The organism is Streptomyces monomycini, from assembly GCF_022271435.1.
Taxonomy (GTDB): Bacteria; Actinomycetota; Actinomycetes; order Streptomycetales; family Streptomycetaceae; genus Streptomyces; species Streptomyces monomycini.
This window is the reverse complement of the sequence record NZ_JAFIQY010000026.1, coordinates 1-57671: the sequence shown is the minus strand read 5'-3', so window position 1 is coordinate 57671 and position 57671 is coordinate 1. Positions and strand designations below refer to the sequence as shown.

The following is a 57671-nucleotide window of genomic DNA, read 5'->3' as shown; positions in this document are numbered from 1 at the left end:
CAGCGCTCCACCGGCATCTCCTCGTGGAAGACCAGCAGGCCCAGCGCGAACTGGAAGGTCGGCGCGAGGTACTGGAGCATCCCGAGCACGGTCAGCGGCAGCCGCACCGCCGCCGCGCCGAAGGCGATCAGCGGCAGCGCGGTGGCCACGCCACAGCCCATGAGCAGCAGCGTCTGCCCCACTCCGCCGGTCAGGAACCCGGACTCGCCGCGCGCGCCGAGGAAGGCCAGGATGCCGAGCGCAGGCAGGAACTGCATCGCCGTCTCGGCGCTGAAGCCCTCGATGCCGCCCAGCTTCACGCCCTTCTTCACCAGGCCGTACGTGGCGAACGTGAGGGCCAGCGCCAGGGAGATCCAGGGCACCTTGCCGTACGCCACCGCCATCACGACCACCGCGGCGGCACCGACGCCCACGGCCGCCCACTGCAGCGGCCGCAGCCGCTCACGCAGCACCAGTACACCGAAGGCGATGCTGACCAGCGGGTTGATGAAGTAGCCCAGGCTGGCTTCGAGCACGTGCCCGGCGTTGACCGCCCAGATGTACAGGAACCAGTTGACGGAGATGACCGCGGCGCAGACCAGCACCATGCCGAGCCGCTTGGGCTGCCGCACCAGCTCCCGCACCCAGGACCAGCGGCGTATCGCGGCCAGGATCACGACGGCGACCGGCAGCGACCACACCATCCGGTGGGCCAGGATCTCGGTGGGGGCCAGGTCGCCGAGCAGGTGCCAGTACAGCGGGAGCAGGCCCCACACCACGTACGCGGCCGTGCCGTAGACGAGTCCAGTGCGCTGTTCATTCTGGGGTTGCAAGGGGCCCTCCGGAGGAATGCTGCTCCATCTGCGCCGACGGTGGCGCGGGTCGCGTTCTGAAGGTAACGCCGGACGGCCCGGCTGTCATGTCCGTACCGGGATACGGTCATGACGGGTGGCGGTGCGCGGCGGACGAAAACGACGGTGCCCGTACGGGACGTCCGAAGACGCTCCGTACGGGCACCGGAAAGCCCGTGACCGGCGGTTCAGCCGACCACCGTCCAGGTGTCGTTGCCGGCCAGCAGGGAGGCCAGATCGCCCTTGCCCTTCTGCTCGATGGCGGTGTCCAACTGCTCACCCATGAGCGTGTCGTACACCGGGCGGTCCACGTTGCGCAGCACACCGATGGGGGTGTGGTGCAGCGTGTCCGGGTCGGCGAGGCGGGACAGGGCGAACGCGGTGGTCGGCGAGGCCTGGTGCGCGTCGTGGACCAGCACGGCGTCCGCGCCCACCGTCGCCACGTCGACGACCTTCAGGTCACCGGTGGCCGGATCCCGCACCACGCCCTTGGAACCGAGGCCGTCCTCGGCGAGCGCGCCGAAGCGGATCGGCTGCCCGTGCTCCAGACGGATCACGGCTTCCTCGGCCTGCTGCTTGTCCTTGAGGACCTCGAAGGCGCCGTCGTTGAAGATGTTGCAGTTCTGGTAGATCTCCACCAGCGCCGTGCCCGGGTGGGCGGCGGCCGCGCGCAGCACGCCGGTCAGGTGCTTGCGGTCGGAGTCGACCGTGCGGGCCACGAAGGACGCCTCGGCGCCGATGGCCAGCGACACCGGGTTGAAGGGCGCGTCCAGCGAGCCCATCGGGGTCGACTTCGTGATCTTGCCGACCTCGGAGGTGGGGCTGTACTGGCCCTTGGTCAGGCCGTAGATCCGGTTGTTGAACAGCAGGATCTTGAGGTTGACGTTGCGGCGCAGCGCGTGGATCAGGTGGTTGCCGCCGATGGACAGCGCGTCGCCGTCACCGGTGACGACCCACACCGACAGGTCACGGCGCGAGGAGGCCAGGCCGGAGGCGATGGCCGGGGCGCGGCCGTGGATGGAGTGCATCCCGTACGTGTTCATGTAGTACGGGAACCGGGACGAGCAGCCGATGCCCGAGACGAAGACGATGTTCTCCTTCGCCAGACCGAGCTCGGGCATGAAGCCCTGCACGGCGGCGAGAACCGCGTAATCACCGCAGCCGGGGCACCAGCGCACTTCCTGGTCGGACTTGAAGTCCTTCATGGACTGCTTGGCCTCGGCCTTGGGCACCAGCGAAAGCGCCTCGATCGACGAGGTCCCCTCCGCGATCGTCTCAGTCATTGATGGCCTCCTTAAAGACCTCCGCAAGCTGCTCGGCCTTGAACGGCATTCCGCTGACCTGGGTGTAGGAGCGGGCGTCGACGAGGTACTTCGCCCGCAGCAGTGTCGCGAGCTGGCCGAGGTTCATCTCCGGTACGACCACCTTGTCGTAACGCGCCAGCACCGCGCCGAGATTCCGCGGGAAGGGGTTGAGATGGCGCAGATGGGCCTGTGCCACCCGCCCGCCGTCCCGCCGCACGCGCCGGACGGCCGCGGTGATCGGCCCGTACGTCGAGCCCCAGCCCAGCACGAGGGTGTCGGCGCCCTGCGCGGCGGCGGCACCCTGTCCGTCGTGGACGGCCGCCTCCACCGTCGGGTCGTCGACCTCCAGGTCCGGGACCTCGATGCCGTCGATCTTCGCCTGGCGGGTGCGCACCATGAAGTTGTGGTTGGCCGGGTCGTAGGAGATGTTGCCCGTGCCGTCCTGCTTCTCGATGCCGCCGATCCGGTGCTCCAGACCGGGCGTGCCGGGCACCGCCCACGGGCGGGCGAGGGTCTGCTCGTCGCGCTTGTACGGCCAGAACACCTCGGTGCCGTCCGCCAGCGTGTGGTTCGCGCCGGAGGCGAACTGCACCCGCAGGTCGGGCAGTTCGTCGACCTCCGGGATGCGCCACGGCTCGGAACCGTTGGCCAGGTAGCCGTCGGACAGCAGGAAGACCGGCGTACGGTACGTCAGCGCGATGCGCGCCGCGTCCAGCGCCGCGTCGAAACAGTCGGCCGGCGTCTTCGGCGCCACGATCGGCACCGGCGCCTCGCCGTTGCGCCCGTACATCGCCTGGAGCAGGTCGGCCTGCTCGGTCTTGGTGGGCAGGCCGGTGGACGGGCCGCCGCGCTGGATGTCCACGATGACCAGCGGGAGTTCGAGGGAGACCGCGAGTCCGATGGTCTCCGACTTCAGCGCCACACCGGGGCCCGAGGTGGTGGTCACCGCGAGCGCACCGCCGAAGGCGGCGCCCAGTGCCGCGCCGATGCCGGCGATCTCGTCCTCGGCCTGGAAGGTCCGCACGCCGAAGTTCTTGTGCTTGCTCAGCTCGTGCAGGATGTCCGAGGCCGGCGTGATCGGGTACGAGCCGAGGTAGAGCGGCAGGTCGGCCTGCTGCCCGGCGGCGATCAGGCCGTACGACAGGGCCAGGTTGCCGGAGATGTTGCGGTACGTCCCCGTCGGGAACGCCTGGGTGGCCGGCGCGACCTCGTAGGAGACCGCGAAGTCCTCGGTGGTCTCGCCGAAGTTCCAGCCCGCGCGGAAGGCGGCGACGTTCGCCTCGGCGATGTCCGGCTTCTTGGCGAACTTCTGCCGCAGGAACGCTTCGGTGCCCTCGGTCGGCCGGTGGTACATCCACGACAGCAGACCCAGCGCGAACATGTTCTTGGAGCGCTCGGCCTCCTTGCGGGAGAGCCCGAACTCCTTGAGCGCCTCGATCGTCAGCGTCGTCAGCGGCACCGGGTGGACGTTGTACGCCTCCAGCGACCCGTCCTCCAGCGGGCTGACGTCGTAGCCCACCTTCGCCATCGGCCGCTTGGTGAACTCGTCCGTGTTGACGATGATCTCCGCGCCGCGCGGCACGTCCGCCAGGTTCGCCTTCAGCGCGGCCGGGTTCATCGCCACCAGGACGTTGGGCGCGTCGCCGGGGGTGAGGATGTCGTGGTCCGCGAAATGCAGCTGGAAGCTGGAGACGCCCGGCAGGGTGCCGGCGGGGGCCCGGATCTCGGCGGGGAAGTTCGGCAGCGTCGACAGGTCGTTGCCGAAGGTCGCCGTCTCGGAGGTGAACCGGTCGCCCGTGAGCTGCATACCGTCACCGGAGTCGCCCGCGAACCGGATGATCACCCGGTCCAGGCGACGTACCTCTTTACCGCCGTTTTTACCGCCGTCTGTACCGCCGTGTGTACCGCCGTTCTTCCCGCCGTCGGCGCCGGTCCCGGGAGCCTGCGGCTCCCGGGTGAGCGCTCCGTCGGCCTGCTCGGCTTGGCTGCTGACCTGGCTGGTCACTGCTTCGGACCTCCCTCGGGGCGGTGGCTCGGGACTCGTCGTGCCGACCGGTCGTCCCACGAACATCGTACGTGGGTAAGGGTCGCCTTCCCTGGGCCGATCACATGATGGACGTGGACATGAGACAGCACTCTGTCAGGAATTGTCATGAAACAACCGCCCCCCGGCCCCCTTCTCCAAGACGCTCGCGCCTAGGCCTTTGGTTCTACTCCTCAGGTCCCGGCCACCCCCCGGGGCCGCCCGCAGCCTGCGTGACCGACAGCGTGTCGGATTCTCAGGAACCGAGATACCGCAGGACGGCCAGCACCCGGCGGTGATCCCCGTCACTCGGCGACAGGCCCAGCTTGAGGAAAATGTTGCTGACGTGCTTCTCCACCGCACCGTCGCTCACCACCAGCTGCCGTGCGATCGCGGAGTTCGTCCGCCCCTCGGCCATCAGCCCCAGGACCTCCCGCTCCCGCGGCGTGAGGTTCGCCAGCACGTCCTGCTTACGGCTGCGGCCGAGCAGCTGCGCGACCACTTCGGGGTCCAGCGCGGTGCCCCCCTCGGCGACCCGGACCACCGCGTCGACGAACTCCCGCACTTCGGCTACCCGGTCCTTGAGGAGATAGCCGACGCCGTGACTGGATCCCGCGAGCAATTCCGTCGCGTACTGCTCCTCCACGTACTGCGACAGCACCAGCACCCCCAGCCCCGGGTTATCGCGCCGCAGCCGGATCGCGGCCCGCACCCCCTCGTCCGTGTGCGTCGGCGGCATCCGTACGTCCGCCACCACCACGTCCGGCAGCTCGTCCTCGGCCGCCAGCTCCCCGATGACCTTGAGCAACGCCTCGGCGTCACCCACCCCCGCCACGACGTCGTGCCCACGGTCGGTGAGCAACCGGGTCAGGCCCTCCCGAAGCAGCACCGAGTCCTCGGCGATGACCACCCGCACCCTGTCCTCCACGACTCTTCCCGCCCCCACGTCTTGATATGTCCCCACCCTGCTGCGCCCCCAGCATCCCAGCATCCGATCCCGGCCGCCCCCAGCCGCCCCGAATCGACGGGTGGGACTCCGGACGGGACGGGGCGTCATTCGGGATCGGCCAGGGGCTGCGTCGGATGGGGCGGGCGGTGACGGATGCCATTCCGGACGGGGTGGGAGGGGAGGAGAGGGGGAGCGGTTGAAGGCCGGGGCGAGTTGCGGTCCGGGCTGCCGGGCTGCCGGGCTGCCGGGCTGCCGGGCTGTCGGGCTGTCGGGCTGTCGGGCTGCCCAGGCCGACCGAACCGCCCGGACCACTCAGGTGGACCGGGCGCGGGCAGGTGGAACGGTCAGCCCGGCCCGGCCTGGTCCGGGCGGCCGGGTCAGGCGCGCCAGGGGAGGTCCGCCGTGATGGTGGTCGGGCCGCCCGGAGGGGAGTCGACGACCAGGAGGCCGTCGACCGCGCTGAGCCGCTCGGCCAGGCCCGCCAGCCCGCTGCCGGTCCCCGTGCTCGCGCCCCCCTGCCCGTCGTCCGCGACGAGCACCATGAGCCGGTCCGCCACCTGCCACACGTCCACGGAGGCGCTGCTCGCCCGGGCGTGCTTGGAGACGTTCTGGAGCAGTTCGGAGACGGTGAAGTAGGCGATGCCTTCGATGGCGGCGGCGGGGCGGTGGCCGAGGTCCACGGAGACCTTGACCGGTACCGTGCAGCGACCCGCCAGCGAGGTGAGGGCCGGGCCCAGCCCGCGGTCCGTGAGGATCGCCGGGTGGATGCCGCGCGCGAGGTCCCGCAGCTCCTGGAGGGCGATCTTCACCTCGCCGTGGGCCTCGCCCACCATCTTCGCGGCGGCCTCCGGGTCCTGCGCCAGCTTCTCCTTCGCCAGGCCCAGGTCCATCGCCAGCGACACCAGCCGGGCCTGCGCGCCGTCGTGCAGGTCCCGCTCGATACGCCGCAGGTCGGCGGCGGCGGTGTCCACGACCACCCCGCGGTCCGTCTCCAGCTCCGAGACGCGCGTGGCGAGCAGGGAGGGACCGAGCAGTCCGTGCACCAGGACGCGGTCCACGTGCGTCAGGCCGCGTATGACCCACGGTCCGGCCAGGACCAGCAGCAGGCCGAGTCCGCTGGCTGTCGCCATGCCGGTCGGGGAGTCCAGGTAGAGGCCGTCTCCCCGGCCGTTGCCCCACAGCTGGATGCCCGGCTGGTCGAGGTAGGCGGGGAACGTCCACTGCCACAGCGGGTAGAGGAACAGGGACCAGGCCACCGTCCAGAACGTCACCGCGAAGACGAAGGCGAAGGCCGCCCAGGGGAAGTGGAGTATCGAGTACAGGAGATGGCGCCAGGAGACGCCGCTCTTGAGCACCGCGCAGACCCAGCTCATCACCCCCGGCTTGGCGGCACGCACCGGTGCCGGGTGCTCCACGTCCAGATCCAGCAGGGCGCGCGCCCGGACACGCTCCAGGTTTCCGAACCCCCGGCAGCCGATCAGTCCGGCCGCGAGCACCGGTATGCCCAGGAACGTGATCAGCAGGCCCGCACCGACCGAGATCATGGTGACGGCGTAGCTGAACATGACGCAGGCCACCGGGAGGCTCAGGAGGAGGTAGAGGAACTCCCGCCAGGTACGGCCCGCGAACGGGGCTCGCAACGCCATGGGCACGCGCGAGGCTGCTGGTGAGGGGGAGTGGGGTCCGTAGGCGGTGTCCATGGTCGCGTCGTCCGTTCTGCCAGGTCCGGGTCGGCCTGCTGCCGGCGCCGTGCTGCCTCCGGCAGCGTCCAGCTGCTGCCGCGTCGACGGATCCGCTGCGTCCGGCTCTGTCGACCACCTCCAGACTCCGCGCTCGGCGCCTTCCGCACCATGAGGGAAAGCGCAGTCTTCACCCTGGGGTTTTCCCCACCCCCCTCGGCGGGCGGAGGCGCGGTCCCTCCGTTCCCCTGTTCCTGCTAGCCCCGCTCCTGTTCCTGCTAGCCCCGCTCCCGCTAGCCCCGCCCCTGCTTGCCCCGTCCGCGCGCCTTCCCACCGCCGCGCGCCGTCGCCCCCTGACCCGCGCCTTTGCCGACGGCCCGGCGGCCGTCCTCTTCCCCCTCCCGGCCCCGCCACGGCAGCTCGGCCGTCACCCGCGTCGGTCCGCCGGCCGGTGAATCGAGGACGAACAGCCCGTCCACCGACCCCAGCCGCTCCGCGAGCCCGGCCATCCCGCTGCCGCCGTCCAACCGCGCACCGCCCCGCCCGTCGTCCTGGACCTGGATCAGCAGCCGGTCCTGGGCGCGCCACAGCTCCACCTGCGCCGCCCGCGCGCCACTGTGCTTGGAGACGTTCTGGAGCAGTTCGGAGACGGTGAAGTAGGCGATGCCCTCGATGGCCGGCGCAGGCCGCTGCGCTATGTCCACGTCCACCGTGACGGGCACCGTGCAGCGACCCGCCAGCGAGGTGAGGGCCGGGCCCAGTCCGCGGTCCGTGAGGATCGCCGGGTGGATGCCGCGCGCGAGGTCGCGCAGCTCCTGGAGGGCGAGCTTCACCTCGCCGTGCGCCTCGTCGACCATCTGGGCCGCCGCGTCCGGGTCCTCCAGCAGCTTCTCCTTGGCCAGGCCGAGGCCCATGGCCAGGGCCACGAGCCGGGCCTGCGCCCCGTCGTGCAGGTCACGTTCGATCCGGCGCAGGTCGGCGGCGGCGGTGTCGGAGACCGTCGCGCGGTCCGTCTTCAGCTCGGCGATCCGCCGCTCCAGTTCGTCGGAGGGCGACAGCAGGCCGCGCACCATCATCCGGTCCACGTTGGTCAGTCCGCGCGCGATCCAGGGCAGAGCGGGCCAGAGCAGCAGGAGCGTGACGATCGTCAGCGGAAAGGTCAGGATCGACCACGGCAGCCGGATGAACGCGTACAGCGCGTGCCGCCACCCGACCGGGTCCTTCAGGCGCAGCCACAGCCAGGTGAAGAAACCGTTCCCCGCCGTGTGCAGCGGGCTGGGCTCGTCCACCCGCACACCCAGCAGACACCGTGCGCGGGCGCGCTCCAGCTTCCCGTACTGACGGCAGACCATCAGCCCCACCGCGAGCAGCGGCAGTCCCACGACGGTGACGGACAGCCCGATGCCCGCCACCAGCCAGACGGTCAGTACGGCGAAGGCCAGGACGCCCAGCGGGAAGTCGGTCAGGAGGTGGGCGACCTCCCGCCAGGTCGCGGGGGCCAGCGCGGCCCGCGGCGGCGGCAGGGGATCGCCGTCGCCGTGCCGGTGGCCGTGACCGGCGGTGCCCGGCACCGGGGCGGTCCCTCCGGAAAGGTGATCGTGGCGTCGATCGTGAGCGGAACGTGCGGTCATACGCCCTAGCTTGCCGGTCGCCACCCGTGGCGACCATGGGGGACATCGGTGCTCGGGGGTGGGGTTTTCCTCACCCCGCCACCCCGGACCACGGCGGCCACATCGGGCGCGGCTTGTGCGAAGGCGGGCGCGACAGCTTGGATCTCCGACATGAGTGAGCACCAGCAGGGACCGTACGGGCAGCAGCCGCCCTACGGACAACAGGGGCCGTACGGACAGCAGCCCCCCTACGGACAGCAGGCACCGAACGGACAACAACCGCCCTACGGGCAGCAGCCGCCCCACGAGGCGTACGGGCAGGGGCAGGCCCCCGGATACGGCGCGCCGGGGTACGGAGCACCTGGATACGGGGCACCTGGATACGGGGCGCCTGGATACGGCGCGCCGGGACAGCCGGGCCACCCCCCGTACGGAACACCGCAGGCGGGCGGGCCGCCCATAGGCATGCTGGCAGGCCGGGGGGCGCGGCTCGGCGCGCGCGCACTGGACGGGCTCTTCCAGACCGCCGCGGTCATCGTCGTCCTCGTGGTGGTCGGCATCATCCAGGCCCTGCTGCCGCGCGGTGCCGGAGCGGGCATACCGACGGCCCTGGCCGGGATCGTCGGCGTCGTCGCGGCGCTGTTCTACGAACCGTTCATGAACTGGAAGTACGGCGCCACGTTCGGCAAGCGGATCTGCGGCCTGCGGATCGCCCGGCTGAACGACGGGGCCGACCTGTCCTTCGGGCAGGCGGTGGGACGTTGGGCGGTGGTGTTCCCGATGGGGTTCGTGCCGTTCCTGGGGCTGCTCAACGTGCTGTGGTGCTGCTGGGACGAACCGTTCCGGCAGTGCTTGCACGACAAGGTGGCCGGCACCGTGGTGGTCAAGCGCGTGTAGACGCGGGTCAGGAGCTGCGGGGGCAGCCGAGGGCGGGTGGCCGGGAGGCGGCTGGCCCGAGGCGGGCTCCCCGGGCAGGTGCCGGGGCGGGTGCCCGGCGGCAGGTGGTTCCGGGGCGGGGGAGGCGAGTCGTATCGTGTCGCGGTGCGGTGCGGTGGGGTGGATTCCGGTTCCAGTACGGGAATCCGGTTCTAGTACGGGGGCGTGGTCGGCATGGTGAACGCTGAAGCCGGGCAGCGGGTGACGTTGCGACGGCTGGTACTGGCGGGCGAACGGCGGCGGGTCGACCTGGTCCTGCCCGCCCACGAGCCGATCGGCACGCTGCTGCCCGAGATCCTGCGGACGGCCGGCGACCGGACGGCGCACGAGCCGCTGACGTGCCGTCTGGTGACAGCGGGCGGAGCCGTGCTCGCGCGGAGCGAGACGCTCGCCTCCGCGCAGGTGGCGGACGGGTCGGTCGTACGCCTGGTACGGGATCCCGGCGCGCCCGCTCCCTCGGCCGGGCAGGGCGGAGCGGGCGATACGGCCGGCGGCCTGAGCGGACATGCCGAACGCGGCGGCCGCGTGGGCCGTGAGGGCTACGAGAGCCGTGAGGGCCGCACGAGGCATGAGGGCTACGAGGGCCGCGAGGGATACGACGGCCGCGGCGGGTACGTCTGGCAATGGGACGAGCGGAGCAGGACGCGGGCGGCGACCGTGGCCGCTGTACTGCTCGCGGTCGTCATCGGCCTGTTCGCAGGCGGCCGGTACGGGCTCGACCGGGCCGGACTGTGGCTCGGCCTGGCGGCGGTGGCCGCGGCCGGAGCCGGTTCGGCGGCGGCCGGCCTCCTGCCGTCCAGGAAGGCGCTGGGCACCGCACTGCTCCTGGTGGGCGGGACGCTCGGCGTGTTCGCCTCCTGGGGCGCGACATCGGGCGGCGCCGCGCGCCTGGCCGCTGCCGGGCTGACGGTGGCGGTCGTCCTCGCGCTGCTCGGGCTCTGTACGGGCCTGGGGCGGGGCGGACTCGTCGGAGCGGCGGCCGTCGCGGTCGCGGTCGGAGTGTGGGAGATCGGGCTGGCGGTCGCCGACCCGGCCCGTACGGGTGTCGCGCTGGGCGTGGTCTCGGTCCTCATCCTGGGCCATCTGCCGCGGCTCGCGCTGGCGTCGGCGGGGCTGACGCGTCTGGGCGACCACCACTCCGGAGGCGCGCCGGTCAGCAGGTACCGGGCCGCGGCGGCGCTGGGCGCCACCCACCGCGGGCTCCTCCCGGCCGCCGTCACCGCGGCCGGCTCGGCCGGGGCGGCCGGGGTGCTGGCCGTCGGCGGCGCCGGGGACGCGTCCGGTTCGGCGGACGGCTGGGCGGTGGCGGCCGCGGTGCTGCTGAGCGTCGTGCTGTTCTCGCGGGCGCGGGCCTACCCGCTGGTCCTGGAGGTCGTGGCGCTGCTGGTGGCCGGTGCGGTGGTCTGCGTACGGCTCGTCCTGCTGTGGGGTTCCGACGGCGGGAACCCGGCCGCCGCGCTGACCGTGTCGTGCCTGCTGATGGCGCTCCCGCTCGCCGCCCTCGCGGTGCGGCCGCCGGAGCGCGTACGGCTGCGGGTGCGTCGCCTGATGAACCTGGCCGAGCTGGTGAGCGTGGTGGCACTGATTCCGGTCGCCGCCGGGGCGTTCGGGGTGTACGGCGGTCTGCCGGACATGTTCTGACCAGCCGGCCGGCCGCGAAGGACCGGCCGGGTCGACGAAAATGAGCGGCCGCGACGGCCGGCCGGAGCGATCAGTCCGACCAGAAGGGGCGGCGGAGGGTTCATGTCGGGACAGACGGGGCAGTCAGGGCATTCGGGGCAGCCAGGACAGTCGGGGCAGTCAGGGTGGCCGGGGGAGTCGGGACAGCCGGTTACGGGTCAGGTGGGTCAGGCAGGACAGGAGGGGCAGTCTGGGCAGACGGGGCCGATGGTGCCGCCGATGCCTGGGTACGCGCCGGGGGCGGGCGGCGGCGCGATGCCGGGAGGCGGTGCCGTGGGTGGCGGGGCGGTGCCGACGGCTCCGAAGGGGATGCCCGGTGTCGTACCTGCGGCGCCCGTGCCGCTGTCCAAGCCGTTGCCCGAGGCGCGGTCCGCGACCGGTTTCGCGCCAGGGGTCGCGTCCGTACCCGTACCCGCCGTGCCCGTCATACCGGCCCGTCCGGCCGGCCATTTCGGTCCGACCGGTCCGGTCGGCCCCATGAACCCGGCCACCCCCACCCCCGTCCACCCCTCCACCCCCACCCCCGTCTCCGTCCCCGTCCTGCCGCCCGAGTTCGACGGTGTGCAGGCCAAGCCCCGGCACGGCGAGACCGTCGCCCGTAGGGCCGGGCGGGCGCTGCGGCGGGTGTTCGCCTCCTCCGCGGCGGCCGAGACCGAGGCCGTCACACGTGCCGCGCACGCCATCCAGCAGCCCGTGACCACCGGCCGCCAGCTGGCCGTCTCCAGCATCCGCGGCGGCGCGGGCAAGTCCACGGTCGCCGCCCTGCTGGCCCTCACGTACGCGCACTACCGCGCGGACCCGGTGCTCGCGGTGGAGGCCGACCCGGCGCTGGGCACGCTGCCGCACCGGCTGGGCGTACGGGAGGTGCGCTGGTCCGGCACCGATCTGGCGCAGATCGTCGACCCGTCCATGCTGATCACCGACCTGACCGGTTACCTCCTGCCGTTCACGGGCGGCGGCTGGCTGCTGCCCGGCAGCCAGGGCTCGATCGGTACGCGGCTGGACGTCGACACCTACCGCATCGTCATGACCTCGCTGCGCCGCCATTTCGCGACCACGGTCGTGGACTGCGAGACGCTGCCGGCCGAGGTGGCGCGTACCGCGCTGGTCACCACTCAGGCGCGGGTCCTGGTGACGCCGGCGACCGTGGAGGGCGTACGGGCGACCAAGTCCGTACTGGAGTGGATGGGCGGGGTGCACCGCGGGCTGCTGCCGACCGCCGTCGTCGTGCTCAACCACACGTCACCCGACGGGGGCATCGACGTACGCAAGGCCGTCGAGCACCTGGGGGCGGGCGGCGCGGCGGTGCTTCCGCTGCCGTACGACCGGCATCTGGCCGGCGGCGGTGCCGTCCGTACGGAGCTGCTGGGCGAACGGACGCGGGAGGCGGCGGCGCGACTGGCCGCCGAGGTGATGGACCGCGCGGTCTCGCGCGGGCCGGGCCGGCAGCGCGAAGGCTGAGCCGTCGCGCGCGGTGCCACGGGGGACGTGTGCGGTCCCGCCGGGACCTGTGAGGGGCCCATGGGGAAGGGGCCAGGTGGGGCGAAGTCGGGCCATAGCTGCCCGCCAGGTGACGCGACTGCTCACCTGGGGCGGGCCAGGGCCTAGACTCCCGTGCGTACAGATCGTCGAAGTCGTTGAACAAGAGCAGTCAGGGAGCGAGGGCGGACGTGCCGGACGCGACCGTACGCACCAGCCTTGCCGCGGACTATTTCCAGGGGTACTCGGTCGTCGGGCTCATCGCCGTGATCGGAGTGCTCTTCGTGGCCGTGGCCTTCGGTGCCGGGCGGCTGCTGCGGCCCGTGGTGCCCACCCCGGAGAAACTGCTCACCTACGAATGCGGCGTGGACCCGGTGGGCGAGGACTGGGCACACACCCAGGTCCGCTACTACGTCTACGCCTTCCTCTACGTGATCTTCGCCGTCGACTCGATCTTCCTGTTCCCCTGGGCGACGGTCTTCGCCGCCCCCGGTTTCGGCGGCGTCACGCTGGTGGAGATGTTCATCTTCCTCGGCTTCCTCGCCGTCGGCCTGCTCTACGCATGGAAGAAGGGCGTCCTGGAATGGACGTGACGAACGCGAAGCCGGCCACCGCGACGGGCACCGAACTGCCCGTCGTGTCCGCCGGCGGCACCGTCGAACGACGCAAGCTGGGCCCGCTCGCCCGCTTGGCTCCCGAACCCATGAAGGTGGTCCTCAACTGGGGCCGCCGCTACAGCCTGTGGGTCTTCAACTTCGGGCTCGCCTGCTGCGCGATCGAGTTCATCGCCGCGTCGATGGCGCGGCACGACTTCATCCGGCTGGGCGTGATCCCGTTCGCACCGGGCCCCCGGCAGGCGGACCTCATGATCGTCTCCGGCACGGTGACGGACAAGATGGCGCCCGCGGTCAAACGGCTCTACGAGCAGATGCCGGAACCGAAGTACGTCATCTCCTTTGGAGCCTGTTCGAACTGCGGGGGGCCTTACTGGGACTCGTACGCGGTCACCAAGGGCGTCGACCAGATCATCCCGGTCGACGTGTACGTACCGGGCTGCCCGCCCCGGCCCGAGGCGTTGCTCCAGGGCATCCTCAAGCTTCAGGAGAAGATCGCCCGCGAGTCGCTGGGCGAGCGGTACGGGGCCGCGGGCAACGGTGCCGCGGGCAACGGCGACGTGCCTTCCGGGCCGTCGGCTGCCGCGTTGCGCAGCGGGCTGGTGACGCCGCCCACGCCGGGGGCGTCGGCGGAGGCGGGGGCCGGGGCTGATGCGCCCGGGTCCGACGCGTCCGGGTCCGACGCGTCCGGGGCTGCGGCGTCCGGGGCCGTGCCGGCCGGTGGCGAGGCGTCCGGGGACGCGACCGACGCCGGTGGCGGGAAGCCGAAGGGAGCGGGGGACCAGTGAGCGACGAACAGCCTCCGGTCCCGTCGTCCGAGGACGCGCCCGCAGACGCGGCCGACGCCGCCCGGCCGCCGTCCGAGCCCGCCGAGCCGTCCGAGCCCGCCGAGGCGCCGCCCGTCGGGTGGCTGCCCGGTTCCGCCACCGGGATCTTCGGTCCCGGCGCGACCGCCGACGAGGCGTACGACCTGCTGACCGTCGATGTACCCGCCGAGGCCTGGATCCCGGCGCTCACCGCCGCCCGCGACGACCTCGGATGCAGCTACTTCGACTGGCTGAGCGCGGTCGACGAGCCCGGCACCGGCTTCCGCGTCTGCGCCCACCTCGCCGACATCGCCCGGCCCGGCCGCGTACGGCGCCTGGTGCTGCGCACCACCGTCCCGCACGAGGCGGCCGTACTGCCCACCGCCACCGAGGTGTACGCGGGTGCCGGCTGGCACGAGCGGGAGACGCACGAGATGTTCGGCGTGGACTTCACCGGCCACCCGTACCTGGAGCCCCTCCTGCTCCCCGAGAACTTCGAGGGCCACCCGCTGCGTAAGGACTTCGTGCTCGCCGCACGGGTCGCCAAGGCGTGGCCGGGTGCGAAGGAGCCGGGAGAGTCCGAGCACGGCGGGCCCAAGCGCCGCCAGATGCTGCCGCCCGGCGTGCCCGACCCGAACGAGTGGGGACCGCTGAAGGGCCAGCTGCCGCCTGCCCCGGCCAGGCCCGCCCGTGGCGCGCGCGCGGCCGGTGCCCGTGCGGCCGGTGGGGCGGCGGGGGAGCGGCCTGTCCGCCGCACGCGTACGGCGGGCGCGGGCTCGGCGAGCCAGCAGAGCGCTGCGGACAGCGCGCAGACACCGGCCACGGAGGCGGCCGCCGCCGCCGGAACTCCGACTGCCGCCCCGACTGCCGCCCCGGCCCCGGCTCCGGCCGCCCGGCCGGAACGCCCTGCCCGCCGGACGCGCAGCGCCAGCCAGGGCTCGGCCAGCCAGCAGCCGACCGGTCAGCAGGCAGACCCGACGTCCGATCAGACGGCCGATCAGGCGTCCGATCAGACGTCCGGCCAGCAGGCCGGTCGATCGCCCGATCAGCAGTCCGGTCAGGCGCCCGCCGCCACGGGCTCCTCGGACGCCCCCTGGCACCACGCCCGCCCCGCGTTCGAGGACGAGCCGAAGGCCGGTGAGAAGCGCGCTGCCGAAGCCGCACCGGAAGCGGTTCCCGCGCCCGAAGCCGCACCCGCCCCCGAAGAAAAACCCGAGCCGCCCAGCACCGACGACGGCACCGGCACGGGCACCGGCGACGGCACGGGCACCGGCGACGGCGACGGCCCCCACGACACCCCCGGCCCCAGCGACGCAGCGGAAGAAGGCGGGACCAGACCATGAGCGACGCCCTCGACATCGCCCTGCGCCTGATCGCCGTCTTCGTCGCCTTCCTGGTCTTCCCGCTGGTCATCGGCCAGACCGAGCACAAGGTCATGGCCCATATGCAGGGCCGCCTCGGCCCCATGTACGCGGGTGGCTTCCACGGCTGGGCGCAGCTGGTCGCCGACGGTGTGAAGTTCGCGCAGAAGGAGGACGTCGTGCCGGCCGGTGCCGACCGGCGGATCTTCCAGCTCGCGCCCGCCGTCGCGCTCCTGCCGTATCTGCTCGTGCTGGTCGCCATCCCGCTCGGCCCGGGCAACGTGGTCGGGCAGTCGCTGGACGCGGGTATCTTCTTCGTCCTCGCCGTGATGGGCGTCGGCGTCCTGGGCTCGCTGATGGCGGGCTGGGCGTCGGCCAACAAGTTCTCGCTGCTCGGCGGATTGCGTACGGCCGCCCAGCTCCTCGCGTACGAACTGCCGATGCTGCTCGCCGCGGCGTCCGTCGCGATGGCCGCCGGAACGCTCTCGCTGCCCGGCATCCTGGACGCCTTCCACTGGTGGTGGGTGCCGTGGCAGATCGTCGGCGGCCTGGTCTTCTTCACGGCCGGGCTGGCCGAACTGCAGCGCCCGCCGTTCGACATGCCGGTGGCCGACTCCGAGATCATCTTCGGTGCGTACACCGAGTACACCGGGCTGCGCTTCGCGCTGTTCCTGCTCGCCGAGTACGCGGGCATCCTCGTCCTGTGCGCCCTGACCTCCGTACTCTTCCTCGGCGGCTGGCACGGACCGTTCGGCGCCGACGGGCTCGGCTGGCTGTGGATGCTGCTGAAGACCGCGGTCCTCGCCTTCGGCGTGATCTGGCTGCGCGTCAGCTACCCGCGGCTGCGTGAGGACCAGCTGCAGAAGCTGGCCTGGACGGTGCTGATCCCGCTGGCCCTCGCCCAGATCGCCCTCACCGGCGTCGTCAAGGTGGTGATCTCGTAATGGCCCCGGAGAATCCGGAGAAGAAGTCCGGCTGGCCCGGCAGCGGTCTGGCCAAGGGGCTGGCCGTGACCCTTCGGACGATGACGAAGCGTTCGGTCACCGAGCAGTACCCGGAGGTCCAGCCCGAGCTGGCACCGCGCACCCGCGGCGTGATCGGGCTGTTCGAGGAGAACTGCACGGTCTGCATGCTGTGCGCGCGCGAGTGCCCGGACTGGTGCATCTACATCGACTCCCACAAGGAGACGGTGCCGCCCGCCGCACCCGGCGGCCGCGAGCGCAGCCGTAACGTGCTGGACCGCTTCGCCATCGACTTCTCTCTGTGCATGTACTGCGGTATCTGCATCGAGGTGTGTCCTTTTGACGCGCTGTTCTGGTCGCCGGAGTTCGAGTACGCCGAGACCGACATCCACAACCTCACCCACGAGCGGGACAAACTCCGCGAATGGATGTGGACGGTGCCGGAACCGCCCGCCCTCGACCCCGCGGCCGAGGAGCCCAAGGAACTCGGGACCGCCCGCAAGGCCGCCGACAAACTCGCCGCACAGGAAGCGGCCGAGCGGGCCGCGGCCCAACAGCAGGCGGCCGGGGAAGCGCCCCGGAACGCCGCCCGGGAACAGGAGGGGGAAGCGTGACGCTCGCCGCCGCAAGCCACGGTTTCCTCTCCCCGACCGGGGTCGAGATCGCCTTCCTCCTGGTCGGCCTCGTCACCCTCGGCGCGGCCGTGGTCACCGTCACCACCAAGCAGCTGGTGCACGCCGCCCTGTGGCTGGTGGTCGCCCTCGGCGGTATCGCCGTGGAGTACCTGCTGCTGACCGCGGAGTTCATCGCCTGGGTGCAGGTCCTGATCTACGTCGGGTCCGTCGTCGTGCTCCTCCTGTTCGGACTGATGCTCACCAAGGCGCCCATCGGCCGCTCCGAGAACGCCGACTCGGGCAACCGCTGGGCCGCGCTCATCGTGGCCGTCGCCTCCGCCGCCGCGCTCGTCTGGGTCGTCACGGACGCGTTCCGTACGACCTGGATCGACCTGGACGGCGCGGTCCAGGGCTCCACCGAAGCCTCCGGGCGCAGCCTGTTCCAGTACTGGGTGCTGCCGTTCGAAGCGCTCTCCGTCCTCCTCCTCGCCGCCCTCGTCGGCGCGATCGTGCTCTCCCGCAAGAACGACGACCGCGAGCGGTCCGACGGCAGCGAACGGCCCGGCTCCGGCAAGCAGTCCGGCCCTCGTGAGCAGTCCGGCTCCCGTGAGCAGCCCGGCTCCCGCGAACGGCCCGGTGACCGCGCACGTCTCAGAGAGGACCAAGGCTGATGCATCTCGCCTATCCCGCCGTCCTCGCCGTCCTCCTGTTCTGCGTCGGTCTGTACGGCGTCCTCGCCCGCCGCAACGCGATCCTCGTCCTGATGTCGGTCGAGCTGATGCTCAACGCCGTCAACCTGAACCTGGTGGCGTTCGACGTGTGGCTGCGCGACAAGCTGCACGCCGGCCAGGCCCTCACCCTCTTCACCATCGCCGTGGCCGCCGCCGAGATCGGCATCGGCCTGGCGATCGTCCTGCTCGTCTACCGCAACCGCGGCAGCTCGGACGTGGACCGCCTCCGCGACCTCGCCGAGCGCCCGGACGGCAGCGACCCGGACGACGGCAGCGACCCGAACGACGACACCCCCGGCCGGCCGCGGCCGGACCACCGGGCGGAGGCCGCCGCGTGACGACCACGACCACCGCCGTACTCGTACCCCTCCTCCCCTTCCTCGGGGCCCTCGCGGGCCTCCTCCTCGGCCGCCGGGCGCCTGGCTTCGTGCGCCCGCTGGCCATCTTGCCGACCGTCGCCGCGGCCGCCCTGGCCGTCGTCGTGGCCGTCTCGCAGGGCGGCGGCGCGGGCGCGGGGAAGGCTCCGGTGGACGCCGCGACCCGGCTCACCCCGACCGGCTCCGTCCCCATCGACCTCGCCCTGCACATCGACGGCTTCGCCGCCCTCGTCGCCGTCCTCGTGGCCGTCGTCGCCTGCTGCGTGCAGCTCTACTCGACCGGCTACCTGCGCGACGACCCGCGCTACCCCTCCTACGCCGCCCTGGTCTCCCTCTTCACCGCCGCGATGCTGCTGGTCGTCTACTCCGGCGACCTCATGGTGCTGCTGGTGGGCTGGGAGATCATGGGCATCTGCTCGTACTTCCTGGTCGGCCACTACTGGGAGACCGAAGCCGCCCGCTCCGCCTCCCTCAAGGCGTTCCTCGTCACGAAGCTGGGCGACGTCCCCTTTCTCTTCGGCATCTTCGCGCTCGCCGCCGACGCCGGCACGTTCCGGATCACCGGCATCCTCAAGACCGTGGCCGTCGGCGGCCTGGACCACCCCACGCTCATCGCGCTGCTGCTCCTGGCCGGTGTCGCGGGCAAGTCCGCACAGTTCCCGCTGCACACCTGGCTGCCCGACGCGATGGCCGGCCCGACCCCGGTCTCGGCGCTCATCCACGCGGCCACCATGGTCGCCGCCGGTGTCTACTTCGTCGCCCGTCTCCTCCCCGTCTTCGCGGCGTCCGCCACCGCGATGGTCGTCCTCGCCGTCATGGCCGCGGTCACCATGGTCGGCTCCGGTCTCGCCGCCCTGGCGCAGGACGACATCAAACGCGTCCTGGCCTATTCGACGGTCGGCCAGCTCGGCTACATGACCGGCGCCCTGGCCGTCGGCGACCGCGGCGCCGCCGTCTTCCACCTCCTGTCGCACGGCGCGTTCAAGGCCCTGCTCTTCCTCGCCGCCGGTGTGGTCATCCACGCCGCCGGCACCAACTCGCTGGCCGCCATGTCACGGATGCGCGGCCTCGCCCGGCGCATCCCCGACGCCTACTGGACGATGACGGTCGCGCTGCTCGCCCTGGCCGCCATCCCCCCGTTCGCCGGCTTCTTCTCCAAGGAAGCCGTCCTGGGCGCCGCCGAACACGCCGCCACCGGTCATCCGACGGCCTCCGGCACCCTCGCCGCCGTCCCCGCCGCGGCGGGCTGGACCGTCCTGCTCGCCGGACTGCTCACCGCCCTCCTCACCGCCGGGTACGCGGCCCGGCTGTGGCTGCTGGCCTTCCACGGCAAGGGCCCCGAACCCGCTCCCGACCACGGCAAGCAGCCGCTCGTCATGAACACCGTGCTGTGGGTGCTGTTCGTCCCCACCCTCGCGCTGGGCCTCGCCACCCCCGTCCTGCCCGACTGGTTCGACGGCCGCTCGCTGACCCCGACCCTGACCACCTCCGTCCTGGGCACCGGCGTCGCCCTCGTCGGCGCCCTGGTCACCTACGGTGCCTGGCGGCACACCACCGCTCTCGCGGCGCGCGTCCCGCTCGGCGCGGTCGCCGTGGACCCGGACGCCGCCCCCGCGGACTCCGAGGAGCGCGCCATCGCCACCCACGCCGCGGCTTACGGCGACAACGCCGGCGCCCCGGACCCCGCCGACCCCGGCCGGCTCCTCCTGGGACCGCTGCACCGCCCCGCCGCCGTCGGCTTCCACCTCGACGCCGTCTACACCGCCCTGTTCGTCCGGCCGGTGCGGGCCGCGGCCCGGCTCGTGCGCTTCCTCGACCGCGAGGTCGTCGACACGTACGTCAACGGCGCGGGCACCGCCTCCCGCTGGCTGGGAGCCGCCGTCCGCCGCGCCCAGACCGGCAATGTGCAGACCTACCTGGGCGCGCTGCTCGCGGGCTCGTTCGTCCTGGCCGTCGCCGTCGTCCTCGTCGCTACGGGCACGGGAGCCTGACCGTGAATCACACCGCTATGCAGCTTCTCCTCGCGGCCGTCGTCGTCCTGCCCCTGCTGGGCGCGGTCGCCGCTCTGCTCCCCGCCCCGCCCGGCCTCAAGGGCCGCGACCCCGGCCAGGCCGTACTGCGCCACGGTGTGACCGTCACCGGTGCCGTGCTGGCCGCGGCCGTCGCGCTCGCCGTCGGATTCGACCACGACCACCCGGCCCGGATGCAGGCCACCACCGACATCAGCTGGATCCAGGCGCTCGGCATCCGGATCCATCTCGGCATCGACGGCATCTCACTCCCCCTCCTCGTCCTGACCGCGCTGCTGACCTTCCTCTGCGCGCTCTACAGCTACTTCCACCTGCCCGCGGGCCCGTCCCCCAAGGCGTTCGTGGCCCTGCTCCTGGTCCTGGAGGCCGGCACCCTCGCCACCTTCGCCGTCCTGGACCTCGTGCTGTTCTTCCTCGCCTTCGAGATGGTCCTCGTCCCGATGTACTTCCTCATCGCCCGCTGGGGCGGTGCGCAACGGACGTACGCGGCGTGGAAGTTCATCCTCTACACCCTCCTCGGCTCGGTCGTGATGCTGCTGGGCCTCCTGCTCGTCGGCCTGAAGTCCGGCACGTTCGACATGGTGGCACTCGCCACTGACAACGGCCCGAACTCCCAGCTCAGCCACACCGTCCAGCTGCTCGCGGTGCTCGCGATCGGCATCGGACTGGCCGTCAAGGCACCGATGTGGCCCCTGCACAGCTGGCTGCCCGACGCGCACACCGCCGCCCCGACCGTCGGCTCGGTGCTGCTGGCCGGCGTCCTGCTGAAAATGGGGACGTACGGCTTCGTGCGCATCGCGCTGCCCATCGCGCCGGACGGCATGCACACCTTCGCCCCGTACCTCGCCGCCTTCGCCGCCGTCGGCATCGTCTACGGCTCGCTCGCGTGCCTGGCGCTCGCCCGGCGCGGCGCGAAGGGCGACCTCAAGCGGCTGATCGCGTACAGCTCGGTCGGCCACATGGGCTTCGTGCTGCTCGGCATCGCGACCATGACACCGACCGGCGTCAACGGCGCGCTGTTCGCCAACATCGCGCACGGCCTGATCACCGGCCTCCTCTTCTTCCTGGTCGGCGCCCTCAAGGACCGGTACGGCACCACCGACCTGGACCGGCTCGCGGGCCGCGCCGGCGCCGCCCTGTACGGGCGCGCACCGCGCTTCGGCGGCCTGCTGGCGTTCGGCGCCATCGCCTCCCTCGGCCTGCCCGGGCTCGCCGGGTTCTGGGGCGAGATGCTGGCCATGTTCGGCGCGTTCGAACCTGCCGCGGGCCTCAGCCGTCCCGCGTTCCTCACCTTCATGGCGCTGGCCGGCCTCGGCACGCTCCTCACCGCCGCGTACCTGCTGATCGTCGTACGGCGGGTGTGCATGGGGGGCAAGGAACCGGCGGAGGACGGCGGGGCCGGAGCCCTCGGGACCGCGGGCTCCGAGGAGTCCGGAGCCACCCGTACCGCCCCCGTGATTCCCGACCTGGCCCGCTACGAATACGCGGCCTGGTCGCCCCTCGCCGTGCTCACCGTCCTCGCCGGCCTGTGGCCCGCGGCCCTCCTCGGCCTCACCGACCCGGCCGTCCAGCAGCTCCTCGGAGGCGGTAAGTGATGAGTTCCGTGACCTCCCTCGTCCAGTCCGTCGACTGGGTCGCCGTCGCACCGCCCACCATCACTGCCGTCGTCGCCCTGGCCGTCCTGGTCGCCGACCTGTTCGTCCCGCGGCACCGCAAGCCGCTCCTCGGCTGGTGCGCGATCGGCGGCCTCGCGCTGGCCGCGCTCTCGCTGCTGCCCCTCGTGGCGGGGGACCGCCGTACCTTCTGCCTGACCACGGACCCGGGCGTGTGCAGCTACGCCGCCGACCACTTCGCCGTCGTCGTCCAGTTCCTGGTGCTGGCCGGCGCCCTGCTCACCGCCCTGCTGTCGGTCACCGCCGTCGAGGACCACCGGCTGCCCGCCGGCGAGTTCTGGTTCCTGCTGCTGTCCTCCGCGGCGGGCGCGGCCCTGCTGCCCGCCTCCCGGGATCTGGCGACCCTCGTCATCGCCCTGGAAGTGGCCTCGCTGCCCGCCTTCGCCCTCGTAGGGCTCCGGCGCGCGGACCGCCTCTCCTCGGAGGCGGCCCTGAAGTTCTTCCTGTCCTCGGTGGCGGCCACCGCGGTCATGCTCCTGGGCGTCAGCTTCGTCTACGCGGCGACCGGCAGCCTGCACCTGTCCCGCGTCGCCACCACCCTCACGGACCTGCCCGACCCGCAACTGGCCACCCTGGCCACGGCGGGCGTCGCCCTGACCCTCGTCGGCTTCGCCTTCAAGACCGCCGCCGTGCCGTTCCACTTCTGGGTGCCCGACACCTACGTGGGCGCGCCGCTGCCGATCGCCGCCTACCTCTCCGTCATCGGCAAGGCCGTCGGCTTCTCGGGCCTCATCCTGGTCACGGTCGAGGGCTTCCCCTCGTACGCGGACGTCTGGGGCCCGGCCGTCGCGGTCCTCGCCGCCCTAACCATGACCGTCGGCAATGTCGCCGCGCTGCGCCAGGCCCCGGAGCGCGCGCACAGCGCGGTACGCCTGCTCGCCTGGTCCTCGGTGGGCCAGGCGGGCTACCTCCTGGTGCCGATCGCCGCCGCCGGGTACGCCGACGACGCGGCGCACGCCATCGGCGCGACCGTCGCGTACGCCCTGATGTACGCGGCCGTGAACCTCGGCGCGTTCGGGGTCGCCGCCCTCGTGGCCCGTACGAGCCCCGCCAACCGCATCAGCGACTACCGCGGCCTCGTCACGCGCCGCCCACTGGCCGCCCTCGCCCTCGGCTTCTTCCTGCTCTGCCTCGCGGGCCTGCCGCCCGGCATCATCGGCCTGTTCGCCAAGGTCACGGTCTTCTCGGCGGCGGTGGACGCGGGTCTGGCCTGGCTCGCCGTCGTCATGGCCGTCAATGTGGTCATCGCGCTCTACTACTACCTCCAGTGGACGGCGGTGCTCTTCCGTACGGCGGGGGAGACGGCCGAGGGCGAGGTCGCGGCTGAGCGGCGCGTGAAGGTCGGCGCCGCAGCGGGTGCTGGGACCGGAGCGGTCGACGACGGGGCGGAGGGGGCCCGTGCCCAGGCCCCCGGGGCGGCCGGACCGGCCGACCTCCCCAAGGCGAAGGTCCCGGCTCCACTGGCCGCCGCGATCGCCCTCGCCGCCGTCCTCGGCATCGTCCTTTCCGGCGCGCCGCAGCTCGTCCTCCGGTTCGCCTCCGGCGCACTCCTCTGAGCGGGCCGGGCGGGCGTTCCCGGCGCATCTCCTGATCGCGGGCCGTTCCTGGTCGCTGTCCGCTCCTGACCGCGGTCCGTTTCTGACCGCTGTCCGTTCCTGACCGCTGTCCGCGCACGGTCCGGCCACCACCCGGCCGCTTTCCTTCCCTCCGGACGCGATCTCCGGCCACTCCGGAACGGTTCCGCGGCCGCCTGCTGTCCGGAATACGACCGCCCGCGACCACCCCCGCAGGAGCGCACGGAAGACACCCGTGCGCGGGCTCACTCGCACGGCCGTACGCCGTCCCCGCATGCACAAGGGAACTAGCACCCCTCATCTGGCGTTGACCAGACAGAAAGGGTCCACTGAAAAGTGGAGGAAACGTCAGCAAAGGGTTCCCCTGCCGCACCACCTGGAGGGCGTACCGTGCACCGCAGGCACAACGGGCTCAAGACCGCCGTACTCCTCGGGGGACTGTCCGCACTCATCATCGTCATCGGCGGACTTTTCGGCCGTACGGGCCTGATCGTCGCGGTCCTCGTGGCCCTGGGAACCAACGCCTACGCGTACTGGAACAGCGACAAACTCGCACTACGGGCGATGCGCGCCCGCCCGGTGAGCGAGTTCCAGGCACCGCAGCTCTACCGCATGGTCCGCGAGCTCTCCACGGCCGCGCGCCAGCCCATGCCCCGGCTGTACATCTCACCGACCCAGGCGCCCAACGCCTTCGCCACCGGCCGCAACCCCCGCAACGCCGCCGTCTGCTGCACGGACGGCATCCTGCACCTCCTGGACGAACGCGAACTGCGCGGTGTCATCGGGCACGAACTCAGCCATGTCTACAACCGCGACATCCTCATCTCGTCCGTGGCCGGAGCGCTGGCCTCGGTGGTGATGTTCCTGGTCAACTTCGCCTGGCTGATTCCCATAGGCCGCTCCGACGACGAGGAGGGCCCCGGCTTCCTGGGGACGCTCCTGATCATGATCCTCGGGCCGGTGGCGGCCTCCCTCATCCAGCTGGCCGTCAGCCGCTCCCGCGAGTACCAGGCCGACGCCTCCGGCGCCCAGCTCACCGGCGACCCGCTCGCCCTGGCCTCCGCGCTCCGCAAGCTGGAGGCGGGCACCCAGCAGCTCCCGCTGCCGGCCGAACCGCGGCTGGAGACGGCGAGCCACATGATGATCGCCAACCCGTTCCGGCCCGGCGACGGCATGACCAAGCTCTTCTCGACCCACCCGCCGATGCGTGAGCGCATCAGCCGCCTGGAGCAGATGGCGGGCCGTCAGTCCTGACACCGCCCGTCCGTCCTGTCACCGACCCGTCGGACACCGTCCGTCAGTTCTGATGCCGACCCGTCAGTCCTGACACCGGGCCGGTTCCCGCCGCCCGTACCGGGCCGGCCGCGACCTGGCCGTGACCGGCCGCAACTGTTTCCGACCACCGCAGCGTCTACCTGGAGGAAAGACACCACCACCGCACCACGCAGGTGCACGGAAGGCTGCCGACCATGAAGCTCATCCTCAACGTCATCTGGCTGATCCTGAGCGGCTTGTGGATGGCCATCGGTTACGTCATCGCGGGCATCATCTGCTGCATTCTGATCATCACGATCCCCTTCGGCGTCGCTTCGTTCCGTATCGCGGGCTATGCGCTGTGGCCCTTCGGCCGTACGACGGTGGAGCGGCGCGACGCGGGCGCGGGCTCGGTGATCGGCAACGTCATCTGGGTCGTCTTCGCGGGCTGGTGGCTGGCGCTGGGTCACATCGTCACGGGCGCCCTGCAGTGCGTGACGATCATCGGCATCCCGTTCGGCATCGCCAACTTCAAGATGATCCCGATCTCCCTGCTTCCGCTCGGCCGCGAGATCGTCCCGACGGACCAGCCCTTCGCCGGGCGTTACTGAGCCGAGGCCGACAGCCGGGCGCTCCCGGGCGTTCCCGGGCGCCCTGGACGGCCGGCCCGGCCCCGACCCGGCCCCGGCCCGTCCTCTCACCGCCGTACGAGCCCCCGAGGCGTCACGTACCGCTGGAAACCGAGCGGGGTGACGCCCGGGATGCCCGCGATCAGGTTCATCACCGCGCCGCCCTGCTGCAACGACGTCTCGACCGTGCGCTGGTGCGCGGCCTCGTCCGTCCACTCGCTGTAGTTGAAGACCCGGGTGCCGTCCTCGCTGATGTGGAAGTTCGAGGAGATGCCGCCGGACCCGGTCCGCGAGGTCTCGGCCGAACCCGGCTGCACCTCGCCCAGCAGGTCCAGCAGGCCGTCGACGAGCTGCTGCGCGGCCTCGTGCCCCGTCGTCTCGAAGGAGACGGCCACCACGCACCCCGGCTCCGGCTGCTCACCCTGCGGCAGCAGGCTGCGGTAGTAGCGGTAGCGCCGCGCCCCGCCCGCCTCGACGGCCTGTTGGGACGCCCCTGCCCGCCCCTCCTCCCACTGCCCGAAGCCGAGTACGGTGCGGCCGTCCGTACCGGTGAGGTAGACCTGCGAGACCAGCCCGTCCGGCAGCGGCGCCGCCCGCAGCGCCCGCGCGGCGCCCTCGGCCATGGCCTGCTGCCGCTCGGGGTTCTCCGCGTCCCACTCGCTGATCAGCACGGTGCCGACGCCGGCCCGCCGGATGTCGGGGAAGGTGTCCACCCGGAAGGCGTCCGGGTCCGGGGTGCCGCCCGGTGCGGTGTGGTGGACGTACTCGGCCTGCTGGGTGTGCGTTTCCGAAGTCATGCGAACAGCCTCCGACCTCAACCAAGATTGAGGTCAAGCGCCGGGTCTCGACATGCGCGCGGTGTGCGAGGGTGTCCCCTTCGAGGCCGATTCGGGACACGGGGGGTGGGCGTCGGTGAGGGAACGAACAGGCAGACGGGTCACGGCACTTCTGACGGCCGTCGCCGCGACGGTGCTGCTCGGGCCGGGCGCCGCCGCACCGTACGGGAACGGCGGGCGGCCCTCCTTCACGCTCCGCTCCCACGAGCCCTTCGTCCTCCCCGCGGACGATCCGGAGACCGGCCGCGTCGACGCCCGTGCGGCCGTCCCCCGCCTGACACCCGCCTTCGAGAACACCGGGGACGTCCCGGCGGCCCGCGGTGTGGTGCTGGCCGTGAAGGTCAGCAACGCGGTCTTCGACGTCGTCGGCGCCGCCGAGGGCCATGACAACTGCTACTACCCGGTGGGCGGCAGCTCGGTCTTCTGCGAATTCCCGGACGCCGTGCCCGTGGGAGCCGCGTACGAGACCGCCGAGCCGCTCCCGGCGGTCACCAGTGAGCACGTCACGGTCGAGGGGGCGTACCGCTACGCCGTCTGGCCGCTGGGCGACCCGCCCCCGTACGCCGAGGACTACAAGAGCTCCGGCCGACGCGGCTCGGAGCCCGCGCTCGGCCTGGTACCGGTCGCCGGCGACACGGTCGAGGGCGGCGGGGAACTGCGCTTCGCCTCGCCCTCGAACAGCAAGAAGGCGGACTGGAAGGTCAAGGGCGTCACGCTCCGCGGCAGGGTCGGGGAGTACGCCACCGCGGAGATGGCGAACATCGGCGACGGGGCCGGCGGGGTGCGCGTGGAGCTGCCGCCGGGGACGTCGTTCGCCCCGCTGACGAGGGAGGAGCGGGAGGGGACCCCCTCCGAGATCTCCACCTGCTGGCAGGACGACCTGGACGGACACATTCAGTGCGGCGGTCAGCCCAACTACGAGGACCTGCGCGTACGGATCGACCGGCGGGTGGACGGCGCCGAGGGAAAGGTCTCGGTACGCGAGCCCATCGAGGGGGACACCGACCCCACGAACAACACGGCACCGATCAGGCTGGAGATCACGGACACCGCTCCGCCCGGCAAGGCCGCCCCGCCCGTCCCGGCCGAACCCGGAGCGTCCCCCGCACCGGATGCTGCCCGGGACGCCGGCCGTCCCCGGAAGGCCGAGCTGGCCGTGGCCGCTGCCGCCGCCGCTCTCGCACTGGCGACCGTTCTGTTCACGCGCCGCAAGCGCGCCCGGCAGGCAGGCGACCCGGGATAGAGAAGGCGTGGGGGAACAAGGCGTGCGGAACAAGGCGTGCGGAACGCGACGGGGGCGCGGCGCCGAGACGGTTCTCGGTGCCGCGCCCCCGGTCGTTTCCGTCGCCGGGCGCACCGGCGGAACGCCGATGGACTACCGGTAGTTCACGTACTGCAGCGCGAAGTCCAGGTCCTTGCCCTTCAGCAGCTGCTGCACGGCCTGGAGGTCGTCCCGGCTCTTCGAGCTGACGCGCAGCTCGTCGCCCTGCACCTGCGCCTTGACGCCCTTCGGGCCCTCGTCGCGGATGATCTTGGCGACCTTCTTCGCGTTCTCCTGCGAGATGCCCTCTTCGAGGGAGGCGAAGATCTTGTACTCCTTGCCGGAGGCCTCCGGCTCGCCCGCGTCCAGGGCCTTCAGCGAGATCCCGCGCTTGACCAGCTTGGACTGGAAGATGTCGAGGACGGCCTTCACACGCTCCTCGGCGTTGGCCCGCATCTCGATCTTCTCGCCCGACCACTTGATCGACGCGTCCACGCCCTTGAAGTCGTAGCGCTGCGAGATCTCCTTGGCGGCCTGGTTGAGGGCGTTGTCGACCTCCTGCCGCTCGACCTTCGAGACGATGTCGAAACTGGAGTCGGCCATCTTGAGTTGGCTCCTCGTACATAGATCCGTCAGGGGTACGGCCCACCTGGGACCGCTACGCAAGCCTAGTCACCCCGAGCATGATCGGTCCGGGAAGAACCGAGTGGCGAACCACCCCCGGCCATCGGGTATGGTTTACGTCGTTGCCACGGAGCGACGCCACACCGGCGGATCTCCCGGCAGCAAAACCCATGGCGGTGTGCCCGAGCGGCCAAAGGGAGCAGACTGTAAATCTGCCGGCTCAGCCTTCCCAGGTTCGAATCCTGGCGCCGCCACAGGTCCGAAAAGGCCCTGGTCCGTGAGAACGGATCAGGGCCTTTTCGCTTGCCGGATTCTCGCCGTACGAGGGCCGGGGCCCCGCAGCGCGTACGCCGCGGAGCGGGGCCCGGACGGCTCAGTCGGCCGCGACCGCCCGGACGGCCTCGTCGACCGGAGTGCCGCCGCTGATCAGCTCCAGCGTGCGGCCGATCGTGCGCGGCTCGTCCAGGAGGGCGGCGAGTACGGCCGCCACGTCGTCCCGGGGGATCGCGTCGCGGCCGGTCGACTCGGCCAGCCGGACCAGGCCGGTGCCCGGGTCGTCCGTCAGGCGGCCCGGCCGCAGGATCGTCCAGTCCAGGCCGGAACGGGCGCGTACGTCGGCGTCCGCGGCGCCCTTGGCCCGCAGATACGCGGCGAACACCTCGTCGGTGCCCGCCGGCGGTTCCGTGTCGGCGCCCATCGACGACACGACCACGAAGCGCCGCACGCCGGCCGCCTCCGCCGCGTCCGCGAAGAGGGACGCGGCGCCGCGGTCCACCGACTCCTTGCGGTCGATGCCGCTGCCCGGCCCGGCTCCCGCCGCGAAGACCGCCGCGTCCGCCCCTTCGAGGTGCCGGGCGATGTCTGCGACGGTGGCCGTCTCCAGGTCGCAGACGACCGGCTCGGCACCGGCGGACAGCAGGTCCCCGGCCTGTTCGGGCCGGCGGATGATGCCCGCCACCTCGTCCCCGCGCCCGGCGAGCAGTCGCTCCAGCCGCAGCGCGATCTGACCATGTCCACCTGCGATGACAATGCGCATGATCCCGACCGTACGCCTGTCACCCGGCCCGGCGCGGCAGCCCGGGCGGCCGGAGGCGCATCGGGGCCCGGCCTCCTTCGCTCACCGCTGCGACTGACGCGGCAGTTCCAGCGCCACCACCGCCGCCGAGTCGCAGTACTCGCGCACCGCGCTCGTCCGGGCCACCACGCGTCCCTGGTGGACGACGATCCGGCTGTACGCGAGGGACAGCACCCCGGCGAGGCTCTCGCCCCGTACGGCCAGCAGTTCGGCGGGGAAGCCCGCTTCGACGCGGACTTCCGGCAGGCCCAGCGTCGCGCGGGCGGCCGTGCTGACCGCCCCGTAGGCGGTCTCGGGGCCCGCCTCGCCCATGGAGACCAGCAGGTACGCCGCCTCCAGGGGGTCACCGCGGCCCACCGGGTTCGCTGCGTCGCGCAGGGCGCCGCTGCCCGCCGCCACCCGGACGCCGGCCGCGCGGAGCAGCCGTACGGGCGCTGAGCGGGTCGCCAGGCCGCCCGTGGCCCCGCCGTGCCCCGGCTGGGCGCCCTGCCGCTCCAGGGCCGCACAGCCGCCCTGTGGCAGGCAGACGACCGTCACGCCGGCGGCCGCGAGCTGCTCGGCGGTGCGCGCCGCCACCTCCGGCGGCAGCGCCGACAGGCCCGCGCAGGGTCCGAGGGTCACGCCGGGCCGCAGCCCGCCCGCCATCGCGGCGAACCGGGCGAGGCGCGCGGGGTCGTCGCCGTCGGTGTGCAGGTCCACCGCGCAGCCGTGCTCGTTCGCCAGCTCCAGGACGGTCTCGGCGTATCCGGCGGGGTCGGGGTCGAGGTCCGGGCAGCCGCCGACCACCGTGGCGCCCATCTTGAGAGCGTCCCGCAGCATCGCCAGTCCGTCCGCGCCGGCCGCCCCGGTGAGCAGCCGCGGCACCGCGACCGCGGACAGCTCGGCCAGTCCGCGCAGCGACCGGCCCGCCTGGAGGACGGCCTCCAGCGACCGCAGCCCCTGGACGTCGCCGATCCGTACGTGGGCGCGCAGGGCCGTCGCGCCGTGGCCGAGTTGCAGCAGGGCCGCCTCGGTGGTGCGGCGCTGCACGGCTTCGAGCGTGTCGGCGACGGGGCCGGCGGCGTCGGCGGTCAGCGCGGTGTCGCAGTGCGCGTGCGGCTCGGCGGGGGCCGGGAGCAGCAGGTATCCGCCGAGGTCGACGCGGGAGCCCTGCGGGGCGAGGCTGCCCGCCGTGCCGACCGCCTCGATGCGCCCGCCGCTGAGCCGTACGTCCACCACGCGGCCGTCGGCGAGCCGGGCGTCGCACAGGACCAGGGTGCCTGCCGCGGCGCCCGTGCCGTCGCTGCCCGTGGCCCTCTCGGGCCCCGGCTGCGGCTGACTGCTGTCGGACATCGCGCTCCTCGAAGGACCGGGCGTGCAAGATCACGCAGCGTGGTCCGAGCCTAGGGGGCGCTCCGGGGAGCTTCACGGAGGCGCGAAATAGTCGTACCGGTGTGGTGCCGGGGGCGGCCGGGGCGGGGCTGCGGATACGGATTTCACCTTTGGCGGCAGGCCGTGTAATGTCTTCATCGCTCGCCCCAATAGCTCAGTCGGCAGAGCGTCTCCATGGTAAGGAGAAGGTCTACGGTTCGATTCCGTATTGGGGCTCTGATGTGTGAGGTATCCCGCCTTCGGGCGGGGTCCACTCGCATCACAGCGGTGTAGCTCAGTCGGTAGAGCAAGCGGCTCATAATCGCTGTGTCACCGGTTCAAGTCCGGTCACCGCTACTGACAGTAGCCGATTGTGGGGTCGGTCCTCCGATCGGCTACTCTTCTATGCGTTCATCCGTCCATCCGTCCGTCAAGGAGCACTCACGTGGCTGCCACCGACGTCCGCCCGAAGATCACGCTGGCCTGCGTGGAGTGCAAGGAGCGGAACTACATCACCAAGAAGAACCGGCGTAACGACCCGGACCGTCTTGAGATGAAGAAGCACTGCCCGCGCTGCAACTCGCACACCGCACACCGCGAGACGCGATAACACCAGGCTCGTCCGCGAGGCCGTCCCCAGTCCTTGGGGGCGGCCTCGCGGCGTTGTGGTGCGACGGCGGCGGCGCGCGGCGTGGTGCCGCCCCGCTGCGCCGGCGTGCCGGTATGGCAAGGTCAGGTTCTTTGCAGGGACCACTTCAGGGAGGTTGCGAGCCCATGGCGCTCGACCAGTCCTTTGTCGGGCGGAGCTACCCGGCCACCGCTCCTTACGAGGTCGGCCGGGAGAAGATCCGCGAATTCGCCGAGGCGATCGGGGACCCCGCGCCGGCGTACACCGACGCCGAAGCCGCCAGGGCGCTCGGTCACCCCGATGTGATCGCCCCGCCGACCTTTGTGTTCTCCATCACTTTCCGGGCGGCCGGACAGGTGGTCGAAGATCCGCAGCTGGGTCTCGATTACAGCCGGGTGGTGCACGGCGACCAGAAATTCGTCTACACCCGCCCGGTGCGCGCCGGCGACCGGCTGACGGTCACCTCGACCATCGAGGCGATCAAATCCATGGCGGGAAACGACATTCTCGATATCCGTGGTGAGGTGCACGACGAAGCGGGCGAGCACGTGGTGACCGCTTTCACGAAGCTGGTGGCGCGCGCCGCCGGGCAGGAGGGCTGACGCGATGACGGCGAAGATCTCTTACGACGACGTCGAGGCCGGCACCGAACTCCCGGCGCAGACCTTTCCTGTGACCCGTGCCACGCTCGTGCGCTACGCGGGCGCCTCCGGTGACTTCAACCCGATCCACTGGAACGAGAAGTTCGCCAAGGAGGTCGGCCTGCCCGACGTGATCGCGCACGGCATGTTCACCATGGCCGAGGCGGTCCGCGTGGTCACCGACTGGACCGGCGACCCGGGCGCCGTCGTCGAGTACGGCGTGCGCTTCACCAAGCCCGTCGTGGTGCCCAACGACGACGAGGGCGCGGTCATCGAGGTCAGCGCCAAGGTCGCGGCCAAGCTGGACGACCAGGCCCGTACGGTCCGGGTCGACCTGACCGCGACCAGCGCCGGGCAGAAGGTGCTCGGGATGTCGCGCGCGGTGGTGCGGCTCGCCTGAGCCGAGTGATCGTCACTGCACGGGGGCGGCCCGGCCGGAGCGGCGGACCGCCCCCGTACTCTTGAGCCCGTGCAGGAACTCACCGATGCTCCCCTCGCCCCGCTGACCACCTTCCGCCTCGGCGGTCCGGCCACCCGGCTGCTCACCGCGACCACGGACGACGAGGTGGTCGCGGCCGTCCGCGAGGCCGACGCGGCGGGCACGCCGCTGCTGGTCATCGGCGGCGGCAGCAACCTGGTCATCGGCGACAAGGGCTTCGAGGGCACCGCGCTGCGCATCGCCACCCGCGGCTTCGCGCTGGACGGCACCGGCCTGACGCTGGCCGCGGGCGAGAACTGGTCCGACGCGGTGGCCCGTACGGTCGAGGCCGGGCTCGCGGGCATCGAGTGCCTGGCCGGCATCCCCGGCTCGGCGGGTGCCACGCCCATCCAGAACGTGGGCGCGTACGGACAGGAAGTGTCCTCCACCATCACCGAGGTGGTCGCGTACGACCGCACGGTGGGCGAGACCGTGACCCTTTCGAACGCCGAATGCGCGTTCTCGTACCGCCACAGCCGTTTCAAGGAGCACCCCGGCCGGTTCGTCGTGCTGCGCGTGCGCTTCGCCCTGGAGGACGCGGGCGGCCTGTCCGCGCCGATCAAGTACCCGGAGACCGCCCGCACCCTCGGTGTCGAGGCGGGCGACCGGGTGCCGGCCGCCGACGCCCGCGAGACCGTGCTCAAGCTGCGGGCCGGCAAGGGCATGGTGCTGGACCCGGAGGACCACGACACCTGGTCGGCGGGCTCCTTCTTCACCAACCCGGTCCTCACCGAGACCCAGTACGCGGACTTCCTCGCCCGCGTCCAGGAGCGCCTCGGCGCGGACGTCGCCCCGCCCGCCTTCCCGGCGGGGGAGGGGCGCGTGAAGACCTCGGCCGCCTGGCTCATCGACCGCGCCGGCTTCACCAAGGGTTACGGCGACGGCCCGGCCCGCATCTCCACCAAGCACACCCTCGCCCTCACCAACCGCGGCGAGGCCACCACCGCGGACCTGCTCGCGCTGGCCCGCGAGGTCCGTGAGGGCGTCCGCGCGGCCTTCGGCGTCACGCTGGTCAACGAGCCGGTGACGGTCGGCGTCACCCTTTAGGACGCGCCGGAGCCCGGTGGAGCCAGGACGCGTCGGGGCTCGGAAGGCTCAGCCTTCCCCGAGCCACGCCGCCACCCCCGCCAGCAGCTCCCGCCGCACGCCCTCCGGCGCCCGCGAGCCCTCGATCGACTGGCGGGCCAGCTCGGCCAGCTCCGCGTCCGAGAAGCCGTGCGCCGCGCGCGCGATCTCGTACTGCTCCGCCAGCCGGGAGCCGAACAGCAGCGGGTCGTCGGCGCCCAGCGCCATCGGGACCCCGGCGTCGTACAGCGTGCGCAGCGGTACGTCCTCCGGCTTCTCGTAGACGCCCAGGGCCACGTTCGACGCCGGGCAGACCTCGCAGGTCACCCCGCGCTCGGCCAGCCGCCGCAGCAGCGCCGGGTCCTCCGCCGCCCGCACCCCGTGGCCGACACGGGACGCGTGCAGGTCGTCCAGGCAGTCCCGCACGCTCGAAGGACCGGACAGCTCGCCGCCGTGCGGCGCCGCCAGCAGCCCGCCCTCACGGGCGATGGCGAAGGCCCGGTCGAAATCGCGCGCGAAACCGCGCCGCTCGTCGTTGGAGAGACCAAAACCGATCACGCCGTGGTCGGCGTAGCGGACCGCGAGACGGGCCAGCGTACGGGCGTCCAGGGGGTGCTTCATCCGGTTCGCGGCCACCAGGACCCGTATCCCGAGGCCGGTGTCCCGGGAGGCGGCGCGCACCGCGTCCAGGATGATCTCCAGCGCCGGGATCAGCCCGCCCAGCCGGGGCGCGTACGAGGTCGGGTCGACCTGGATCTCCAGCCAGCCCGAGCCGTCCCGTACGTCCTCCTCGGCGGCCTCCCTGACCAGCCGCTGGATGTCCTCCGGGGAGCGCAGGCAGGAGCGTGCGATGTCGTACAGCCGCTGGAAGCGGAACCAGCCGCGCTCGTCCGTGGCCCGCAGCCTCGGCGGCTCGCCGCCCTTCAGGGCCTCCGGCAGGTGCACGCCGTACTTGTCGGCGAGCTCCAGCAGGGTCGACGGCCGCATCGACCCCGTGAAGTGCAGGTGCAGGTGGGCCTTGGGCAGCCCTCGGACATCGCGTACACGTTCCATCCCAGGATCTTGCCGTACGGGCCCGACGCGCCGGTAGGCCCTTTCCCGAACGAGCGCCCGCCCGAAAGCAGATGCGGGCCCCGGGGAAGCCCCGGGGCCCGCGCATCCGCCGCTGTGCGCTACTTGGCCTCGGCCAGCAGCTTCTGGACCCGCGAGATGCCCTCGACCAGGTCCTCGTCACCGAGCGCGTACGACAGGCGCAGGTAGCCCGGCGTGCCGAACGCCTCACCCGGGACGACCGCCACCTCGGCCTCCTCCAGGATCAGCCCGGCCAGCTCCACGCTGGTCCGCGGGCGCTTGCCGCGGATCTCCTTGCCGAGCAGGCCCTTGACCGACGGGTAGGCGTAGAACGCGCCCTCCGGCTCGGGGCACAGCACGCCCTCGATCTCGTTGAGCATCCGCACCATCGTCTTGCGGCGCCGGTCGAAGGCGACCTTCATCTCCTCGACGGCGTCCAGGTCGCCGGAGACCGCGGCGATGGCCGCCGCCTGCGCCACGTTGGAGACGTTGGAGGTGGCGTGCGACTGGAGGTTCGCCGCGGCCTTGATCACGTCCTGCGGGCCGATGGCCCAGCCCACCCGCCAGCCGGTCATCGCGTACGTCTTGGCCACGCCGTTGACGATGATGCACTTCTCGCGCAGCTCCGGGACCACGACCGGCAGCGAGGAGAACTCCGCGTCGCCGTAGACCAGGTGCTCGTAGATCTCGTCCGTCAGGACCCACAGGCCGTGCTCGGCGGCCCAGCGGCCCACCGCCTCGACCTGCTCGCGGGTGTAGACCGCGCCGGTCGGGTTGGACGGCGAGACGAACAGCAGCACCTTCGTACGGTCGGTACGGGCCGCCTCCAGCTGCTCCACGGAGACCCGGTAACCGGTGGTCTCGTCGGCCACCACGTCCACCGGCACGCCGCCCGCCAGCCGGATCGACTCCGGGTAGGTGGTCCAGTACGGGGCCGGCACGATGACCTCGTCGCCCGGGTCCAGGATCGCCGCGAACGCCTCGTAGATCGCCTGCTTGCCACCGTTGGTGACCAGCACGTTCGCCGCCTCGACCGCGTACCCCGAGTCGCGCAGCGTCTTCGCCGCGATGGCGGCCTTCAGCTCGGGCAGGCCGCCGGCCGGGGTGTAGCGGTGGAACTTCGGGTCGCGGCAGGCCTCGACGGCGGCCTCGACGATGTAGTCCGGCGTGGGGAAGTCGGGCTCACCGGCGCCGAAGCCGATCACCGGACGCCCGGCGGCCTTGAGGGCCTTCGCCTTGGCGTCCACGGCGAGGGTCGCGGACTCGGAGATCGACCCGACGCGGGCCGACACCCGACGGTCGGTGGGGGACTGTGCGGGAGGAGTAGCGCTCATGTACTGCATGTTCCCAGACCGCCGTCGGGGCGGGCACACGGGTTTGCGGGCACCACCTCGGGGCTTTCTGTTCGACGCCCGGCCGCGAACCACGTACACTCGCAGACCGTTGGCCCCCGACAGGGCGCGAACGGTCACGCACCTCGTGCAGTGGCCGGGATGCGGTAGGTTGGGGGAACCACAAAGGGTCGTAGCTCAATTGGTAGAGCACTGGTCTCCAAAACCAGCGGTTGGGGGTTCAAGTCCCTCCGGCCCTGCTACACGCACTCGTTGCCGAGTCGCGTGCACGCGTACGTACTGAAATGCACCGCCGTGCGGCTCTACCGGGCGCGGCACGGCCAACGACCCGGATTCAGGTGAGGACGAGTGACGGACGCCCTGGGCTCCATCGACATGCCTGAGCGCGGTCGTTCCGAAGACGAGGGCTCGGACGCGAAGAAGCCCCGCCGCGGCGGCAAGCGCGGCAAGAAGGGCCCGTTCGCCCGCCTCGCACTCTTCTACCGGCAGATCATCGCCGAACTCCGCAAGGTCGTCTGGCCCACGCGGGGACAGCTCTCGACGTACACCACTGTGGTGATCGTCTTCGTCGTCATCGTCATCGGTCTTGTAACCGTGATTGACTTGGGATTCAACGAGGCCGTCAAGTACGTCTTCGGCTGATCCCGCGAAGGGCGCCTTTGCGGGCGCCCCTTTGCATGTTCAACCCCTTGAAGCCAGGAAGAAGCAGCCACCGTGTCTGACCCGAACCTGAACGACGCCGCCGACTCCGTCGAGACGGCAGCGGCCGACGTTGACGCGGCTGCCTCGGCCGAGGTCGAGGGCGACGCTGCGGCGCTTGCCGACGAAGAGGGCGCTCGCGAGATCGTCGAGGGCGCCGACGCGGCCGACGAGCTCGACACCGAGGACGCCGAAGCGGGCGAGCCCGCCGAGGAGGCCGCGGTGAGCGTCGAGGCCGACGACGAGGCCGACGCGGCGGAGACCGACGAGGACGCGGCGCAGGACGACGCCGAGGCTGAGGCCGAGGTCGAGGCCGAGCCGGTCGACCCGATCGCCGCGCTCCGCGAAGAGCTGCGCACCCTGCCGGGCGAGTGGTACGTGATCCACACCTACGCGGGCTACGAGAAGCGCGTGAAGGCCAACCTGGAGCAGCGCGCCGTCTCGCTCAACGTCGAGGACTTCATCTACCAGGCCGAGGTCCCCGAGGAAGAGATCGTCCAGATCAAGAACGGCGAGCGCAAGAACGTCCGCCAGAACAAGCTCCCGGGCTACGTGCTCGTGCGCATGGACCTGACGAACGAGTCCTGGGGCGTCGTGCGCAACACGCCCGGCGTGACCGGCTTCGTGGGCAACGCCTACGACCCGTACCCGCTGACCCTGGACGAGATCGTCAAGATGCTCGCCCCGGAGGCCGAGGAGAAGGCCGCCAAGGAGGCCGCCGAGGCCGAGGGCAAGCCGGCCCCGTCCCGCAAGGTCGAGGTCCAGGTGCTGGACTTCGAGGTGGGCGACTCGGTCACCGTCACCGACGGCCCGTTCGCCACGCTGCAGGCCACGATCAACGAGATCAACGCCGACTCGAAGAAGGTCAAGGGCCTCGTCGAGATCTTCGGCCGCGAGACCCCGGTCGAGCTGAGCTTCGACCAGATCCAGAAGAACTGACACCTTCTGGAACCACGCTTCCGAACAGGTCAGGCGAGCCCCTCGGGGACCGTCTGACCTGCTCGGTTTTTGGCCGCACCTCTGTACCCGTTATCGTTGTGCGGTATGCCTCCATCCGGATGACCGGATGGTCTGGCGAAAAACCTCTCACTAGGACCCGGAGAGAGCATGCCTCCCAAGAAGAAGAAGGTCACGGGGCTCATCAAGCTCCAGATCCAGGCCGGTGCCGCGAACCCGGCTCCGCCGGTCGGCCCCGCGCTGGGTCAGCACGGCGTCAACATCATGGAGTTCTGCAAGGCCTACAACGCCGCGACCGAGTCGCAGCGTGGCTGGGTCATCCCGGTGGAGATCACGGTCTACGAGGACCGTTCCTTCACCTTCGTGACCAAGACGCCGCCGGCCTCGAAGATGATCCTGAAGGCCGCGGGCGTGGAGAAGGGCTCCGGCGAGCCGCACAAGACCAAGGTCGCCAAGATCACGGCCGACCAGGTCCGCGAGATCGCCACCACCAAGATGCCCGACCTGAACGCCAACGACCTGGACGCCGCGTCGAAGATCATCGCCGGCACCGCCCGTTCCATGGGCATCACGGTCGAGGGCTGACAGCCACCCCGCATCCGCCCCGCGGCACCCGCCGCACCACGGGGCACGTGGCAGGGCCAGGCGCTGGCCCGTACCACGACTCCATCGCCACCATTCAGGAGCAGCAGTGAAGCGCAGCAAGACTCTTCGCAACGCGGACGCGAAGATCGACCGGGAGCGTCTGTACGCCCCGCTCGAGGCCGTCCGTCTGGCCAAGGAGACCTCCGCGGCCAAGTTCGACGCGACCGTCGAGGTCGCCATGCGTCTGGGTGTCGACCCGCGCAAGGCCGACCAGATGGTCCGTGGCACCGTGAACCTTCCGCACGGCACCGGTAAGACCGCCCGGGTCCTGGTCTTCGCGACCGGCGACCGTGCTGCGGCCGCGGAAGCCGCCGGCGCCGACATCGTCGGCTCCGACGAACTGATCGACGAGGTCTCCAAGGGCCGCCTGGACTTCGACGCCGTCGTCGCCACGCCGGACCTCATGGGCAAGGTCGGCCGCCTCGGCCGCGTGCTCGGTCCCCGTGGTCTGATGCCGAACCCGAAGACCGGCACCGTCACCCCGGATGTCGCCAAGGCTGTCACCGACATCAAGGGCGGCAAGATCGAGTTCCGCGTGGACAAGCACGCGAACCTCCACTTCATCATCGGCAAGGTGTCCTTCGACGACGCCAAGCTGGTGGAGAACTACGCCGCGGCGCTGGAGGAGATCAACCGTCTCAAGCCGTCCGCCGCCAAGGGCCGCTACATCAAGAAGGCCACCATCGCCACCACGATGGGCCCCGGCGTCCCGGTCGACGGCAACCGCACCCGCAACCTCCTCGTCGAGGAGGACGCGCTCGCCGTCTGAGTCTGACGGCAGGCGCGCGCGTACGCGTACGCCGGGCCCCGCACCTCGTCCGAGGTGCGGGGCCCGGCGCTTTTCGCGGCCAACGGGTCCGTACGGGACGGCACGGGGCGTTCGGGACGCCGCGGGGTCCGGCGGCAGGCGCTGTCACTCCTCTGCACTACGCTCACCCGCAGTCGTAAAACTGATCTACAACGGGGAGACACACGTGCGTACTGCGCGGATCACGGCGGTCGTGGCCGGCGTCGTCATGATGGCGGGCCTGACCGCCTGCGGTGACAAGGACGGCGGCAGCAAGGCGGGCGGCGACGGGGGCGGCAACGGCTCGCCCGCCCAGGCCGCCGCCGCGGCGCTGCGGACGGCCTCCGAGAAGACCGGCGCGGAGAAGTCGGCCAAGGTCGAGACGACCAGCAGGTCGGGCGCGATGACGCGGACGATGAAGGGCGAGCTGGACTGGGCCGAGGGCGTGCGGATGACCGCCGAGATGACCGGCCAGGGCGGGCTGGGCGGCGGCAAGCCCATGAAGGTGCTCGCCACGCCGGAGGCGATGTACATCAACCTCGGCCTCGGCGGCAAGCCGTGGATGAAGTACGGCTTCGACGCGCTCGCCAAGCAGAACCCGAGCTTCGCGCTGATCAAGGATCAGATGCAGAACAACAACCCGTCGCGCGCGATGGGCCTGGTCATCGCGTCGGGCAAGGCCAAGAAGGTGGGCACGGAGGAGGTGCGCGGGGTCCGGACGACCCATTACACCGCCACCTTCGACGTGGCCGAGCTGACGCGGATGCAGGCCTCCAAGGACTTCAGCGAGAAGGACATGAAGGCGCTGGAGGAGTCGCTCAAGCAGAGCGGCACCAAGAACGAGACCGTCGACCTGTGGATCGGCCCGGGCGACCTGCTCGTCAAGAAGACCGAGAAGGCCCAGAACAACATGGGCGGCGCGGAGAGCACGGTCTACTACTCCGACTACGGCACCAAGGTCGACGTCCAGGAGCCCCCGGCCTCGCAGGTGAACGACGCCGGCAAGCTCGGCGCCGGTGCCGCGGGCGGCGGCCTGAAGGGCTGACGCCCTCCCGCCCCGCCGTTCCGGGCCCGGCGCGCCGCCGGGCCCGGAACGGATTTGCCTGCGCGACGGCCGTTCGCGTACCGTAGCGAAGAAGCCAAAGACCGCTGGTTGTCTCTGTGCGCCTTTACGGGCGTACGGAACCGAAGGATCCGCTAGCTGCGGACGGCCTGCGCAGGTGGACGAGGAAGAACTCCCGGAAGAACTCTGTTTTCCCGGTTGAGCCATGCCCCGTGCGCCCGCGCCGGGGCGTTTGTTTTGCCCAGCCCCTTCTGCGCGGTCCTCATCACCCGGAAGGAGGCCGAGGCTCATGGCGAGGCCCGACAAGGTCGCAGCCGTCGAGGAGATCACGGAGAAGCTCCGTAACTCCAACGCCGCTGTTGTGACCGCGTACACCGGACTGTCCGTCGCTCAGCTCAAGCAGCTGCGCCGTTCGCTCGGTGACAACGCTCAGTACCGTGTGGTGAAGAACACGCTGACCAAGATTGCGGCCAATGAGGCCGGGATCACGCTGGACGAGCACCTCAAGGGCTCGACGGCTGTCGCCTTCGTGACCGGTGACCCGGTCGAGGCGGCTAAGGGTCTTCGTGACTTCGCCAAGGAGAACCCCTCTCTCGTCATCAAGGGCGGTGTCCTCGACGGCAGGGCGCTGTCCGCCGACGAGATCAAGAAGCTTGCGGACCTCGAGTCCCGCGAGGTTCTGCTCGCCAAGCTGGCGGGTGGCATGAAGGCGTCCATGGCCAAGGCCGCGGCGACCTTCCAGGCCCCGCTCACGAAGATGGTCCGCACCGCGGAAGCTCTTCGCAGCAAGGTCGAGCAGGGCGGTGCCGGTGAGCCGGCTCCCGCCGAGGCCGCGGAGTAACCACTCCGCAGTCCAGCGGGCACGTCTGCTCAGCACGCCCGCCGCAATGTACATCCGGCACCAGCCGAATTAGTGGAAGGACCGCCACCATGGCGAAGCTCACCCAGGACGAACTGCTGGCCCAGTTCGAGGAGATGACCCTGCTCGAGCTCTCCGACTTCGTGAAGAAGTTCGAGGAGAAGTTCGACGTCGAGGCTGCCGCCCCGGTCGCCGTTGCCGCCGCCGGCGCCCCGGGTGCCCCGGCCGCCGAGGCCGCCGAGGAGCAGGACGAGTTCGACGTCATCCTCACCGGTGCCGGCGACAAGAAGATCCAGGTCATCAAGGTCGTGCGCGAGCTGACCTCGCTGGGTCTGAAGGAGGCCAAGGACCTCGTGGACGGCACCCCGAAGCCGGTCCTCGAGAAGGTCGCCAAGGACGCCGCGGACAAGGCCGCCGAGGCCCTCAAGGGCGCCGGCGCCTCCGTCGAGGTCAAGTGACCCGACGAGTCTGCTGACTCTTCGCAAACCTGAAGGCGATCACCCATGCGGGTGGTCGCCTTCGGGCGTTCGGGCCGCGGCTGCGCCGCCCCGGCATTCCGTGCGAGTATGGTGATCTTCGTTGCCCGGCCGTGCACCCCGTGACGATCTTCCAGTGGGTGGGGGGCCTTGACGAACCGCACGCAGCGCGCAATTCTCAGGACGCGACGTCAGAAGCGATCCGGGTTCGAGGCATGGATCGCCGGCGAAGAGGGAAGCATCGAGGTGCGCCTGTTGGCGCACGGCTCGTGGCAGGCATAAGACGTTGGCGTTGAGACGAACAAAGAGGGGTACCTCCGTCACGGAGGGTGCCGCCTACCGGAGGGAGAAGATCGGTATCACGGTGCTGAACCGGTCTCCGGAAACTCGCTCTGGACATCAGTGTGCCGAGTGGCTACACTGACCCTTTGCGCTGCCTGTTAGCTGCTCCCTGCCCGTCACCAGGGGCATACCCGAGCCCGAGCAATGCCGACTGATCCGCCCTGACCTGGGCCTTTCCTCCGGCTTCGTTCGGTCCGGGACCGGTACGCGCGTAGTGAGTCCGAGCCCTCGGAAGGACCCCCTCTTGGCCGCCTCGCGCAACGCCTCGACTGCCAATACGAACAACGGCGACAGCACCGCCCCGCTGCGCATCTCTTTTGCGAAGATCAAGGAGCCCCTCGGGGTTCCGAACCTCCTTGCGCTGCAGACCGAAAGCTTCGACTGGCTGCTCGGCAATGCCGCATGGAAGGGTCGCGTCGAGGCTGCGCTGGAAAGTGGTCAGGACGTCCCCACCAAGTCCGGTCTGGAGGAGATCTTCGAAGAGATCTCCCCGATCGAGGACTTCTCCGGGTCGATGTCGCTGACGTTCCGCGACCACCGATTCGAGCCCCCGAAGAACTCCATCGACGAGTGCAAGGAGCGCGACTTCACGTACGCGGCCCCGCTCTTCGTCACCGCCGAGTTCACCAACAACGAGACCGGTGAGATCAAGTCTCAGACGGTCTTCATGGGCGACTTCCCGCTCATGACCAACAAGGGCACCTTCTGCATCAACGGCACCGAGCGTGTCGTCGTCTCGCAGCTGGTCCGCTCGCCGGGTGTCTACTTCGACAGCCAGATCGACAAGACGTCGGACAAGGACATCTTCACCGCCAAGATCATCCCGTCCCGGGGTGCCTGGCTGGAGATGGAGATCGACAAGCGCGACATGGTCGGCGTGCGCATCGACCGCAAGCGCAAGCAGTCCGTGACCGTCCTCCTCAAGGCCCTCGGCTGGACGACCGAGCAGATCCTCGAAGAGTTCGGCGAGTACGAGTCCATGCGCGCCACCCTGGAGAAGGACCACACCCAGGGCCAGGACGACGCGCTGCTCGACATCTACCGCAAGCTGCGTCCGGGCGAGCCGCCGACGCGCGAGGCCGCGCAGACGCTGCTGGAGAACCTGTACTTCAACCCGAAGCGCTACGACCTCGCGAAGGTCGGCCGCTACAAGGTCAACAAGAAGCTCGGCGGCGACGAGCCGCTGGACGCCGGTGTGCTGACCACCGACGACGTCATCGCCACGATCAAGTACCTGGTCAAGCTGCACGCCGGCGAGACCGAGACGATCGGCGAGAACGGCACGGAGATCGTCGTCGAGACCGACGACATCGACCACTTCGGCAACCGCCGCCTGCGCAACGTCGGCGAGCTGATCCAGAACCAGGTCCGTACGGGTCTCGCCCGTATGGAGCGTGTCGTGCGCGAGCGCATGACCACCCAGGACGTCGAGGCGATCACGCCGCAGACTCTGATCAACATCCGGCCGGTCGTCGCCTCCATCAAGGAGTTCTTCGGCACCAGCCAGCTGTCCCAGTTCATGGACCAGACGAACCCGCTGTCGGGCCTGACCCACAAGCGCCGGCTGTCCGCGCTGGGCCCCGGTGGTCTCTCCCGTGAGCGGGCCGGCCTGGACGTCCGTGACGTGCACCCCTCGCACTACGGCCGCATGTGCCCGATCGAGACGCCCGAAGGCCCGAACATCGGTCTGATCGGCTCGCTCGCCTCCTACGGCCGCGTCAACGTCTTCGGTTTCATCGAGACGCCGTACCGCAAGGTCGTCGACGGCCGGGTCACCGAGCAGGTCGACTACCTGACCGCCGACGAGGAAGACCGCTTCCTCATCGCGCAGGCGAACGCTCCCCTCACCGAGGACATGGAGTTCGCCGAAGGCCGCGTCATGTGCCGCCGCCGCGGTGGTGAGGTCGACCTCGCCGCCCGCGAGGACGTGGACTACATGGACGTCTCGCCGCGCCAGATGGTGTCGGCCGCGACCGCCATGATCCCCTTCCTGGAGCACGACGACGCCAACCGCGCGCTCATGGGATCGAACATGATGCGCCAGGCCGTGCCGCTGATCAAGGCGGAGGCCCCGCTGGTCGGCACCGGCATGGAGTACCGCTGCGCGGTCGACGCCGGTGACGTCATCAAGGCGGAGAAGGACGGTGTGGTCCAGGAGGTCTCCGCGGACTACATCACCGTCGCCAACGACGACGGCACGTACACCACGTACCGCGTCGCCAAGTTCACCCGCTCCAACCAGGGCACCTCCTTCAACCAGAAGGTCGTCGTGGACGAGGGCGCCCGCGTCATCGTGGGTCAGGTGCTCGCCGACGGTCCCTCCACGGAGGAGGGCGAGATGGCGCTGGGCAAGAACCTGCTCGTCGCCTTCATGCCCTGGGAGGGTCACAACTACGAGGACGCGATCATCCTGTCGCAGCGCCTCGTGCAGGACGACGTTCTGTCCTCGATCCACATCGAGGAACACGAGGTCGACGCCCGGGACACCAAGCTGGGCCCGGAGGAGATCACCCGGGACATCCCGAACGTCTCCGAGGAGGTCCTCTCGGACCTCGACGAGCGCGGCATCATCCGGATCGGTGCCGAGGTCGTCGCCGGCGACATCCTCGTCGGCAAGGTCACGCCCAAGGGTGAGACCGAGCTGACCCCGGAAGAGCGCCTGCTGCGCGCCATCTTCGGCGAGAAGGCCCGTGAGGTCCGTGACACCTCGCTGAAGGTCCCGCACGGCGAGATCGGCAAGGTCATCGGCGTCCGCGTCTTCGACCGCGAAGAGGGCGACGAGCTGCCCCCGGGCGTGAACCAGCTGGTCCGCGTCTACGTGGCGCAGAAGCGCAAGATCACCGACGGTGACAAGCTCGCCGGCCGCCACGGCAACAAGGGCGTCATCTCCAAGATCCTGCCGGTCGAGGACATGCCGTTCCTGGAGGACGGCACCCCGGTCGACATCATCCTCAACCCGCTGGGTGTCCCGTCCCGAATGAACCCGGGTCAGGTCCTGGAGATCCACCTCGGCTGGCTCGCCAGCCAGGGCTGGAAGGTCGAGGGCGACGCCGACTGGCAGAAGCGCCTCCAGGCGATCGGCGCCGACGAGGTCGCGCCCCGCACCAACGTCGCGACCCCGGTCTTCGACGGTGCGCGCGAGGACGAGCTCGCTGGTCTGTTCGACTCCACGCTGCCGAACCGCGACGGCGAGCGGATGGTCAAGGACACCGGCAAGGCCCGGATGTTCGACGGCCGTTCCGGTGAGCCGTTCCCGGACCCGATCTCGGTCGGGTACATGTACATCCTGAAGCTCCACCACCTGGTGGACGACAAGCTGCACGCGCGTTCGACCGGTCCGTACTCGATGATCACCCAGCAGCCGCTGGGCGGTAAGGCCCAGTTCGGTGGCCAGCGCTTCGGTGAGATGGAGGTGTGGGCGCTGGAGGCTTACGGCGCCGCGTACGCCCTCCAGGAGCTGCTGACCATCAAGTCCGACGACGTGACCGGCCGCGTGAAGGTCTACGAGGCGATCGTCAAGGGCGAGAACATCCCCGAGCCCGGCATTCCCGAGTCCTTCAAGGTGCTCATCAAGGAAATGCAGTCGCTCTGCCTGAACGTGGAGGTGCTGTCCTCGGACGGCATGTCCATCGAGATGCGCGACACGGACGAGGATGTCTTCCGCGCCGCGGAGGAGCTCGGTATCGACCTGTCCCGGCGCGAGCCGAGCAGCGTCGAAGAGGTCTGACGGGCCTGGCCGGGGCTCCTTCCCCCCAAGGAGCCCCGGTCGCCCCGGACCCGTACAGACCATGATGTAGAGCCCATTTTTTCGCTTACGCGAAGGGCACGACCCTGAAAGAGGGATTGACGACAGTGCTCGACGTCAACTTCTTCGACGAGCTGCGGATCGGCCTGGCGACCGCGGACGACATCCGACAGTGGTCCCACGGTGAGGTCAAGAAGCCGGAGACCATCAACTACCGCACCCTCAAGCCGGAAAAGGACGGGCTCTTCTGCGAGAAGATCTTCGGTCCGACCCGGGACTGGGAGTGCTACTGCGGCAAGTACAAGCGTGTCCGGTTCAAGGGCATCATCTGCGAGCGCTGTGGCGTCGAGGTCACTCGCGCCAAGGTGCGCCGTGAGCGGATGGGCCACATCGAGCTGGCCGCCCCCGTCACGCACATCTGGTACTTCAAGGGCGTTCCGTCGCGGCTGGGCTACCTGCTCGACCTCGCCCCGAAGGACCTGGAAAAGGTCATCTACTTCGCCGCCTACATGATCACGTGGGTGGACGAGGAGCGCCGTACGCGCGACCTGCCCTCGCTGGAGGCGCACGTCTCCGTCGAGCGCCAGCAGATCGAGCAGCGCCGCGACGCCGACCTGGAAGCCCGCGCCAAGAAGCTCGAGACCGACCTGGCCGAGCTGGAGGCCGAGGGCGCCAAGGCGGACGTGCGCCGCAAGGTGCGCGAGGGCGCCGAGCGTGAGATGAAGCAGCTGCGCGACCGTGCGCAGCGCGAGATCGACCGCCTCGACGAGGTGTGGAGCCGCTTCAAGAACCTCAAGGTCCAGGACCTGGAGGGCGACGAGCTGCTCTACCGCGAGCTGCGGGACCGCTTCGGCACGTACTTCATGGGCGGCATGGGCGCCGCGGCGCTGCAGAAGCGCCTGGAGTCCTTCGACCTCGACGAAGAGGCCGAGAAGCTCCGCGAGATCATCCGTACCGGCAAGGGCCAGAAGAAGACCCGTGCGCTCAAGCGCCTGAAGGTCGTCTCCGCGTTCCTGCAGACCCGCAACAGCCCCAACGGCATGGTGCTGGACTGCATCCCGGTCATCCCGCCGGACCTGCGTCCGATGGTGCAGCTGGACGGTGGCCGCTTCGCGACCTCCGACCTGAACGACCTGTACCGCCGTGTGATCAACCGCAACAACCGCCTCAAGCGTCTGCTCGACCTCGGTGCCCCCGAGATCATCGTGAACAACGAGAAGCGGATGCTCCAGGAGGCCGTCGACGCGCTGTTCGACAACGGCCGCCGCGGTCGCCCGGTCACCGGTCCCGGCAACCGCCCGCTGAAGTCCCTGAGCGACATGCTCAAGGGCAAGCAGGGCCGTTTCCGTCAGAACCTGCTCGGCAAGCGTGTGGACTACTCCGCGCGTTCCGTGATCGTCGTCGGTCCGCAGCTGAAGCTGCACCAGTGCGGTCTGCCGAAGGCCATGGCGCTGGAGCTCTTCAAGCCGTTCGTGATGAAGCGCCTGGTCGACCTGAACCACGCGCAGAACATCAAGAGCGCCAAGCGGATGGTCGAGCGCGGCCGCACGGTCGTCTACGACGTCCTCGAAGAGGTCATCGCGGAGCACCCGGTCCTGCTGAACCGTGCGCCCACCCTGCACCGCCTCGGCATCCAGGCCTTCGAGCCGCAGCTGGTCGAGGGCAAGGCCATTCAGATTCACCCGCTCGTGTGCACCGCGTTCAACGCGGACTTCGACGGTGACCAGATGGCCGTGCACCTGCCGCTGTCCGCGGAGGCGCAGGCCGAGGCCCGCATCCTGATGCTGTCCTCGAACAACATCCTCAAGCCGGCCGACGGCCGTCCGGTCACCATGCCGACCCAGGACATGGTGCTGGGCCTGTTCTTCCTCACCACCGACGAGGCGGAGCGCAAGGTCATCGGCGAGGGCCGGTCCTTCGGCTCGGTCGCCGAGGCGATCATGGCCTTCGACAACCGGGAGCTGTCGCTCCAGGCGAAGGTCGACATCCGCTTCCCGATCGGCACCGTCCCGCCGCGTGGCTGGACCCCGCCGGCGCAGGAAGAGGGCGAGCCCGAGTGGCAGCAGGGTGACAGCTTCCGCCTGCGGACGACCCTGGGCCGCGCGCTCTTCAACGAGCTGCTGCCCGAGGACTACCCGTTCGTCGACTACTCGGTGGGCAAGAAGCAGCTCTCCGCGATCGTCAACGACCTGGCGGAGCGCTACCCGAAGGTCATCGTGGCGGCGACGCTCGACAACCTGAAGGCGTCCGGTTTCCACTGGGCGACCCGTTCCGGTGTCACCGTCGCGGTCTCGGACATCGTCGTGCCGGAGGCCAAGAAGGCCATCGTCGCGGGCTACGAGGCCCAGGACGAGAAGGTCCAGAAGCAGTACGAGCGCGGTCTGATCACCAAGGACGAGCGCACTCAGGAACTGATCAACATCTGGACCAAGGCGACCAACGAGGTCTCCGAGGCGATGAACGCCAACTTCCCCAAGACGAACCCCATCTTCATGATGGTTGACTCGGGTGCCCGAGGAAACATGATGCAGATGCGGCAGATCGCCGGTATGCGTGGTCTGGTGTCGAACGCGAAGAACGAGACCATCCCGCGTCCCATCAAGGCCTCGTTCCGCGAGGGTCTGTCCGTGCTGGAGTACTTCATCTCCACCCACGGTGCCCGTAAGGGTCTGGCGGACACCGCCCTGCGTACCGCCGACTCGGGTTACCTGACCCGTCGTCTCGTGGACGTCTCGCAGGACGTCATCATCCGCGAGGAGGACTGCGGCACCGAGCGCGGTCTGAAGCTGCGGATCGCCAGCAAGGGCGCCGACGGCATCCTGCGCAAGGCGGACGACGTCGAGTCCAGCGTGTACGCGCGGATGCTGGCAGAGGACGTCGTCGTGGACGGCAAGGTCATCGGCCCGGCCAACGTCGACCTGGGCGATGTCCTCATCGACCAGCTCGTCGCGCACGGCGTCGAGGAGGTCAAGACCCGCTCGGTCCTGACCTGCGAGTCCGCCGTCGGCACCTGTGCCTTCTGCTACGGCCGCTCGCTGGCCACCGGCAAGCTGGTCGACATCGGTGAGGCGGTCGGCATCATCGCCGCCCAGTCCATCGGTGAGCCCGGCACCCAGCTGACGATGCGTACCTTCCACACCGGTGGTGTGGCCGGTGACGACATCACCCTGGGTCTGCCGCGTGTCGTCGAGCTCTTCGAGGCCCGTACGCCCAAGGGTGTCGCCCCGATCTCCGAGGCCGCCGGCCGCGTGCGGATCGAGGAGACCGAGAAGACCAAGAAGGTCGTCGTCACGCCGGACGACGGCAGCGACGAGACGGCGTACGGCGTCTCCAAGCGTGCCCGTCTGCTGGTGGGCGAGGGTGACCACGTCGAGGTCGGCCAGGCGCTGACCGTGGGTGCGGTCAACCCGCACGACGTGCTGCGCATCCTGGGCCAGCGTGCTGTCCAGGTCCACCTGGTCGGCGAGGTCCAGAAGGTCTACAACAACCAGGGCGTGGCGATCCACGACAAGCACATCGAGATCATCATCCGGCAGATGCTGCGCCGTGTGACGATCATCGAGTCCGGCGACGCGGAGCTGCTGCCGGGCGAGCTGGTGGAGCGTACGAAGTTCGAGAGCGAGAACCGTCGTGTGGTCCAGGAGGGCGGTCACCCCGCCTCCGGCCGTCCGCAGCTGATGGGTATCACCAAGGCTTCGCTGGCCACCGAGTCCTGGCTGTCGGCGGCGTCCTTCCAGGAGACGACCCGGGTGCTCACCGACGCGGCGATCAACGCCAAGTCGGACTCCCTGATCGGCCTCAAGGAGAACGTCATCATCGGTAAGCTCATCCCGGCCGGTACGGGCCTGTCCCGTTACCGCAACATCCGGGTGGAGCCCACCGAGGAGGCCAAGGCCGCGATGTACTCGGCCGTCGGTTACGACGACATCGACTACTCGCCCTTCGGCACCGGCTCCGGCCAGGCGGTCCCGCTGGAGGACTACGACTACGGTCCGTACAACCAGTAAGGGCCCGGCCGGCCGTCGGCGGCCGGTCCGGACACGCGCTGTGCGCAGGGCGGTCACCCCTCGGGGTGGCCGCCCTGCGGCGTTGTGGGGCGGTCGTCCCGCCGGCGGCCCGCCGCCTCCCCTTGCGGTGGGCGGGGCGGCGTGGTGGCGCGCGATGATTCCTTCGCGGGGAACCGTGCGCTCTTCTGGCGCGTACTGAATGATGGGTGGTACTGCCTAATGTGGGGGAGGTGCTGAGAGTGGCGTTCCAGCCGTGGCAGGGGGGACAGCCGGCGCCGTGGCAAGGCGGGCAGCCGGTCCAGGGCCCGGGCCAGGTCCCGGCGATGCGTGCTTCGCACGCCGACCGTGAGCGTGCGGTGGACGTGCTGAAGGCCGGTTTCGCCGAGGGGCGGCTTCCGCAGCAGGAGTACGAGCAGCGCATCGGCCGCGCCTATCAGGCGCAGACCCAGGCCGAGCTGCAGATGCTGGTGGCGGACCTGCCGCAGGGGCCGATGCCGCAGCCGCAGTTCGGGCCGCCGCCCGCGGTGCCGCAGACGTTCATGCCGGTGCAGCCGATGACGGCGCCGACCAACGGTTCGGCCACCGGAGCGCTGGTGTGCGGCATCCTCGCCCCGGTGACGTGGGGCCTGACGTCGATACCCGCGGTCATCCTGGGGCACAAGGCGCGGGCCGAGATCCGCCGCACGGGGGAGCGCGGGGACGGCCAGGCGGTCGCCGGGCTGGTCCTGGGCTGGCTGGGGATCAGCGGCTGGCTGCTGTTCTTCATCCTGATGGTCTTCGTGGGGGCGGCGAACCTCTGAGGGCGCGGAGGCGGGGCACACCGGGCGCCGGCGGGGCGTTGGCAGCCGGGTGCCGGGGGCGGCTCCGGAGGCCGTAGGGCGGCCGCCACGGCGCGCGCGGCGATGGCCGAGCCTTCTTCCGTACGGCCCCTGATCGCACTACGGTGGCCGCAGCGCCGGGGGAGTCCGGCGTGTCCTTCGCGTGTGCATTTGTTTTGACCGCAGCCCATGCGGTAGGTACGCTCTGACCTTGTGCCTGGGGTGTCCTCAGGCTGCCGTGCGTGCACTCGTCCGTACGGAAGCCGGGTCTCGACACCGCAATCTGCCGCCGTCCTCGTTCCAGCGAGGGGTCTGCAGTATTCGACACACCCGACCGCGTGGGTCGGGGAATGTTCCAGGTTAGCTTTACCGAGACTGGCACACAGAAACCGGAGAAACGGTGCCTACGATCCAGCAGCTGGTCCGCAAGGGCCGGCAGGACAAGGTCGAGAAGAACAAGACGCCCGCACTGGAGGGTTCGCCCCAGCGCCGCGGCGTCTGCACGCGTGTTTTCACGACCACCCCGAAGAAGCCGAACTCGGCCCTGCGTAAGGTCGCACGTGTGCGTCTGACCAGCGGCATCGAGGTCACCGCTTACATTCCGGGTGAGGGCCACAACCTGCAGGAGCACTCGATCGTGCTCGTGCGTGGCGGCCGTGTGAAGGACCTGCCGGGTGTTCGGTACAAGATCATCCGCGGCTCCCTCGACACGCAGGGCGTCAAGAACCGCAAGCAGGCTCGCAGCCGCTACGGCGCCAAGAAGGAGAAGTAAGAATGCCTCGTAAGGGCCCCGCCCCGAAGCGCCCGGTCATCATTGACCCGGTCTACAGCTCTCCTCTGGTGACCTCCCTCATCAACAAGGTCCTGCTGAACGGAAAGCGCTCCACCGCCGAGCGCATCGTTTACGGCGCCATGGAGGGTCTGCGTGAGAAGACCGGCAACGACCCGGTCATCACGCTGAAGCGCGCGCTGGAGAACATCAAGCCGACCCTCGAGGTCAAGTCCCGCCGTGTCGGTGGCGCGACCTACCAGGTCCCGGTCGAGGTCAAGCCCGGCCGCGCCGCCACGCTCTCGCTGCGCTGGCTCGTGGGCTACTCGCGCGCCCGCCGTGAGAAGACCATGACCGAGCGCCTCATGAACGAGCTGCTGGACGCCTCGAACGGCCTCGGCGCTTCGGTCAAGAAGCGCGAGGACACGCACAAGATGGCCGAGTCCAACAAGGCCTTCGCGCACTACCGCTGGTAGTCGCTACCCCCATCGAGACCGAGAGAAGATTGAGCCGATATGGCTACCACTTCGCTTGACCTGGCCAAGGTCCGCAACATTGGGATCATGGCCCACATCGACGCGGGCAAGACGACCACCACCGAGCGGATCCTGTTCTACACCGGTGTTTCCTACAAGATCGGTGAGGTCCACGACGGCGCTGCCACGATGGACTGGATGGAGCAGGAGCAGGAGCGCGGCATCACGATCACGTCTGCCGCGACGACCTGCCACTGGCCGCTGAACGACGTCGACCACACCATCAACATCATCGACACCCCGGGCCACGTCGACTTCACCGTCGAGGTGGAGCGTTCGCTGCGCGTGCTCGACGGTGCGGTGACGGTGTTCGACGGCGTTGCCGGTGTTGAGCCGCAGTCCGAGACCGTCTGGCGCCAGGCGGACCGCTACGGCGTGCCGCGCATCTGCTTCGTCAACAAGCTCGACCGCACCGGTGCGGAGTTCCACCGCTGCGTCGACATGATCGTGGACCGCCTGGGCGCGACCCCGATCGTGATGCAGCTGCCGATCGGCACCGAGGCGGACTTCAAGGGCGTCATCGACCTCGTCTCCATGAAGGCGCTGGTCTGGTCCGCCGAGGCCGCCAAGGGCGAGATGTACGACACCGTCGACATCCCGGCCACGCACACCGAGGCTGCCGACGAGTGGCGCGGCAAGCTGCTGGAGGCCGTCGCCGAGAACGACGAAGAGATGATGGAGCTGTACCTGGAGGGCCAGGAGCCCACCGTGGACCAGCTGCACGCGGCGATCCGCCGTATCACCATCAACTCGGGCAAGGGTGGCGACACCACCGTCACCCCCGTGTTCTGCGGTACCGCGTTCAAGAACAAGGGCGTGCAGCCCCTGCTCGACGCGGTCGTGCGCTACCTCCCGTCGCCGCTGGACGTCGAGGGCATCGACGGCCACGCCGTCAACGACTCGGAGCAGGTCATCACGCGGCGCCCCTCCGAGGAGGAGCCGCTGGCCGCTCTCGCGTTCAAGATTGCGAGCGACCCCCACCTGGGCAAGCTCACCTTCATCCGGGTGTACTCGGGCCGCCTCGTGGCGGGTACCCAGGTCACCAACTCGGTGAAGGGCAAGAAGGAGCGCATCGGCAAGATCTACCGGATGCACGCGAACAAGCGTGAGGAGATCGAGTCGGTGGGTGCCGGTGACATCGTCGCCGTCATGGGTCTGAAGCAGACCACCACCGGTGAGACCCTCTGCGACCCGTCGAACCAGGTCATCCTGGAGTCGATGGAGTTCCCGGCCCCGGTCATCCAGGTCGCGATCGAGCCCAAGTCCAAGGGCGACCAGGAGAAGCTGGGTGTCGCCATCCAGCGTCTCGCCGAGGAGGACCCGTCCTTCCAGGTCCACACGGACGAGGAGACCGGTCAGACCATCATCGCGGGTATGGGCGAGCTGCACCTCGACGTGCTGGTCGACCGTATGAAGCGCGAGTTCCGGGTCGAGGCCAACGTCGGCAAGCCGCAGGTCGCGTACCGCGAGACCCTGCGCAAGGCCGTCGAGCGCCTGGACTACACGCACAAGAAGCAGACTGGTGGTTCCGGCCAGTTCGCGAAGGTGCAGATCGCGCTCGAACCGCTTGAGGGCGACGGGTACGAGTTCGAGAACAAGGTCACCGGTGGCCGTATCCCGCGGGAGTACATCCCGTCCGTGGACGCGGGCTGCCAGGAGGCCATGGAGTTCGGCGTGCTCGCCGGCTACCCGCTGACCGGCGTGAAGATCACGCTGCTCGACGGCGCGTTCCACGAGGTCGACTCCTCGGAGATGGCCTTCAAGATCGCCGGTTCGATGGCCTTCAAGGAGGCCGCCCGCAAGGCCAGCCCGGCCCTGCTGGAGCCGATGATGAAGGTCGAGGTGACGACGCCCGAGGACTACATGGGTGACGTCATCGGCGACATCAACTCGCGTCGCGGTCAGATCCAGTCCATGGAGGACCGCCACGGCGCCAAGCTCGTCACGGGCCTGGTTCCGCTCTCGGAGATGTTCGGCTACGTCGGAGACCTCCGCAGCAAGACCTCGGGTCGCGCAAGCTACTCGATGCAGTTCGACTCCTACGCCGAGGTTCCGCGGAACGTCGCCGAGGAGATCATCGCGAAGGCCAAGGGCGAGTAGTACCGGCTCGCACGAGTCGCAAGACGCTTTAGGCTTGACACCGTCTGCCGGGGCCTGTCCCCGCCACCCGCGAGGGGGCCCCGGCGGCCGGCATCCCAGCAAAGATCACCTGGCGCCGATGAGTAAGGCGTACAGAACCACTTCAGGAGGACCCAGTGGCGAAGGCGAAGTTCGAGCGGACTAAGCCGCACGTCAACATCGGCACCATCGGTCACATCGACCACGGTAAGACGACCCTCACGGCCGCCATTACCAAGGTGCTGCACGACGCGTTCCCCGACCTGAACGAGGCCTCGGCCTTCGACATGATCGACAAGGCGCCCGAGGAGCGCCAGCGCGGTATCACCATCTCGATCGCGCACGTCGAGTACCAGACGGAGAACCGTCACTACGCCCACGTTGACTGCCCCGGTCACGCGGACTACATCAAGAACATGATCACCGGTGCCGCCCAGATGGACGGCGCGATCCTCGTGGTCGCGGCGACCGACGGCCCGATGCCGCAGACCAAGGAGCACGTGCTCCTGGCCCGCCAGGTCGGCGTGCCCTACATCGTGGTGGCCCTGAACAAGGCCGACATGGTGGACGACGAGGAGATCCTGGAGCTCGTCGAGCTCGAGGTCCGTGAGCTCCTCTCGGAGTACGAGTTCCCGGGCGACGACGTTCCGGTCGTCAAGGTCTCGGCGCTCAAGGCGCTCGAGGGCGACAAGGAGTGGGGCGACTCCGTCCTCAAGCTCATGGCCGCCGTCGACGAGTCGATCCCGCAGCCCGAGCGTGACGTCGACAAGCCGTTCCTGATGCCGATCGAGGACGTCTTCACGATCACCGGTCGTGGCACCGTCGTCACCGGCCGTATCGAGCGTGGTGTCCTCAAGGTCAACGAGACCGTCGACATCATCGGCATCAAGACCGAGAAGACCACCACCACGGTCACCGGCATCGAGATGTTCCGGAAGCTGCTCGACGAGGGCCAGGCCGGTGAGAACGTCGGTCTGCTGCTCCGCGGCATCAAGCGCGAGGACGTCGAGCGCGGCCAGGTCATCATCAAGCCGGGCTCGGTCACCCCGCACACGGAGTTCGAGGCGCAGGCGTACATCCTGTCGAAGGACGAGGGTGGCCGCCACACCCCGTTCTTCAACAACTACCGCCCGCAGTTCTACTTCCGTACCACCGACGTGACCGGCGTCGTGACCCTCCCCGAGGGCACCGAGATGGTCATGCCGGGCGACAACACCGAGATGTCGGTCCAGCTGATCCAGCCGGTCGCCATGGAGGAAGGCCTGAAGTTCGCCATCCGTGAGGGTGGCCGGACCGTCGGCGCCGGCCAGGTCACCAAGATCGTCAAGTAATTCTGACGGTCGGGGAGACCCGGCAGCTCTTTTGAGCGCTCTGAGGAGCCCCGCTCACCTTCGGGTGAGCGGGGCTTCTCGCTGTTCCGGGGCCGGGCTCTTCTGCTGGGTCCGCCGGCTGCTTAGCATGTCCGGGTCGGCGCGTACCCCCTCGGGACGCGACCCTCTTCCCGGAAGTGACGCCATGCTGCGCACCATGTTCAAGTCCAAGATCCACCGTGCCACCGTCACCCAGGCGGACCTGCACTACGTCGGCTCGGTGACGGTCGACGCCGACCTGCTGGACGCCGCCGACCTGCTGCCCGGCGAGCTGGTCCACATCGTCGACATCACCAACGGCGCGCGCCTGGAGACGTACCTCATCGAGGGCGAACGCGGCTCCGGCGTCCTCGGCATCAACGGTGCCGCCGCGCACCTCGTGCGCCCCGGCGACCTGGTGATCCTCATCAGCTACGCCCAGGTGGACGACGCCGAGGCCCGTACGCTGCGCCCGCGTGTCGTGCACGTGGACGCGGACAACCGCATCGTCGCCGTCGGCGCGGACGCGTCGGAGCCGGTGCCCGGGGGGAACGACGAGCGCAGCCCGCAGGCGGTCGTACGGGCGGCGGAAGCGCCCTAGGCGGGGCCGGGGCCGTGCCTGCGGGGCTCACGGTGGTACCGGACGCACGGGGAAGCCGAAGGCCATCCGGTCGCAGGCCGGTCCGGTGGCGTCGAAGTTGAGGCGGCGCATCACGCGGGGCATGCCGGCGGGGATGGGCGTCCGGCCGTGCACCACGGCCGTGTTGTCGGCGATCAGTACGTCGCCGACGGCGAGCTTGAAGCTGAGCCGGTTCGCGGGGGCGGCGAAGAACCGGCACAGCTCCGCGTACTGGTCCCGGACGTCCGCGCGCGGGACGACCCGCGACACGCCGTCCGCCATCCGGAACCGCAGCGTGCAGACGCCGTCCCGGCGCCGGAACAGCGGCTGGGTGCTGGTCTGGTCGGTACGGGTGATCGTCAGCGCGTCGGGCTCGGCCAGCGCGTCCCGCCGACCGGGGAAGTGCCGCGTCAGGTACTCGTAGGCGGCCTGGGAGCTGGCCAGGACGGACAGACCGCCGCGTACGGCGGGCCGGACGCACTGGAGCGTGATCAGGGCCTCGGGGCGGTCACGGAACGCCCCGTCGGTGTGCAGCAGGTGCTCGACGCGGCTGGAGCCGAGGAAGCCGGCGACCGGCCGGGCCGGGCTGATCGGCACGATCCCGTCGCCGTCCGCGCGCGGGTGCGGCACCGGGGCGCCGAAGCGCCGCCGCAGGCTGAGCAGGTCCTGGCGGCTCCTGGCCCGCTCCGCGCAGCGCAGGATCGCGAAGCCGTACCGGTTGAAGGCGGCCAGCATCTCGTGTTCCTGCGCGGCCGACATGCAGCACATCGAGGGCACCCGGACGATCTGCGCCGCCACGGGCAGTCCGGAGCCGAACGGGCGGCGGTGCTCAAGTGGCGCCATGGCCGGTGACCTCCGGTCGCGGTGCCGGGGCGAGCGTGGCGAGCCAGCCGCGCAGTACGGCGGCGGCCATCCGCTCGGTGCCGGCGCGGTCGTGCCGTACGTCGCCGGGCCCGGCCCCGAGGGCGTCGGGGCGGCGGTGGTGGAAGGCCGTGACGGCCTGGTCGTCGGCCGGGTACTCGGCGCCGCTCTCCATCCGGATCATGATCTTCGCGAGCAGGGCGGTGGCCTTGTAGAGCACCCGCAGGTCGGGTTCGTCGAGCAGGAGCTGTTTGCGCAGGGTGACGGCGGCCTGGACGCCGTCGCGCACGCTGACGTCCGCGTAGGTGACGGCGTCCGGTACGGGCAGGGCGAGGCCGGGGGCGCACCACAGGGGCGCGAGGGCGCCCGCCCCGCTGAGGGTGAGGACGTGCAGCAGCCGCGGCGGCAGGGCGCCCGCGCGGAACTCGTCCTCGGTGAGGACCGTCATCGTCATCCGGACCCCGTCCAGCACCGGCGCCAGCTCCGTGCGGACGCGCCGGAGCCGGGGGAGGGCGTCCTGCGGAGCCAGTACGAGGACGTCCAGGTCGCTCCAGCCGTGCCGGTACGTGCCCCGGGCCGCGCTGCCGGTCACGGCGAGCAGGTCCACCGTCGTACGGGGCCGGGTGAGCCGGTCGCGCAGGTCGCGCAGGTACGTGCCGAGGCAGCTCGGAAGGCCCAGGCTGTGCACGGATACGGGCTTCAGCGGCCGGAACGTCCAGGCGGCGTCGAAGGCGAGGCGGTCGAGGTGCCGCTGGAGACTCAGTCGGGGCCAGGGGGCGGCGTCGTCGTGGAGGGTGTCCTGGGCGGGGCTCCGAGCTGCGTCCTGAGCGGCGGTTTCGGGCGCGGTGTCCTTACCGGCCCCGGGCCCGGGGCGCACGGCGCGCAGCCGGTCGCCGAAGAGTTTGCGCAGCGCCTCGACGGTGGCCCGGTCGCGTACGGGCTCGATGCTGACGCGGTCGAGGAACGGATGCGCGGCGCAGTAGCGGTCGAGGCCGTCGGCGATGCGTTCGGCCTGGGCCGTGGCGTCGTCGGTGTCCGGTACGGCCCGGGTGTGCGACGCGGCTGCGGCGAGATGCGCGGCGTTGAGGCGGGCGTAGCCGCGGCGGGTGCGCAGGTACTCCCCGGCGGTGTCGCGCGCGTGCTCGCAGTCGCCGCCCAGTGCCGCCACCTGTACCCGGGAGAGCGCGCACTCCGGAACCGCGGGGTACATCCGGTGCAGGCGCTGCCGCAGCTCGTGCTGTACGTCGATCACCGGCCGGTCGCCGACGACGACGGCCGTGTCGAACCGTCCCTCGTCGAGGAGGCGGTTGAGCTGCTCGTGCAGCCGCCGCTGGAAGTACTCCACGAGGCAGTCGGGGGCCGGGGAGCGGGCCAGACCGAGCGCGGCACCCAGGGCGGGGGACTCGTCGTGCAGCAGGACGACGCCGTACTCGGTCTCCTCGGAGGCGCGCAGAGCGGTGGGGGGGGGGGCGGGGGGGGGCGCCGCGGGCCCGGGCCGGCGCCCCCGGCCCCCCCCCCCCCCGGG

At 70.7% G+C, this 57671-nt stretch carries 49 protein-coding genes and 4 tRNA genes (1 of these 53 running past the window's edge); 39 read left to right on the top strand and 14 right to left on the bottom strand.

Annotated features, from left to right (window positions below):
• The 6 genes from rarD to JXZ78_RS25895 form a co-directional block, all read right to left on the bottom strand.
• Nucleotides 1-812, bottom strand: the 5' portion of a protein-coding gene (rarD, locus tag JXZ78_RS25920) for an EamA family transporter RarD (protein WP_030022208.1). Its footprint begins 274 nt before the window's first position; 812 of the gene's 1086 nt are visible here — the first part of the coding sequence; its start codon is at nucleotides 810-812; its stop codon lies off the left edge, out of view.
• 206 nt (nucleotides 813-1018) lie between these two features.
• The gene (locus tag JXZ78_RS25915; protein WP_030022206.1) at nucleotides 1019-2113 is read right to left on the bottom strand and encodes a 2-oxoacid:ferredoxin oxidoreductase subunit beta; all 1095 of its coding nucleotides are present in this window, start codon (nucleotides 2111-2113) and stop codon (nucleotides 1019-1021) included.
• Nucleotides 2106-4139, bottom strand: coding sequence for a 2-oxoacid:acceptor oxidoreductase subunit alpha (locus JXZ78_RS25910; RefSeq protein ID WP_030022205.1), 2034 nt, complete (start codon nucleotides 4137-4139; stop codon nucleotides 2106-2108). The genes JXZ78_RS25915 and JXZ78_RS25910 overlap by 8 nt, the downstream gene beginning before the upstream one ends.
• 274 nt (nucleotides 4140-4413) lie before the next feature.
• Nucleotides 4414-5073, bottom strand: a complete 660-nt coding sequence (locus JXZ78_RS25905; RefSeq protein WP_279634523.1) for a LuxR C-terminal-related transcriptional regulator — start codon at nucleotides 5071-5073, stop codon at nucleotides 4414-4416.
• A gap of 410 nt (nucleotides 5074-5483) precedes the next feature.
• The gene (locus JXZ78_RS25900) at nucleotides 5484-6806 is read right to left on the bottom strand and encodes a sensor histidine kinase (RefSeq protein WP_238783375.1); all 1323 of its coding nucleotides are present in this window, start codon (nucleotides 6804-6806) and stop codon (nucleotides 5484-5486) included.
• Between the two features lie 272 nt (nucleotides 6807-7078).
• Nucleotides 7079-8416 (bottom strand): sensor histidine kinase, encoded by a 1338-nt coding sequence (locus JXZ78_RS25895; RefSeq protein ID WP_238783374.1) that lies wholly within the window; start codon nucleotides 8414-8416, stop codon nucleotides 7079-7081.
• A gap of 150 nt (nucleotides 8417-8566) precedes the next feature.
• On the opposite strand from JXZ78_RS25895, the gene JXZ78_RS41150 reads away from it, so the two are divergent.
• The 15 genes from JXZ78_RS41150 to JXZ78_RS25820 all read left to right on the top strand — a co-directional run bounded on the left by JXZ78_RS41150 (nucleotide 8567) and on the right by JXZ78_RS25820 (nucleotide 25097).
• Complete coding sequence (locus JXZ78_RS41150) at nucleotides 8567-9292, top strand: RDD family protein (RefSeq protein ID WP_157851666.1); 726 nt, start codon at nucleotides 8567-8569, stop codon at nucleotides 9290-9292.
• 213 nt (nucleotides 9293-9505) lie between these two features.
• Nucleotides 9506-10972, top strand: a complete 1467-nt coding sequence (locus JXZ78_RS25885) for an EsaB/YukD family protein (protein WP_238783373.1) — start codon at nucleotides 9506-9508, stop codon at nucleotides 10970-10972.
• Nucleotides 10973-11488: 516 nt separating this feature from the next.
• Entirely contained in the window at nucleotides 11489-12472 is a 984-nt protein-coding gene (locus JXZ78_RS25880; protein WP_238783372.1) for a nucleotide-binding protein, read from the top strand.
• Between the two features lie 209 nt (nucleotides 12473-12681).
• Nucleotides 12682-13083, top strand: coding sequence for an NADH-quinone oxidoreductase subunit A (locus JXZ78_RS25875; protein WP_030017033.1), 402 nt, complete (start codon nucleotides 12682-12684; stop codon nucleotides 13081-13083).
• Nucleotides 13074-13892: an NADH-quinone oxidoreductase subunit B gene (locus tag JXZ78_RS25870; protein WP_050501950.1), complete on the top strand. Its 819-nt coding sequence runs from the start codon at nucleotides 13074-13076 to the stop codon at nucleotides 13890-13892. Before JXZ78_RS25875 ends, JXZ78_RS25870 begins: the two co-directional genes overlap by 10 nt.
• Nucleotides 13889-15253 carry an NADH-quinone oxidoreductase subunit C gene (locus JXZ78_RS25865; protein WP_063726002.1) on the top strand — a complete coding sequence of 455 codons (1365 nt, stop codon included), beginning with the start codon at nucleotides 13889-13891 and terminating at the stop codon, nucleotides 15251-15253. Before JXZ78_RS25870 ends, JXZ78_RS25865 begins: the two co-directional genes overlap by 4 nt.
• Nucleotides 15250-16215, top strand: coding sequence for a complex I subunit 1/NuoH family protein (locus tag JXZ78_RS25860; RefSeq protein WP_030017030.1), 966 nt, complete (start codon nucleotides 15250-15252; stop codon nucleotides 16213-16215). Before JXZ78_RS25865 ends, JXZ78_RS25860 begins: the two co-directional genes overlap by 4 nt.
• Nucleotides 16215-16847, top strand: a complete 633-nt coding sequence (locus tag JXZ78_RS25855; RefSeq protein ID WP_050501949.1) for a NuoI/complex I 23 kDa subunit family protein — start codon at nucleotides 16215-16217, stop codon at nucleotides 16845-16847. The genes JXZ78_RS25860 and JXZ78_RS25855 overlap by 1 nt, the downstream gene beginning before the upstream one ends.
• Nucleotides 16844-17518, top strand: coding sequence for an NADH-quinone oxidoreductase subunit J family protein (locus JXZ78_RS25850; RefSeq protein ID WP_030017028.1), 675 nt, complete (start codon nucleotides 16844-16846; stop codon nucleotides 17516-17518). The genes JXZ78_RS25855 and JXZ78_RS25850 overlap by 4 nt, the downstream gene beginning before the upstream one ends.
• Nucleotides 17518-17916, top strand: coding sequence for an NADH-quinone oxidoreductase subunit NuoK (gene nuoK, locus JXZ78_RS25845; protein WP_030017027.1), 399 nt, complete (start codon nucleotides 17518-17520; stop codon nucleotides 17914-17916). Before JXZ78_RS25850 ends, nuoK begins: the two co-directional genes overlap by 1 nt.
• Nucleotides 17913-19946: an NADH-quinone oxidoreductase subunit 5 family protein gene (locus tag JXZ78_RS25840; RefSeq protein ID WP_030017026.1), complete on the top strand. Its 2034-nt coding sequence runs from the start codon at nucleotides 17913-17915 to the stop codon at nucleotides 19944-19946. The genes nuoK and JXZ78_RS25840 overlap by 4 nt, the downstream gene beginning before the upstream one ends.
• A gap of 17 nt (nucleotides 19947-19963) precedes the next feature.
• On the top strand, nucleotides 19964-21580 hold the full coding sequence (locus JXZ78_RS25835) for a complex I subunit 4 family protein (RefSeq protein WP_030017025.1): 1617 nt from the start codon (nucleotides 19964-19966) through the stop codon (nucleotides 21578-21580).
• Nucleotides 21580-23214 carry an NADH-quinone oxidoreductase subunit N gene (locus JXZ78_RS25830; protein WP_030017024.1) on the top strand — a complete coding sequence of 545 codons (1635 nt, stop codon included), beginning with the start codon at nucleotides 21580-21582 and terminating at the stop codon, nucleotides 23212-23214. The genes JXZ78_RS25835 and JXZ78_RS25830 overlap by 1 nt, the downstream gene beginning before the upstream one ends.
• Before the next feature lie 408 nt (nucleotides 23215-23622).
• The gene (gene htpX / locus JXZ78_RS25825; protein ID WP_030017023.1) at nucleotides 23623-24486 is read left to right on the top strand and encodes a zinc metalloprotease HtpX; all 864 of its coding nucleotides are present in this window, start codon (nucleotides 23623-23625) and stop codon (nucleotides 24484-24486) included.
• Nucleotides 24487-24701: 215 nt separating this feature from the next.
• Nucleotides 24702-25097 carry a YccF domain-containing protein gene (locus JXZ78_RS25820; RefSeq protein WP_030017022.1) on the top strand — a complete coding sequence of 132 codons (396 nt, stop codon included), beginning with the start codon at nucleotides 24702-24704 and terminating at the stop codon, nucleotides 25095-25097.
• Between the two features lie 86 nt (nucleotides 25098-25183).
• On the opposite strand, the gene JXZ78_RS25815 is transcribed toward JXZ78_RS25820, so the two are convergent.
• Complete coding sequence (locus JXZ78_RS25815) at nucleotides 25184-25912, bottom strand: antibiotic biosynthesis monooxygenase (protein ID WP_050501948.1); 729 nt, start codon at nucleotides 25910-25912, stop codon at nucleotides 25184-25186.
• Nucleotides 25913-26027: 115 nt separating this feature from the next.
• Here JXZ78_RS25815 and JXZ78_RS25810 point away from each other — a divergent pair, with 115 nt between their 5' ends.
• Nucleotides 26028-27194, top strand: coding sequence for a hypothetical protein (locus tag JXZ78_RS25810; protein WP_157851439.1), 1167 nt, complete (start codon nucleotides 26028-26030; stop codon nucleotides 27192-27194).
• 132 nt (nucleotides 27195-27326) lie between these two features.
• On the opposite strand, the gene JXZ78_RS25805 is transcribed toward JXZ78_RS25810, so the two are convergent.
• Complete coding sequence (locus JXZ78_RS25805; protein WP_030017019.1) at nucleotides 27327-27815, bottom strand: YajQ family cyclic di-GMP-binding protein; 489 nt, start codon at nucleotides 27813-27815, stop codon at nucleotides 27327-27329.
• A 193-nt stretch (nucleotides 27816-28008) separates the two neighbouring features.
• On the opposite strand from JXZ78_RS25805, the gene JXZ78_RS25800 reads away from it, so the two are divergent.
• A tRNA-Tyr gene (locus JXZ78_RS25800) sits at nucleotides 28009-28090 on the top strand.
• A 119-nt stretch (nucleotides 28091-28209) separates the two neighbouring features.
• On the opposite strand, the gene JXZ78_RS25795 is transcribed toward JXZ78_RS25800, so the two are convergent.
• Together JXZ78_RS25795 and JXZ78_RS25790 are read right to left on the bottom strand one after the other, a co-directional pair.
• Nucleotides 28210-28872 carry an SDR family oxidoreductase gene (locus tag JXZ78_RS25795; RefSeq protein WP_030017018.1) on the bottom strand — a complete coding sequence of 221 codons (663 nt, stop codon included), beginning with the start codon at nucleotides 28870-28872 and terminating at the stop codon, nucleotides 28210-28212.
• 81 nt (nucleotides 28873-28953) lie between these two features.
• Nucleotides 28954-30243, bottom strand: a complete 1290-nt coding sequence (locus tag JXZ78_RS25790) for an amidohydrolase family protein (protein ID WP_030017017.1) — start codon at nucleotides 30241-30243, stop codon at nucleotides 28954-28956.
• Between the two features lie 182 nt (nucleotides 30244-30425).
• Here JXZ78_RS25790 and JXZ78_RS25785 point away from each other — a divergent pair.
• From JXZ78_RS25785 to JXZ78_RS25760, 6 genes are all read left to right on the top strand, one after another.
• A tRNA-Thr gene (locus JXZ78_RS25785) sits at nucleotides 30426-30498 on the top strand.
• Between the two features lie 47 nt (nucleotides 30499-30545).
• Nucleotides 30546-30618 (top strand) — tRNA-Met (locus tag JXZ78_RS25780).
• 88 nt (nucleotides 30619-30706) lie between these two features.
• Nucleotides 30707-30871, top strand: a complete 165-nt coding sequence (rpmG, locus tag JXZ78_RS25775; RefSeq protein ID WP_006604855.1) for a 50S ribosomal protein L33 — start codon at nucleotides 30707-30709, stop codon at nucleotides 30869-30871.
• 164 nt (nucleotides 30872-31035) lie between these two features.
• The gene (locus JXZ78_RS25770; RefSeq protein WP_030017016.1) at nucleotides 31036-31491 is read left to right on the top strand and encodes a MaoC family dehydratase N-terminal domain-containing protein; all 456 of its coding nucleotides are present in this window, start codon (nucleotides 31036-31038) and stop codon (nucleotides 31489-31491) included.
• Between the two features lie 4 nt (nucleotides 31492-31495).
• Nucleotides 31496-31930, top strand: coding sequence for a MaoC family dehydratase (locus tag JXZ78_RS25765; protein WP_030017015.1), 435 nt, complete (start codon nucleotides 31496-31498; stop codon nucleotides 31928-31930).
• 69 nt (nucleotides 31931-31999) lie between these two features.
• Complete coding sequence (locus tag JXZ78_RS25760) at nucleotides 32000-33055, top strand: UDP-N-acetylmuramate dehydrogenase (RefSeq protein ID WP_030017014.1); 1056 nt, start codon at nucleotides 32000-32002, stop codon at nucleotides 33053-33055.
• Nucleotides 33056-33103: 48 nt separating this feature from the next.
• Here JXZ78_RS25760 and JXZ78_RS25755 read toward each other — a convergent pair whose 3' ends face one another.
• The gene (locus JXZ78_RS25755) at nucleotides 33104-34126 is read right to left on the bottom strand and encodes an adenosine deaminase (RefSeq protein WP_030017013.1); all 1023 of its coding nucleotides are present in this window, start codon (nucleotides 34124-34126) and stop codon (nucleotides 33104-33106) included.
• Between the two features lie 119 nt (nucleotides 34127-34245).
• Nucleotides 34246-35478, bottom strand: a complete 1233-nt coding sequence (locus tag JXZ78_RS25750) for a pyridoxal phosphate-dependent aminotransferase (RefSeq protein ID WP_033036936.1) — start codon at nucleotides 35476-35478, stop codon at nucleotides 34246-34248.
• Nucleotides 35479-35662: 184 nt separating this feature from the next.
• Between JXZ78_RS25750 and JXZ78_RS25745 the strand changes: the two genes are divergently transcribed.
• The 16 genes from JXZ78_RS25745 to panD all read left to right on the top strand — a co-directional run bounded on the left by JXZ78_RS25745 (nucleotide 35663) and on the right by panD (nucleotide 55267).
• Nucleotides 35663-35735, top strand: a tRNA-Trp gene (locus tag JXZ78_RS25745).
• A 109-nt stretch (nucleotides 35736-35844) separates the two neighbouring features.
• The gene (secE, locus tag JXZ78_RS25740; protein WP_030017011.1) at nucleotides 35845-36138 is read left to right on the top strand and encodes a preprotein translocase subunit SecE; all 294 of its coding nucleotides are present in this window, start codon (nucleotides 35845-35847) and stop codon (nucleotides 36136-36138) included.
• Between the two features lie 72 nt (nucleotides 36139-36210).
• Nucleotides 36211-37134, top strand: coding sequence for a transcription termination/antitermination protein NusG (nusG, locus tag JXZ78_RS25735; RefSeq protein ID WP_030017010.1), 924 nt, complete (start codon nucleotides 36211-36213; stop codon nucleotides 37132-37134).
• 168 nt (nucleotides 37135-37302) lie between these two features.
• Nucleotides 37303-37737, top strand: coding sequence for a 50S ribosomal protein L11 (gene rplK, locus JXZ78_RS25730; protein ID WP_030017009.1), 435 nt, complete (start codon nucleotides 37303-37305; stop codon nucleotides 37735-37737).
• A 106-nt stretch (nucleotides 37738-37843) separates the two neighbouring features.
• Entirely contained in the window at nucleotides 37844-38566 is a 723-nt protein-coding gene (rplA, locus tag JXZ78_RS25725) for a 50S ribosomal protein L1 (protein WP_030017008.1), read from the top strand.
• A 205-nt stretch (nucleotides 38567-38771) separates the two neighbouring features.
• Nucleotides 38772-39629, top strand: coding sequence for an SCO4651 family lipoprotein (locus JXZ78_RS25720; RefSeq protein WP_030017007.1), 858 nt, complete (start codon nucleotides 38772-38774; stop codon nucleotides 39627-39629).
• Nucleotides 39630-39936: 307 nt separating this feature from the next.
• A complete protein-coding gene (gene rplJ / locus JXZ78_RS25715) occupies nucleotides 39937-40488 on the top strand; it encodes a 50S ribosomal protein L10 (RefSeq protein WP_030017006.1) in 552 nt (183 codons plus the stop codon).
• Nucleotides 40489-40577: 89 nt separating this feature from the next.
• Nucleotides 40578-40964, top strand: coding sequence for a 50S ribosomal protein L7/L12 (gene rplL / locus JXZ78_RS25710; protein ID WP_030017005.1), 387 nt, complete (start codon nucleotides 40578-40580; stop codon nucleotides 40962-40964).
• Between the two features lie 604 nt (nucleotides 40965-41568).
• Nucleotides 41569-45051, top strand: coding sequence for a DNA-directed RNA polymerase subunit beta (gene rpoB / locus JXZ78_RS25705; RefSeq protein ID WP_030017004.1), 3483 nt, complete (start codon nucleotides 41569-41571; stop codon nucleotides 45049-45051).
• Between the two features lie 125 nt (nucleotides 45052-45176).
• Nucleotides 45177-49076 carry a DNA-directed RNA polymerase subunit beta' gene (locus JXZ78_RS25700; RefSeq protein WP_030017003.1) on the top strand — a complete coding sequence of 1300 codons (3900 nt, stop codon included), beginning with the start codon at nucleotides 45177-45179 and terminating at the stop codon, nucleotides 49074-49076.
• 323 nt (nucleotides 49077-49399) lie between these two features.
• Complete coding sequence (locus JXZ78_RS25695; protein WP_033036935.1) at nucleotides 49400-49876, top strand: DUF1707 and DUF4190 domain-containing protein; 477 nt, start codon at nucleotides 49400-49402, stop codon at nucleotides 49874-49876.
• A 418-nt stretch (nucleotides 49877-50294) separates the two neighbouring features.
• The gene (gene rpsL / locus JXZ78_RS25690) at nucleotides 50295-50666 is read left to right on the top strand and encodes a 30S ribosomal protein S12 (RefSeq protein WP_003948652.1); all 372 of its coding nucleotides are present in this window, start codon (nucleotides 50295-50297) and stop codon (nucleotides 50664-50666) included.
• 2 nt (nucleotides 50667-50668) lie between these two features.
• Nucleotides 50669-51139: a 30S ribosomal protein S7 gene (rpsG, locus tag JXZ78_RS25685; RefSeq protein ID WP_030017001.1), complete on the top strand. Its 471-nt coding sequence runs from the start codon at nucleotides 50669-50671 to the stop codon at nucleotides 51137-51139.
• A gap of 39 nt (nucleotides 51140-51178) precedes the next feature.
• The gene (gene fusA, locus JXZ78_RS25680) at nucleotides 51179-53299 is read left to right on the top strand and encodes an elongation factor G (RefSeq protein ID WP_030017000.1); all 2121 of its coding nucleotides are present in this window, start codon (nucleotides 51179-51181) and stop codon (nucleotides 53297-53299) included.
• Nucleotides 53300-53454: 155 nt separating this feature from the next.
• Nucleotides 53455-54648 carry an elongation factor Tu gene (gene tuf, locus JXZ78_RS25675; protein ID WP_030016999.1) on the top strand — a complete coding sequence of 398 codons (1194 nt, stop codon included), beginning with the start codon at nucleotides 53455-53457 and terminating at the stop codon, nucleotides 54646-54648.
• A 184-nt stretch (nucleotides 54649-54832) separates the two neighbouring features.
• A complete protein-coding gene (panD, locus tag JXZ78_RS25670; protein ID WP_030016998.1) occupies nucleotides 54833-55267 on the top strand; it encodes an aspartate 1-decarboxylase in 435 nt (144 codons plus the stop codon).
• 27 nt (nucleotides 55268-55294) lie between these two features.
• On the opposite strand, the gene JXZ78_RS25665 is transcribed toward panD, so the two are convergent.
• Complete coding sequence (locus tag JXZ78_RS25665) at nucleotides 55295-56128, bottom strand: TauD/TfdA family dioxygenase (RefSeq protein WP_050501947.1); 834 nt, start codon at nucleotides 56126-56128, stop codon at nucleotides 55295-55297.
• A partial coding sequence (locus tag JXZ78_RS25660) for a nucleotidyltransferase domain-containing protein (RefSeq protein WP_238783371.1) occupies nucleotides 56115-57671 on the bottom strand: 1557 nt, incomplete at its 5' end. The genes JXZ78_RS25660 and JXZ78_RS25665, both read right to left, overlap by 14 nt.

Excerpts from the sequence above, each read along its gene's own strand:
- JXZ78_RS25755 (WP_030017013.1), bottom strand. The coding sequence starts at position 34,126 with ATGGAACGTGTACGCGATGTCCGAGGGCTGCCCAAGGCCCACCTGCAC.
- JXZ78_RS25795 (WP_030017018.1), bottom strand. The coding sequence starts at position 28,872 with ATGCGCATTGTCATCGCAGGTGGACATGGTCAGATCGCGCTGCGGCTG.
- JXZ78_RS25855 (WP_050501949.1), top strand. The coding sequence starts at position 16,215 with ATGGCCCCGGAGAATCCGGAGAAGAAGTCCGGCTGGCCCGGCAGCGGT.
- JXZ78_RS25820 (WP_030017022.1), top strand. The coding sequence starts at position 24,702 with ATGAAGCTCATCCTCAACGTCATCTGGCTGATCCTGAGCGGCTTGTGG.
- JXZ78_RS25915 (WP_030022206.1), bottom strand. The coding sequence starts at position 2,113 with ATGACTGAGACGATCGCGGAGGGGACCTCGTCGATCGAGGCGCTTTCG.
- JXZ78_RS25900 (WP_238783375.1), bottom strand. The coding sequence starts at position 6,806 with ATGGACACCGCCTACGGACCCCACTCCCCCTCACCAGCAGCCTCGCGC.
- JXZ78_RS41150 (WP_157851666.1), top strand. The coding sequence starts at position 8,567 with ATGAGTGAGCACCAGCAGGGACCGTACGGGCAGCAGCCGCCCTACGGA.
- JXZ78_RS25790 (WP_030017017.1), bottom strand. The coding sequence starts at position 30,243 with ATGTCCGACAGCAGTCAGCCGCAGCCGGGGCCCGAGAGGGCCACGGGC.
- JXZ78_RS25695 (WP_033036935.1), top strand. The coding sequence starts at position 49,400 with ATGCGTGCTTCGCACGCCGACCGTGAGCGTGCGGTGGACGTGCTGAAG.
- JXZ78_RS25860 (WP_030017030.1), top strand. The coding sequence starts at position 15,250 with ATGAGCGACGCCCTCGACATCGCCCTGCGCCTGATCGCCGTCTTCGTC.
- rplL (WP_030017005.1), top strand. The coding sequence starts at position 40,578 with ATGGCGAAGCTCACCCAGGACGAACTGCTGGCCCAGTTCGAGGAGATG.
- JXZ78_RS25885 (WP_238783373.1), top strand. The coding sequence starts at position 9,506 with ATGGTGAACGCTGAAGCCGGGCAGCGGGTGACGTTGCGACGGCTGGTA.
- rpsG (WP_030017001.1), top strand. The coding sequence starts at position 50,669 with ATGCCTCGTAAGGGCCCCGCCCCGAAGCGCCCGGTCATCATTGACCCG.
- JXZ78_RS25665 (WP_050501947.1), bottom strand. The coding sequence starts at position 56,128 with ATGGCGCCACTTGAGCACCGCCGCCCGTTCGGCTCCGGACTGCCCGTG.
- JXZ78_RS25765 (WP_030017015.1), top strand. The coding sequence starts at position 31,496 with ATGACGGCGAAGATCTCTTACGACGACGTCGAGGCCGGCACCGAACTC.
- JXZ78_RS25770 (WP_030017016.1), top strand. The coding sequence starts at position 31,036 with ATGGCGCTCGACCAGTCCTTTGTCGGGCGGAGCTACCCGGCCACCGCT.
- JXZ78_RS25830 (WP_030017024.1), top strand. The coding sequence starts at position 21,580 with ATGAGTTCCGTGACCTCCCTCGTCCAGTCCGTCGACTGGGTCGCCGTC.
- JXZ78_RS25750 (WP_033036936.1), bottom strand. The coding sequence starts at position 35,478 with ATGAGCGCTACTCCTCCCGCACAGTCCCCCACCGACCGTCGGGTGTCG.
- rplK (WP_030017009.1), top strand. The coding sequence starts at position 37,303 with ATGCCTCCCAAGAAGAAGAAGGTCACGGGGCTCATCAAGCTCCAGATC.
- panD (WP_030016998.1), top strand. The coding sequence starts at position 54,833 with ATGCTGCGCACCATGTTCAAGTCCAAGATCCACCGTGCCACCGTCACC.
- JXZ78_RS25895 (WP_238783374.1), bottom strand. The coding sequence starts at position 8,416 with ATGACCGCACGTTCCGCTCACGATCGACGCCACGATCACCTTTCCGGA.
- rplJ (WP_030017006.1), top strand. The coding sequence starts at position 39,937 with ATGGCGAGGCCCGACAAGGTCGCAGCCGTCGAGGAGATCACGGAGAAG.
- JXZ78_RS25805 (WP_030017019.1), bottom strand. The coding sequence starts at position 27,815 with ATGGCCGACTCCAGTTTCGACATCGTCTCGAAGGTCGAGCGGCAGGAG.
- JXZ78_RS25835 (WP_030017025.1), top strand. The coding sequence starts at position 19,964 with ATGCAGCTTCTCCTCGCGGCCGTCGTCGTCCTGCCCCTGCTGGGCGCG.
- JXZ78_RS25880 (WP_238783372.1), top strand. The coding sequence starts at position 11,489 with ATGAACCCGGCCACCCCCACCCCCGTCCACCCCTCCACCCCCACCCCC.
- JXZ78_RS25870 (WP_050501950.1), top strand. The coding sequence starts at position 13,074 with ATGGACGTGACGAACGCGAAGCCGGCCACCGCGACGGGCACCGAACTG.
- fusA (WP_030017000.1), top strand. The coding sequence starts at position 51,179 with ATGGCTACCACTTCGCTTGACCTGGCCAAGGTCCGCAACATTGGGATC.
- JXZ78_RS25815 (WP_050501948.1), bottom strand. The coding sequence starts at position 25,912 with ATGACTTCGGAAACGCACACCCAGCAGGCCGAGTACGTCCACCACACC.
- nuoK (WP_030017027.1), top strand. The coding sequence starts at position 17,518 with ATGCATCTCGCCTATCCCGCCGTCCTCGCCGTCCTCCTGTTCTGCGTC.